Source organism: Pseudomonas sp. KCJK9016, assembly GCF_046231795.1.
In the GTDB taxonomy this organism is placed as follows: Bacteria; Pseudomonadota; Gammaproteobacteria; order Pseudomonadales; family Pseudomonadaceae; genus Aquipseudomonas; species Aquipseudomonas bananamidigenes.
The window spans coordinates 1-57,671 of the sequence record NZ_JBJJMM010000026.1; the positions used below are offsets into that span (position 1 = coordinate 1).

Consider the following 57,671-nt stretch of genomic DNA (forward strand, 5'->3'; position numbering starts at 1 on the left):
GAAGGGCCTGCGCATGGTGCTGTGCGGCGGTGAACGCGCCGACCCGGCGGCCTTCCGCCGTCTGCTGGCCGAGGCGCCGGACCTGCGCATCGTCCACTGCTACGGCCCGACCGAAACCACCACCTACGCGACTACTTTTGAAGTGCGCGAAGTGGCGGAAGATGCCGACAGCGTGCCGATTGGCGGGCCGATCTCCAACACCCAGGTCTACGTACTCGACGCCCGTCAGCAAGCGGTGCCGATGGGTGTCACCGGCGAGCTGTACATCGGTGGGCAAGGTGTGGCGCTGGGTTATCTCAATCGCCCGGATCTGACTGCGGAGAAATTCCTGCAAGACCCGTTCAGCGAACAACCGGGCGCGCTGTTGTACCGCACCGGCGACCTCGCACGCTGGCTCGCCCCGGGACAACTGGAATGCCTCGGTCGCAACGATGATCAGGTGAAGATTCGTGGTTTCCGTATCGAACTGGGGGAAATCGAAAACCGCCTGCTGAGTTGCGAAGGGGTCAGGGAAGCCATCGTGCTGGCCCGTCGCGACGGCACGGAGCCGCTGCGTCTGGTGGCGTATTTCACCGCCGAAGAGGGCGTGGACAACGCCAGCCTGCGCAGCCAGTTGCAGGCGCGCCTGCCGGACTACATGGTGCCGTCGGCCTGGGTGCAGCTCGACGCTTTACCGCTGAACAACAACGGCAAGGTCGACCGCAAGGCGTTGCCGATCCCTGCGCAGGACGCGCTGCTCAGCCGCGCCTATGCAGCCCCGGTCAATTCGCTGGAGGAGACCCTCGCTCAGTTGTGGGCCGAAGTATTGCAGGTCGAGCAGGTGGGGCGTCACGACAACTTCTTCGAACTGGGCGGGCACTCGTTGCTGGCGATTCGTCTGGTCAACCTGATGCAACAGAACGGGCTGGAGGTCACCCTGGCCGAGTTGTTCCAGCATGCCAGCATCGAGTCGCTCGGCACCTTGCTCAGCCAGCGTACCGGGGCTGAGCCACAGGATGACGGGCTGGTCGTGGTGCGGGCCGGTGGTGCCGACATACCGCTGTTCCTGGTGCATGAGTTCAGCGGGCTGGACGCCTACTTCCCGGCACTCGGGCTGCATATCGAAGGCGATTTCCCGATCTATGGCCTGCCGGGTATTCCGTTCGGCGAAGCGCCGCTGCGCACCATGGAATGCCTGGCGGCGCGCATGGTGGAAATCATCCGTTCGGTGCAGCCGCAAGGGCCTTATCGCCTGGCCGGCTGGTCGTTCGGCGGGGTGCTGGCGTATGAAGTGGCGATGCAGTTGCTGGGCATGGATGAGGACGTGGCGTTCGTCGGTCTGATCGACAGTTTCGTGCCGCGCCTGACCGATCAGGGCAAGGCGCGCTGGGGCGACGAGCATTCGCACAAACGCCAGCTGTTGCAGCATTGCACGTTGTACTGGGCCGCTCGCGGCGAAGCGGGACAGGCTGCGCTGGCGCATCTGGCGCTGTTGCAGGCCGAACTCGAGCAGATCGACTTCCAGCCGTTGTTGCAGCGTTGCCGGGAAGAACAACTGCTGCACCCGGACATGGCTGCCGCTGCACCGGAGGATCTGTGGCATTACCTCGACCGTGAAGTGGCCCACGGGCATGCACTGGCTCATTACCGGATCAATCCGCTCGGACTGCCGGTGCATCTGTTCAGGGCGCAGGAACATCCGACGGAGCTGTCGCGGCGTCATCCGACCCTCGGTTGGTCGGACGAGGTACCGGCCACGCTGCTGCGCTGCTTCGATGTGCCAGGCGATCACCAGAGCATGATGCAGTCGCCCCATGTGCAAGTGCTCGGACAGGCGATCAGTCAGGCATTGCACACGTCGGCAGTCATCGAACCCCGCGCGTACCAGCCGCTGTTGACGATCCAGACCGGCCACACCGGGCATGCACCGATTTTCTGTGTGCCGGGCGCCGGAGACAGTGTCACCGGGTTCATCCATCTGACCGAGGCGTTGGGGCCGGAGTGGCCGATTTACGGGCTGCAGCCCCGAGGCCTGGACGGTGTGACGGTGCCCCACAGCCGGGTCGAAAGTGCCGCCGGTTTCTACCTGCGGGCGCTGGAGCAGTTGTATCCCCATGGGCCGGTGCATCTGATCGGGCATTCGTTCGGTGGCTGGGTAGCGTACGCCATGGCGGCGCAGTTGCAGGCGGCGGGGCGCGAAGTGGCGTCCCTGACGCTGATCGACAGCGAGTCGCCGGGCGGCAACAGCGTTGTGGGCAAGTCGTACACCACAACGGCGGCGTTGTTGCGGCTGATCGAGTCGTTGCAACTGTCCAGCGGCAAGTCATTGGGGATCGATGCACTGACCTTCGCTGAAGCCGATGACGCTACGCAAATGCGCCTGCTGCATGAGGGGATGGTTCATGCGGGCGTGCTGTCCGATCGCTCTTCTGCCGATGCGATGCGGGGCCCGGTGCGAACCTTCGCCACGGCGCTGCGCACGGTTTATCGACCGGCTCTGGCCTATACCGGACCGGTGCGCCTGGCGCTCGTGGACGACCCGACGCTGGACACCCTCGGCAACCAGCGTGAACAGGCGGCCATGCTCGAGGGCTGGCAGCGTGAAGCCAGGTATCTGACGGTGTGGTACGGCCCCGGCAACCACTTCACGATCCTCAAGGCGCCCAACGTCTTCAGTCTTGCGGCGTGGTGGCATGACGGGCTGACCGTGGCGGCGGGGCAGGTAGTGTCCTGATCGATTTTTTAACCTGGAGCCCGGCCACTGGCCGGGCTCGACCCTGAACGGAATTGTGGTCATTTATGGAACAGTCGAAGTTGCGCAAAGTCGGTCTGGGGATCGCGTTGACGCTGGTGGCCGGGTTGGTGTTCTACACGGTGCAGGCACCGGCCGAAGCGCCGCAATACCTGACCGCCACGGTCGAACGAGGCGACATTGAAAACGCGGTGCTGGCCACCGGTCTGCTGGAAGGCATCAAACAGGTGGACGTCGGTGCCCAGGTCTCGGGGCAGTTGAAGTCGCTGAAGGTCAAGGTCGGCGACAAGGTCAAGAAGGGCCAGTGGCTGGCGGAAATCGACCCGCTGGTGCTGCAAAACACTTTGCGTCAGGCGCAGGTCGACGAGGAAAACCTGCAAGCCCAGCGCCGGGCAACTCAGGCTCAGTTGCGCCAGACCAAGGCAATCTACGAGCGCTATCAGAACCTGCAGGAGGACGCGTCGATCTCGCGGCAGGATTTCGAAACCGCGCAATCGAACTACGAGGTGCAACAGGCCAATCTGTTGTCGCTGGACGCGCAGATCAAGAGCGCGCATATCCAGATCGACACGGCCAAGGTCAATCTGGCCTACACGCGGATCGTCGCGCCCATCGACGGCGACGTGGTGGGTATCGTCACCCAGGAAGGCCAGACCGTGATCGCCAACCAGTTGGCGCCGATCCTGCTGAAACTGGCGGATCTGGACACCATGACCGTCAAGGCTCAGGTGTCGGAGGCTGACGTCATTCATATCGCACCGGGACAGGAGGTGTACTTCACCATTCTCGGCGAGGACAAGCGTTACTACGGCAAGCTGCGCGGCACCGAGCCCGCACCGCAGAACTTCCTCGAGACCCCGCCCGCCGGCACGCCGAAACAGAACACGGCGGTGTTCTACAACGCGCTGTTCGAGGTGCCCAATCCCGATCATCGTTTGCGTATTTCCATGACGGCGCAGGTGCGCGTGGTACTCGATACCGCCAAATCGGTGTTGACGATTCCGGTGGCGGCGCTGGGCCCACGCAACCACGATGGCAGTTTTCCGGTGCGGGTGCTGGACGCCAAGGGCCAGGCGCAAACGCGCAACGTGCAGACCGGGATCAACAATAACGTCAAGGTTCAGGTCAACGAAGGCCTGGCTGAAGGCGACCGGGTGGTGATCGGTGATCCGGTGGCGAAAATGGCGGGGGCATGAGCATGACCGAACCCCTGTTGCAACTGAGCGGCATCAGCCGCAGTTTCACCGCGGGCGACCGTGAGTTTCTGGCGCTGAAGCATATCGATCTGACGATCAATGCCGGGGAAATGGTGGCGATCATCGGTGCGTCGGGCTCCGGTAAATCCACGCTGATGAACATCCTCGGCTGCCTCGACTACGCCACCGCCGGCAGCTACAGGATCAACGGCCGGGAAACCCGGGATCTGGACAATCAGGCGCTGGCCGAGCTGCGCCGCGATTATTTCGGTTTCATCTTCCAGCGCTACCACCTGTTGCCGCATCTGAGTGCGATGCACAACGTCGAAATGCCGGCGATCTACGCCGGCACGCCGGAGCCGCAGCGTCACGCCCGGGCCCGTGAACTGTTGGCGCGGCTGGGGCTGAAAGGGCACCTGACGCATCGTCCCAGTCAACTGTCGGGCGGTCAGCAACAGCGGGTGAGTATTGCCCGAGCGTTGATGAACGGCGGTGAAGTGATCCTCGCCGACGAACCGACCGGCGCGCTCGATACTACCAGCGGCAAGGAGGTGATGCGCATTCTGCTGGAACTGCACGCCGCGGGGCACACGGTGATTCTGGTGACTCACGACCCGAAGGTCGCCGCCAACGCCGAGCGCATCATTGAAGTCAGCGACGGCGAAATCCTCAGCGACCGCCGCAACGAGCGCGACACCATGGCATTGAGCAGCGAGGATGCCGTGCCACCCAAGTCCACGACAGTGCGGCGTCTGGTGGCCAGCCTCGGTTTGTTCAAGGAAGCGTTCAACATGGCCTGGGTCGCGCTGATCTCCCACCGGATGCGCACCTTGTTGACCATGCTCGGGATCGTCATCGGCATCACCTCGGTGGTGTCGATCTCGGCCATCGGCGAAGGGGCCAAGCGCTATGTACTCAAGGACATTCAGGCCATCGGCAGCAATACCATCGATATCTATTCCGGCACCAGTTTCGGTGACAGTCGTTCGGCGGCCATCGAAACCCTGGTGCCCGCCGACGTGACCGCACTCAATCAACTCTACTACGTCGACAGCGCCACGCCGGTGGTGGGACGCAACCTGTTGCTGCGCTATCGCAACATCGACCTGGATGCGCAGGTCAACGGTGTCAGCGATCTGTATTTCCAGGTGCGCGGGATCAAGATGGAGTCGGGCATTGCGTTCAGCGAAAGCGACGCCCGGCGTCAGGCGCAGGTGGCGGTGATCGATCACAACACCCGAAACCGATTGTTTGGCGAAGGCGTCGATCCGCTGGGGCAGGTGATCCTGATCGGCAACTTGCCGTGCACGGTGATCGGTGTGGCGGCGGAGAACAAGAACATCTTCTCGTCGAGCAAGTCGCTCAACGTCTGGGTGCCCTATGAAACCGCAGCGGGCCGGTTGCTGGGCCAGCGCTATCTGGACAGCATCAGCGTGCGCATCAAGGACGGCCAGCCGAGCAAAGTGGTGGAGGAACACGTCAACAAACTGATGCTGCAGCGCCACGGCACCAAGGACTTCTTCACCAACAACCTCGACAGCGTGATGCAGACCGTGCAGAAAACCAGTCGCTCACTGGCCTTGCTGCTGTCGCTGATTGCGGTGATTTCGCTGGTGGTGGGCGGCATCGGCGTGATGAACATCATGCTGGTATCGGTCACCGAACGGACCCGTGAGATCGGTATTCGCATGGCGGTCGGTGCACGGCAGTCGGATATTCGTCAGCAATTTCTGGTGGAAGCGGTGATGGTCTGTCTGCTGGGTGGCGCCATCGGTATCTCGCTGTCCTACGCCATCGGTCATCTGTTTTCGTTGTTCATCAAAGAGTGGGAAATGGTGTTCTCGCTGACCTCGGTGCTCACCGCCGTGATCTGCTCGACCCTGATCGGCATCGTGTTCGGCTTCGTACCGGCGCGCAATGCGTCGCGCCTCGATCCGATCGAGGCGTTGGCCCGGGATTGACGAAGGCGTAAAAAGACCGCCGTCCTTTGCAGGAGGGCGGTCTTTTTCACGACGGTATCAGGCTGCGTTCGACGGACCGCAGACTGCCGGGCAGTCCTTTGGCGAATACATCCAGCGCATCAGCGAATGACGCCCGCTGATACCGAGTTTGATGGCGGCACGCTTGAGGTAGCTTTCAACGGTATTGACCTTCAGTTGCAACTGCTCGGCCAGCTCAGGCGCGGTGCGTCCGGCGAGCAGGCCGACACACACTTCCATTTCACGGTTCGACAGGCTCAGTCCCAGTTGTTCAACTCGCTCGCAAAAACGCAGGCGCAGGGTTTCCAGGCCTTGCAGGGTCGATTCCGATTGTTCATACGGCTGTCCCTGTGCATCAACGCTTGTCGGTTGCAGGGCATTGATGTGTTTTTCCACCATCGGCAACAGCACCGGGGAAATATCCTGCAGCAGGTTGCGCTCCTGAGCGGAAAAACGTTTTGACGGGCCGCAGCGATAGACCGAGATCACATAGCGGTAACCATCGTTGCGCCGGGTCAGATGTAATTGCGAGGCATCGGTGACGGTCGAGGGTTCCGGGACGGGCAAGTCATTGGCGCCGGGCAGGGGGCTCAGTTCGGAATAGACCGTTTCGGTCAGCAGGGCGGCTTCCTTGACGCATTCGGGCTCGCTGCGTGGTTGCGTACGTCCGAGCGGTTCCACGCGCATCTGCCGGATGTGTGTGGCGTCCACCGCCAGTTGAGTCAGGATCAGGTCATGCAGCATCCGTGGGAAATGCCGGCTGCCCGTGCTGGCGATGACTTTGCCGATGTGAGGAAACAGCTGTGAGTTCATGTCGTTCATCCATGAGTTGCAGTGTGGTACTCGTGCTCCTGAACCACCGGAAAACAGCTCCATGCCCGGCGACAGCGCATCAGGAAATTGGATCCTATCTTAGTACAACGATTCAGCGACGATTTAATGAAGGGGCTATTAGCTAATAACCGACGGTGAAGGAGACAAAGGGATGACGGATGTCAGCGAAATGTCTTACGGCTTAACAGGATCAATTTATAAAAAGTCCTATAAATGACAGTTTTAAAGAGCAAAAAAAGCCCGTTTCAACCGAAGCTGAAACGGGCTTTTTCCCACATCGGCAACCGTTACTTCAGGTTGTCAAAATGGTCTCGCAGGAACTCGTAAAAGCGAAACGCTTGAAACGATCTCCATACGAGGCTCAGTGTACGAAGCAAAAGTTTCATACGTTTTGGCCTCCAGGTCGGGGGCCAGACCTCCAGCGCACTTACCGGACCATGGGCGCCTTCGGACATCAACGTCAGTCCTGTCCATGAGGCGGCCGGTTGTGATCCCTCCGAGCCTTCATTCCGGCACGGGTGCAAAACCGTGTCGAAGGGCATGAAACCGTTATGGTTCCAGCCAAACCTCATGGACGTACTGACGAGTGAGCGCTGGGATATTAACCTGACTTGTGGCGGGATTTTGAGGATCAAGGATAAACGTTTTAGATGTTTTGTAATTCGTTATTTCTGTCAGCACATTTTGAGGCGATACACGTCCGTCAGCCTCTTCCTTGTTTTCGTATGGCACGCAAAATAACGTTGCAACCAAGACCAAAGATTAATAGTATTCCGGCACGTCAGTTCTGTCCGTGAGACAAAAAAGGCCCCAGCCGCAAACTGAGGCCTACCGGAAAACCGCCCCGCAAAGGCGGTTTTTTTTCGCCCGTCGTTCGACCGCCGCCAGCAATACTAGATCTGGTCCACCAATGGCAACGCGGCATCCACCAGCTCGATCCAGTGCCTGACCGGTGTGCGTCCCGCACCGTCAAGGTGGGCCTGGCAACCGATATTTGCGGTGACGATGACTTCCGGATGACCGCTTTCCAGAGCATTCAGCTTCTGGTCGCGCAGTTGCCGGGCCAGGTCCGGTTGAGTGATCGAATAGGTCCCCGCCGAGCCGCAGCACAAATGGGCGTCCGGCACGGTCGTGAGGTTGAAGCCCAGCCGGCTCAGCACCGATTCCACCGCGCCGCCGAGTTTCTGCGCGTGTTGCAAGGTGCAGGGGCAGTGGAAGGCCAGGCGTTGATCGGCATGAATGCCAAGGGACTCGAGCGGCTCCTCGCGCAATACTTCGACCAGATCTTTCGCCAGCGCACTCACGGTTTTCGCCTTCTCGGCGTAGGCCGGATCAGTGCAAAGCAAGTGTCCGTAATCCTTGATGAACGCACCGCAGCCGCTGGCGGTCTGTACGATCGCCTCGGCACCTTGTTCGATGGCCGGCCACCATGCGTCGATGTTCTTGCGGGCCCGCTCAAGTCCTTTGGCCTGGGCATCGAGGTGATAGTCCACGGCGCCGCAACAACCGGCATTTCGTGCTGGAGCCATGCTGATTCCCAGTCGATCCAGCACCCGTGCCGCCGCCGTATTGGTGTTGGGCGACAGACCCGGTTGCACGCAGCCTTCGAGCATCAGCATCTGGCGGGCATGACGGGTTGCCGGGCGGCGCTCGGTTGCAGAGGTGTTGCGTGGCAGTTTGGCTTGCAGAATCTCGGGCAACAGCACGCGGAAGATCCGGCCAGTACCGAGCAGTCTCTTGAACAGAAAGGCATCGGGCGCCACTGCACGCAAACCTCCGCGCAACAAGCGTTGGCCGACGGGCCGCGGCACGGCCGCATCAACCACAGCCCGGCCGATATCCAGCAGGTTGTGATAGTCCACACCGGACGGGCAGGTGGTTTCGCAATTGCGGCAGGACAGGCAGCGATCCAGGTGCCGTTGGGTCTTGCGGGTGACTTCGTTGCCTTCCAGCACCTGTTTGATCAGGTAAATGCGACCTCGCGGGCCGTCGAGTTCATCGCCGAGCAACTGATAGGTCGGGCAGGTCGCGTTACAGAAACCGCAGTGTACGCAGGTGCGCAGGATGCGCTCGGCTTCTTCGGCACGGGGCAGTTGTCGGGCCTTTTCGCTGAGAGTGGTCTGCATGGTTCAAAGCTCCGCGTACAGGCGACCGGGGTTGAAGATGCCCTGAGGATCGAGCTGTTGCTTGAGGCGACGGTGATAATGCAAGAGGGCGGGCGAAAGAGGATGGAAGGGCGCATCGATCAAACCATGGCTGTAGCAGGTCGCATGCCCGCCAACCTTCGAAACCGCCTGGCGGATCAGCGCCGCTTCCTCCCCTGACTTGAGCCACTGCTGGGCGCCGCCCCAGTCAAGCAACCGGGTGCCATTCACGTCCAGTGGCGATGCATTGTTCGGCACTGAAAGGCGCCACAGCGGCATGTCTTCATCGAAGAAGGCCAGGCGCTGTTCATTCAAGTCCGCCCAATAGGATCCGTCGAGTATTTCGCCGCCGAGACGATCACGGGCGGCACCCACCGAACCATCACCTCCTTCCAGCCGCAAATGCAGCCGCTGACCGTCGTGGCAGGCGGCGCTGATCGGCAACGGTTGTTGGCTCCATTCCACCAGGCGCTGCAAGGCTCGCTCGCTGTCCATCTCCAGGCTGATGCTCAGGCACTGACGCGGCCTGGGCAGGACTTTGAGCGAGACTTCGGTAATGACCCCGAGCGCGCCGTAGCTGCCGGCCATCAGCCGGGAAAGGTCATAACCGGCGACGTTCTTCATGACCTCACCGCCGAACCGCAGGTGCTTGCCATGACCGGTGATTATTCGGGTGCCGAGCACGAAATCCCGCACCGCCCCTGACCATGGCCGTCGCGGGCCCGACAGACCGCTGGCGACCATCCCGCCCACCGTTGCGTCGTCGGCGAAGGCCGGAGGCTCGCACGGCAACATTTGTTGTGAAGCGTCCAGCACCGCCAGCAGTTCGGCCAGCGGTGTGCCGCAGCGTGCGGTGATCACCAATTCGGTCGGGTCGTAGTGGACAATGCCGCGATGGGTGCGGGTGTCGAGGATTTCTCCGGCAACGATGCGCCCCAGAAAGGCCTTGCTGTTGGCGCCCTGAATCCGCAACGGCGTTGCAGCGTGCAACGCCTGATTGACCTGCTCAAGCAGCGCGGCGCTGTCATCGACGTCTTTGCCATGATTCATCAGAAACGCTCCAGCTCGGGGAAGGGCAGCTGTCCTGCGTGGATATGCATGGCGCCGAATTCGGCGCAGCGGTGCAGGGTCGGGATGTTCTTGCCCGGGTTGAGCAGACCGCCGGGGTCGAACGCGGCTTTGACGGCATGGAACAGGGTCAGCTCATCGCTGTTGAACTGTGCGCACATCTGGTTGATTTTCTCCCGTCCCACACCGTGTTCGCCGGTGATGCTGCCGCCGACCTTTACACACAGTTCGAGAATTCTGCCTCCCAGGATTTCGGCGCGCTCCAGCTCTCCGGGCCGGTTGGCATCGAACAGAATCAACGGATGCATGTTGCCGTCGCCGGCATGGAACACGTTGGCCACCCGCAGGCCATGTTCGGCGGACAACTGCGCAATGGCTTTCAGCACGCCGGGCAGTTCGCGGCGCGGGATGGTGCCATCCATGCAGTAGTAATCCGGTGACAGACGACCCACGGCAGGAAAGGCATTCTTGCGCCCGGCCCAGAAGCGCACGCGCTCGGCCTCGTCCCTGGCCTGACGCACTTCGCTGGCACCGGCGTTCTCCAGCACCTGGCGTACGCGGAGGCAGTCATCGTGGACGTCGGCTTCAACGCCATCGAGTTCACACAGCAAGATGGCTTCGGCGTCCACCGGGTAGCCGGCGTGGATGAAATCCTCGGCGGCGCGGATCGCCAGGTTATCCATCATTTCCAGGCCTCCGGGGATGATGCCGGCGGCGATGATGTCGGCCACGGCTCGGCCGGCGTTTTCCACGGAGTCGAAGGCGGCCAGCAAGACTTTTGCGGTCTGCGGTCTGGGCAGCAGCTTGACCGTGATTTCGGTGATCACACCCAGCAGGCCTTCGGAGCCGGTGAACAGCGCCAGCAGATCGAAACCGGGAGAATCGAATGCGTCGGAGCCGAGCGTGAGGTGTTCGCCGTCTACGGTGAGAATGTCGACCTTGAGCAGGTTGTGCACGGTCAGGCCGTATTTCAGACAATGCACGCCACCGGCGTTTTCCGCGACGTTGCCACCGATGGAACAGGCAATCTGCGAGGACGGGTCCGGCGCGTAATACAGGCCAAACGGCGCGGCAGCCTGGGAGATCGCCAGATTGCGTACTCCCGGCTGAACCCGTGCGGTGCGAGCGGCCGGGTCGATGTGCAGGATGTTGTTGAAGCGCGCCATCACCAGCAGCACGCCTTTTTCCAGCGGCAGCACCCCACCGGACAAACCGGTGCCGGCACCCCGGGCCACCACCGGCACGTTCATCTCATGACAGATTCGCAAGATGCCCTGCACTTCATCCAGATGTCGTGGCAGAACCACCAGCAGCGGTGTGGTGCGATAGGCGGACAACCCGTCGCATTCGTACGGGGCGAGATCCTCGCGCTGGTGCAGGATTTCCAGTGCTGGCCACTGGTTGTGCAGCGCCTGCAACAGCGCGGTTTTATCGACGTCCGGCAGGGTGCCGTCGACCTGTTCGTCGTAAAGAATGTTCATGCGGGCGCCCCTTGTTTTTATTATCGGCTGCGAGCGATTACTTCAGATCAGCCGCCTCATGTCTTTCGGGGACCTGGCTCGCTTCGTCGCCCCAGGTGCGGTTGACACGCTGCCCACGGATGACCGCCGGCCGTCTGGCGATGTCCTCGGCCCAGCGCTGCACATGGGTGTATTCGTGAGCCGACAGGAACTCGGCTGCGCCGTACACGTTGTTGCGCACCAGTTGCCCGTACCACGGCCAGACCGCGATGTCGGCGATGGTGTAGTGGTCGCCGGCAAGATAAGGGCTTTCGGCAAGACGCCGGTCGAGCACATCCAGCTGACGCTTGGCTTCCATGGTGAAGCGGTTGATCGGGTATTCAAACTTTTCCGGTGCGTAGGCATAAAAATGCCCGAAACCGCCGCCCAGGTAGGGCGCCGAGCCCATTTGCCAGAACAGCCAGTTCAGGGTTTCGGTGCGGCCGGCGAGGTCGGTGGGCAGGAAGGCGCCGAACTTTTCGGCCAGATAAAGCAGGATCGAGCCGGATTCGAATACGCGGATTGCCGGCTCCACGCTGCGGTCCAGCAGTGCCGGGATCTTTGAGTTCGGGTTGACCCCGACAAAGCCGCTGGAGAACTGATCGCCTTCGCCGATGCGGATCAGCCAGGCGTCGTATTCGGCGCCGGCATGACCCAGAGCCAGCAATTCTTCCAGCAGGATGGTGACTTTCACGCCGTTGGGTGTGGCCAGCGAATACAGTTGCAACGGATGCTTGCCGACGGGCAGTTGCTTGTCATGGGTCGGCCCGGCAATCGGACGATTGATGTTGGCGAAGTGGCCGCCGGACGGAGCGCTGTGTTTCCAGACCTTGGGTGGTACGTAAGGCGCCTTGCTCATGAACGAACCTCATCGTCAGTTGCTGAAATGTGTGAGCCGGCAGAAAAAACCACCGGCTCCTGACGAACAGAACACCACAGAACGGCGTTTGAATGCCACCCTGTTGTCCCATCAACTCTTTATATGGTTATTCGATTCGCGGGTGCTGTTGCGCCAGATGATCGCGTTTGGCTTGCAGCTCGGCGATCTCGGCGTCGATGTCCTCGATTTTCTGTTCGATGTTGTCGTGGTGCTCCTGCAACAGCTCCCGCGCTTCAGCGATATCGGAAGCTGCCGGCGCGGCTCCGCGTAGCGGTTTGTTGGCGGTTTCTCTCATGGTCACACCGGTAATCAACCCGACGACAGCGGTCACCATCAGGTAATAGGCCGGCATGTACAGGTTCTGGGTGCTTTCCACCAGCCACGCTGCGACGGTCGGTGTCACCCCGGCGATCAGCACCGAGACGTTGAACGCACTGGCCAGCGCGCTGTAGCGGATGTGGGTCGGGAACATCGCCGGCAGCGTAGAGGCCATGACACCGATGAAGAAGTTGAGCACCACGGCCAGTATCAGCAGGCCGGAGAAGATCAGGCCGATCTTGCCGCTGTTGATCAGCATGAAGGCGGGAATCGCCAGAATGAACAGAGCGATGCTGCCGAAGATGATGAAGGGACGGCGGCCGATCTTGTCGCTGATAAAACCGATGGCAGGTTGTACGAACAGCATGCCGACCATGATTGCGATGATGATCAACACCCCGCGGTTCTCGCTGTAATGCAGGTTGTGCGACAGGTAGCTCGGCATGTAGGTCAGCAGCATGTAATAGGTGACGTTGGTCGCCGCCACCACGCCGATGCAGGTCATCAGGCTGCGCCAGTGTTTGGTCGCGACTTCCTTGAACGACACTTTCGGGCCGCCGGCCAGGCCTTCGCGGTCACCTTGCTCAAGCTTGTCGACATGTTGCTGGAAGGCCGGTGTCTCTTCGAGCGCGTGACGCAGGTAGAGGCCGATCATGCCCAGCGGCAGGGCGAGGAAGAACGGCAGGCGCCAGCCCCATTCCTGGAATTTCTCTTCGCCGATGATTGCGGTAATCAGCACCACCACACCGGCACCCAGGACGAAACCGGCGATGGAACCGAAGTCCAGCCAGCTGCCGAGAAAGCCGCGTTTGCGATCCGGCGCATATTCGGCGACGAAAATCGAAGCACCGGTGTACTCGCCCCCGACAGAAAAGCCCTGGGCCATTTTCGCCAGCAACAGAAGGATCGGCGCCCAGATGCCGATCGAGGCATAGGAGGGAATCAGCCCGATGGCGAACGTACTGAGTGACATGATGACGATGGTTGCCGCGAGGACTTTCTGGCGTCCGTATTTGTCCCCCAGCGCACCGAAGAACAGCCCGCCCAGTGGCCGGATCAGGAACGGTACCGAGAACGTCGCCAGTGCCGCGATCATTTGCACGCCGGGATCGGCCCCGGGGAAAAATACCTTGCCCAGCACATAGGCCACGAAGCCGTAAACGCCGAAATCGAACCACTCCATCGCGTTGCCCAGCGCCGCAGCGGTGATGGCCTTGCGCATCTTGGCGTCGTCGACAATGGTGATGTCTTTCAACCCGATCGGGCTGACGCTTTCCTTTGATTCCATGGGATTCACTCTGCATCGGATCTGTTTTTGTGCAAACCGGCAGGCCCCGAGAGTCTGGGGCCAGAGCGGTTCGCCTTGGCCGATGCCATCTCCTTGATGGCACGGCTTCTTCCAGATCAGATACAAGCGGACACGAAAAAATTCACCACTCAACCGGTTTTTTGCCGATGACGCCATCGTGGCGCGATCTTGCACGCAATTGCGCCGGACTCACGCCCAGTCGTTGTGAAAACGCACGGCTCATGTGTGCCTGGGAATTGAAACCGCAGGCGAGGGCGATCTCCGAAAGGCCGGCGCGGGCGTCGTGCATCAGCGCCCGGGCGCGAGCCAGGCGTCGGTCGATCAGATAACTATGGGGGCTTTTGCCGGTGGTCTGTTTGAAGGCGCGGTTGAAATAGCCTTCGGACAAATCCAGCAATTTCGCCATGGCCAGGACACCCAGCGGACCGTCGAGGCCGGCGTCGATGAATTCGTCGAGCAGGCGCATGCGACGGTCGGTGAGGGCGCCTTGAGACGGTGGAATGGATTGCCCTTGGGCTCGGTCTGCCAGTTCGAGGGCCCAGGTTTCCCATTCATCGTCCACCGAGGCCCTCAGCATCGCGCTGCGCATGCGCGATGCAAGGCGAATGGCCGGCGGATCGATGCGGTTGTTGAAGGCCCGATCACCCACCAGCGCCACGCCGTCGGTGCGAATCACCCGCAGGTATTCACCGCCCGTGGGGGACTCGGACATCACGTCACAGCCAGCCGGGACGAACGCCAGACCATTGGGCAGCGCATCGAAGGGGCGGATCCGATCACTGCCGATGGCGTGCACGCCGCGCTGGCTGTCGAAGGCGAAACCGATCGCCGATTGAGTCGCGACATAACGGGCTGTGTAGGCGGCACCGGGCAACAATTCGATCGCCCACGGGCCGGCCTCGATACGACGGACCGGTTCGGGGACGACGGGTGACGGCGGGCGATGGCTCATGCCCGCCATGGTAGTGAAGAACCGAGGCAAAAGTCAGGTCGGTTTTTTGAAAGCCGACGTGATGTGCCTGTGCCTAGACTGGGGGCCACGCACAAGGAGATTCCCATGCATTTACTGACTCGCCAAGACATCGAACAGGCTGCCCGTCAGGTTTACCAGGTGATGCCGGCCACCGCTCAATATCGCTGGCCGTTGCTGGCCGAGCGACTGGGTTGCACGGTATGGGTCAAGCACGAAAATCACACGCCGACCGGCGCTTTCAAAGTGCGCGGTGGCATCACTTTCATGCACTGGCTTCGGCGTGAACACCCGAACGTTAAAGGCATTGTCTCTGCCACGCGCGGCAACCACGGGCAAAGCCTGGCGCTGGCAGCGCGAGAAGCAGGGCTGAAGGCATTGATTGTGGTGCCGCAGGGCAATTCGCTGGAGAAAAACAACGCCATGCGCGGCTTCGGTGGCGAAGTGGTCGAGTACGGACGGGATTTCGATGAGGCTCGCGAGGAAGCGGCGCGGTTGGCGCAGGCGCACGGGCTCTTTCTGGTGCCACCGTTTCACACCGAACTGGTCAAGGGCGTGGCGACCTATGCGCTGGAGCTGTTCAGTGCGGCACCCGATCTGCACACCGTTTACGTGCCCATCGGTTGCGGCTCTGGCATTTGTGGCGTGATCGCTGCTCGGGATGCGCTGGGTCTGGAGACCCGGGTGGTGGGCGTGGTGTCCACAGAAGCGGCCGCTGCCAAGCTGTCCTTCGAAGCAAAAACCCTGTGCGAGACCGCCTCCGCCAATACCTTTGCCGACGGCCTGGCCGTGCGCAAGCCGATTGCCGAGGCGTTCGATGTCTACGGAGCCGGCGCTGCACGTATCGTCTCCGTCAGCGAGGAGGAAATCGCCGAAGCCGTGCGCGTGTATTACACCGACACCCACAACCTCGCCGAAGGCGCCGGCGCTGCGGCACTGGCGGCGTTGATGCAGGAGCGGCAGAAGATGCAGGGTCAACGAGTGGGGGTGATTCTGTCCGGCGGGAACATCGACCGGTCGGTGTATGCGCAGGTGATTGGCCGAGGATGAGCCCATCGCAACAGAATCAGGGCTTTTTGCGCTTGTGAATCGCCCTGAGTACCCCTATAAGTGCCGTTCCCACTACCAAAATAAAGGGTGCGCGCATGAGCAATGCCTGGAACGAAGGTTATTTCACGGACGAAGGCTACACCTACGGGTACAGCCGGGAAATCAATCCGGTTTTCCAGCGTTATTGTTTGTTGCTGCGCGGTTTTGCCACGCTTGAGGGCAGCGACGGCTATCACTGCGAACTGGGCTTTGGCCAAGCTCGACTACGCCACCACGGCTGTCCCGCTGGATTCGGTGGACCCGCTCAACCTGACTGCCGAAGGCATGGACTTTCTGGAAGGCATCGAGCATCCGGTCATGCGCGAGCAGGCGCGTGATTACTTCGTCAATCAGAACTTCCGTCGCGATCTCTACGTCCGTGGCGCCACCCGCCTGTCCGCCTCCGAGCACCGTGAGCGCATGCTCGGCACCCGCTTCGTTCTGATGCAACTGGCGGACAGTGTTGCGGGCAGCGTCACCGGACCGGCGGGTTCGGCAACCTTGCAGGCGGAAATTTACGGTCCGGTGCTGGAGGCGCTGGCGGACGACGCCTATGTGCCGAAAACCCTGCGCCACTTGCTGGAAGCTACGCAGTCGTTGAGTTATGGCGATGTGGAGCAGGCGCTTAATGTGCTGATCGGAATGGGCGCCGTGGCACCGTGCCAGAGTGAAGCGGCCGAGGCACAGGTGCAGGCGCGCTGCAGCACCCTCAATCTGCAACTGTGCAGACGCTCGCTGTTCGACCACAAGATTCAGGTACTGGCCAGCCCGGTCACCGGCGGTGGCGTGACGGTCAGCCGCTTCCAGCAGTTGTTTCTGATTTCGATCAAGCAAGGCAAAACCCGTCCGGCCGACTGGGCACTGCTGGCCTGGGGCATCATCGGCGGTCAGGGCGAAGGCTTGCCCAAGGACGGCAAGGCACTGACCACTGCCGAAGAAAACATTGCCGAACTGACCGAACAGGCCGAGGCGTTTGCCGAGCGTTCGCTTGTCGTTCTCAAGGCACTGAAAGTCGTTTAGCGGCAATACGTCTTTCGGGATTGGGGTTTTTATCGAACCGGGCGATCAGCGAACAGTTCATCGAGGACCCGACACGCCGTTGCTGCGCCGTCGATGGACTGCTTGTATCCTGCGCGGCCCCGAACAGACGGTCGCCGATGTTGCCTCGGTCCGACAGCGGCCATGAGGGAAACGGACTTTCCAAAAGGTACTGATGTGAAGCGTGATACCCACCTCGTGATGCTGTTGCTGTTGATGATCGGCTGCTCCCTGGCGTCGCTGACCATCTGGAAGGTGCTGAGCTCTCGGGAACAGGCACTGGACGAAGTGAACGTCCACGGGCTGAACCTGACCCAGGCGCTCGCGACCTATTCCGAAGGCATCGTCCGGCAGAGCTCGCTGCTGTTGCTCGGGCTCGTCGAGCGTCTGGAAACCGAGGGCAGCGGCCCCGCGCAGATCGAACGCTTGAGTGCCCTGGTCAAACGCCAACAGCCGCTGATGCCGCAGCTCAGTGGCGTTGCCGTCTACGATAAACACGGCCACTGGCTGATGTCCTCCAACCGACCGATTCCGGCGGGGGCCAACAGCAGTGACCGGGCCTACTTCATCCATCACCGCGACGATCCCTCCCGCGAGCCCTTCATCGGCCCGCCCATCCGTAGCCGCTCGAATCAGGAGTGGGTGATAACAGTCAGTCGCCGCTTCAATGACGCGCATGGAGATTTTGCCGGTGTGGTGGCGGTCACCCTGGGCGTCGAGAACTTCCTGCGACTGTTCGGCAAGCTCGACGTCGGGCAGGAGGGGGCCATCGGTCTGTCCTATACCGACGGTACGCTGCTGGTGCGTTATCCCTTCCGCGAACAGGACATGGGGCGCAATTTCTCCAAGTCGCCCATCTATGCGAAGTACCTGGTGGACCAGTCGGTGGGCACCGCATCTTTCACGTCCAGCCTTGACGGGGTGGAGCGGCTCTACGCGTTTCGCAAGAGTGAAAAGCTGCCGCTGATTACCACGGTCGCGCTCGGCAAGCGCGAAGCCTTGGCGGCGTGGCGACTGGAGGCGCTTTTGTCGCTGGTGGTGGTTGCGTCGTTGTTGGCGCTCACGGGCGTGATCGGCTGGTTTCTCATTGTCGATATACGTCGGCGGACCCAGGTGGAAGGGGAGTTGCGGCTCACCCAACAGCAGTTGCTCGGTTCCAATCGGCAGCTGGAATTGCTGGCGAGGAAAGATGCGCTGACCGGCCTCGCCAATCGCCGCTGTTTCGATGAAACCTTGGCCATGGAAGCGCGCCGGGCACAAAGGGACGGGGCGACTCTGGCCCTGCTGATGATCGATATCGACTACTTCAAGCTGTTCAACGATTCCCAGGGGCATGTTGCCGGCGACGCTTGCCTGCAACGGGTGGGGAAGGTGCTTGAGGCCTGTGTGCGGCGACCGTCGGACCTGGTGGCGCGCTATGGCGGGGAAGAGATCGCGATCATCATGCCCGACACCGATGGCGAGGGAGCGACGGTCGTGGCGCAACTGATTCTGGAGCGACTGTCGCAAGCGTCCATTGCTCATCCGGCGAGCCCGTTCGGCAGGGTGACGGTCAGTATCGGCGTCACCGCGGTGGCCGGTCCGCAGCTTGCAGAGGTGCAGGCGCTGATCGAGGCGGCCGATCAGGCCCTGTACCAGGCGAAGTCCACAGGGCGGAACCGGATGGCAAGGCGTGCTCCCGGCGAAAGTGCCCATTCAGCACAACCCGTGTGAGCCTGCTGAACGGGCCGATAGTGCGCGACGCGCGGCCTCCGGATGGATGACCGCTTAAAACGTCAGCCGAGCAACTTCAGCAGCTTTTCGGCAACAGCGGCGGAACTGGCGGGGTTCTGGCCGGTGACCAGTTTCCCGTCGGTCACGACGTGCACCTGCCAGTCGGCAGCTTTGGAATACCGTGCGCCGAGGCGCCGGAACTCGTCCTCGACCAGGAACGGCACCACATCCGTCAGGCCGACCGCCGCCTCTTCGGAGTTGGTGAACCCCGTCACTTCACGTTCCCGGACCAGCGGCTTGCCGTCGGCACCGAGCACATGCCGCAGCACGCCCGGCGCATGGCAGACGAAACCGTGGGGTTTGTCGCTGCGGGCGAAGGCTTCGATCAGGGCGATGGAGTGCTTGTCCTCGGCCAGGTCCCAGAGCGGGCCATGGCCACCCGGATAAAACACGGCATCGAAATCTTCGGCACGGACATCGGCCAGACGTCCGGTATTTGCCAGCGCTTGTTGCGCCGCCGGATCCTTGCGGAAGCGGTCGGTTTCGGCGCTCTGTGCGTCAGGTTCGTCGCTTTTCGGATCCAGCGGTGGCTGGCCGCCGGCGGGCGAAACCAGCGTGATATCGGCGCCGGCATCCTTGAAGGCGTAATAGGGCGCGGCGAACTCTTCGAGCCAGAAGCCGGTTTTCTTGCCGGTGTTGCCGAGTTGATCGTGGGAAGTCAGAACCATCAAGATTTTCATAGAGCACCTTGGGTGGGGCGGGAGTCGTGGCTGTGCGAGGGATTCACACAGGACCGACACCGGGGAAAGGTTGTCGGGGTGCAGCTTAGTTTCCAATTAGACCAGTCGTCTAGTGATTTTTTATCCGCATGTTTTTCATGGACCGGTGTGGCAAACTCCCGTTCCTTCGAATTAAACGACTGGTCTATTGCCTGGTAATCCGCGCCCCGATGAAACCGACCTACGACGACACCCGCCAACACCTGCTCGACACCGGCCACCGGATGATGGCCGAGAAAGGCTTCACCAGTGTCGGTCTGAACGAGATCCTGCAGACCGCCGGCGTGCCCAAGGGCTCGTTCTATCACTACTTCAAATCCAAGGAGCTGTACGGCCAGGCGCTGCTCGAAGACTACTTTGTCGGTTACCTCGCCGAGATGGAGCGGCGCCTGACGCTGCCCGGCCTGAATGCCCGCGAGCGTCTGATGGATTACTGGCAGGGCTGGCTGGACCGCTGCACGCTGGAGGGGCACGGCGACGAGTGTCTGGTGGTGAAGCTCAGTGCCGAGGTGGCCGATCTGTCCGAAGCCATGCGCCTGACCTTGCGTGATGGCGCCGAGCGCGTGGTGGCGCGCATCACCGCTTGCATCGAGCAGGGCCAGAGCGAAAAAAGCCTGCCCGACGGCGATGCCCGGCAACTGGCGGAGACCCTGTATCAGCTATGGTTGGGGGCCAGTCTGTTGAACAAGTTGCAACGCACCGGGCAGTCGCTGAGCACGTCGATGGCGACCACCCGGCGACTTTTGGGCGCCTGAGCATCTAGTGCGCCTGGCCCTTGCTGATCGAGTGCCGGCGCAGCTTCAGGGCCGTGTCCAGCCGGCTGATCCAGTTGATGTCGTTGAGATCCGCTCCCAGGAGGATTTCGATCCGGGCGGTGCGGTAATTGAGGGTGTTCGGGTGAATGCCCAGCGTCTTTGCAGTCTGGGCGCGGTGACGGCCGCTTGAGAAAAACGTTTCCAGCGTCAGCAGCAGATCGGGTTCATGGCTGAGCTGTTCGATCAGCGACATCAGGTATCGGAGGGTGTTGTCATGGCTGCGCACGCTGTCTTCGATCAGCACGCTGGAGTAGCGTCTGACCCGTGCTTCGGCCCCGTCGACAGGGAACAGGTCAATGGCCTTGATCGCTTCTTGTGCCGTGCCGATCCAGCCGGCGATCCCCTGACTCAGCAGGCCGATGCCGATGCCACGCAACGACGGCAGCAACGCCGGCAGTGACGCGGCGCTGTCGCTCATGCGCTGGTCGCATTGCGTGAGGGTTTCGCCTTTGATGCCCGGCAGCCAGATCACCAGTCTGTCGCGGTACCAGACGCGGATCAGTTCCTTGACGGGGATCTTCAGGTGCCGGGCAACCTGCAGTGTCAGGCGGTCGAATTCGTCTTCGCGCTGCAACGGCTGGACAGGACGCAACGGCAGTTCCAGTGCGAGGGCCACGCGGGGCGTGCTGGCGTCCAGGCCGAGGGCCGACAGGGTTTCCTCAAAGCCTTCGGTATCGTGTGGCGCATGCAACAGAAAGTGATAAAGCCGCTGGTGCAGGTGTTCCCGCCAGCGAACCTTCTGGATCTGTTCTTCCAGATACGCCTGGACCACTTCTTCGGCAATATCGTCGAAGAAGTCGAACATGTAGCCGGAAATCTGCGACAGCAACTCTTTGCTTAATGCATCGTCGACTTTGGCGAGCTCCAGATAACCGCTCCAGATCCCGCGAACACCCAGACTGAAACCGCGCATCAACGATTGCAGAGGCACGCCCTGATGGACGCGCCGGCAACCGATTTCCCGCAGCGCACGGCGAGTGTCCGGTGACAACCCCTCGCCGGTCAGCAGTGTTTCGCACCACAGGCGCGCGGTGTAGCTGAGGGAGTTTTCCAGATCCTTGCGGGCTTCGGGCGTGAGGTCCTTGTAGCCTGCCATTGCGTTGAGCTGGCTGTTGATCTTTGCAGTGAGCAGGGAAGGGGTGTTCGCAAACTCGCGGGTGATCGTCGCAAGGCGAGCGCTGAGGGTGGGAATGGGCGTCATTGCGTTCACCTTTTTGCGCCTGGAAGGGTCGGTTTGACTCGTTGGCGAGTGTCTGTGCGCGCTCTATGTTCTTACGTTCAACAGGCCGGTTCAACAACGCTTTCAGCCCGGTTTTCCGGTTGTTTCCTGTCACAACGAAGTTGTGTTTTTTTCCAATATCGGGACCGTGGACGGATCGGTAAGGTGCGCAGGTCAATTCCTTGTCCAGAGGTTCCGGTTTGCGTCAGTCGTCACTTGCGAAGGTCGGCATGCCTTCATTCGATCCCGTCAGGCTGGCACTGATCCCCGTCGTTCTACTGCTCAGCGGCTGCTCCACATCCCCCTCGCTCGTACTGTTCGGTGCGGCATTTCCCGACTGGTTGTTCTGCATGGTCGGCGGCGTTGTGGCGACCACGGCGATCCACGTGATCCTGGGCAAACACTCGCTGCGCGAACGCATTGCGCCTCTGGCACTGAGCTACCCGGCGCTGACCGGACTCCTGGCGATGCTGTTGTGGCTCGTCGTCTTCCACGGATGAGTGCCCGCCATGAATAAAACCGACGCCAAACCGCGTGCAAGCCGTGTACCGGCGCTGCTGATCGTACTGGCAGCGCTCCTGTTGCTGGGTTATGTGCTCTGGCAAACCGAAACCCGGCCGAGTACCGATGACGCGTATGTGTACGCCGGTACCATCGATGTCGTTCCGGAAGTCAACGGCCGGATCGTCGAAATGCCGGTGCGCGACAATCAGTTGGTCAAGCAGGGCGATCTGTTGATCCGCATCGATGCCCGTCCGTATCAGGACGCGCTGGATCAGGCCAGGGCGCGGCTGGTTACCCTCAACCATCAGATCGGCTTGACCCAGCGCAGCGTGAACGCCCAGCAATACGAGGCCGCATCGGCGGTGGCGTCGGTCGAACGGGCGAGGGCGCAGGCCACTCAGTCCAACGACACCCTTCAGCGTCTGGAGAAACTGCTCGCCAAAGGCTATGTGTCCGTGGAGGCCGTGGATCAGGCGCGCACGGCGCAACGCTCGACAGCCGCCGAACTCAACGCCTCCCGATTGCAGGCACAACGAGCCTCGGCTGCCGTCAGCGGTGTGGATGCGCTGGTGGCGCAGCGGGCCGAGGTCGAGGCGCAGATCTCCCTGGCCGAACTGAACCTGGAATTCACCGAAGTGCGCGCGCCTTTCGACGGACGAATCGCGTCTTTGCGCACCACCGTCGGCCAGTTCGCCTCGGCCTACAAACCCATCTTCACCCTGATCGATACGCGCCATTGGTACGTGATGGCGAACTTTCGCGAGACCGATCTGAAAGGCATCAAGGCCGGCACGACCGCCACGCTTTATCTGCTGGGCGACACCGGCAAGCGCTTTCAGGGGCGGGTCGACTCGCTCAGTTTCGGTGTGCTGCCGGATGACGGCGGAACCGTGATCGAAGGCCTGCCGCGTGTGCAGCGCACCATCAACTGGGTGCGGGTTTCGCAGCGTTTTCCGGTGAAGATCTCGGTGCAGGATCCCGACCCGGAACTGTTCCGCATCGGCGCCTCCGCCGTCGCCGTGTTGCGCCCTGACGAACCGGCCAAGAACGGTCAATGAAACACTCGACAAAAGACTGGAACCGGGGCGGTCTGGAGCGCCTGTACCGGTTTCTGGTCGATGAACTTCAGCCCTATCCCGGTCGTATGAACCTGCTGTTGCGCACGCTGCTGGGCAGTGCGCTGGTGATCATCATCTCGATGACCCTGCAGGTGCCGTTGCTGGCGCTTTCGCTGATCGTGGTGTTTTACGTGACGCAGACCAACGTGGTGCTGACCCGTATGGTCGGGATGCTGTTTCTGGCCGGCGCGACACTGGCCATCGGCTTGACCATCCTGCTACTGAAATTCACCTACGGCTATCCGCTGCTGCGCATTCTCGGCGCTTGCGCGCTGTTTTTCTGCAGTGCGTATTTGATCCGTGTGACCCGGATCGGCGTGGTGTTTTTCGTGGTCGGCATTGTGGTGATTTACGCCCAGACCTTCGTTGATCTGACCGATCAGGCCGAGGCGGTTTTGCGTCTGGTGCTCTGGGTGTGGGTGGCGGTCAGTTACGCCATCGGCCTGACGCTGCTGGTCAACACGCTGCTGTTGCCGGCGGAGCCTGTCCGGCAACTGGAAAATCATCTGCGCTCGCAGTTGCTCACGGTTGCCCGATGTCTGAGTGGCGAGCAGAGCGGGGCAGCGTTGGGTGCCGCTGCTATTCAGCGCAGCGTATTGGCATCGCAACAACTACTGCGGTTCGCCTGCATGCGCGACGCTGACTTTCGCAGTCAGCAGGCCGCGCATCTGGCACGCATCAGCAGTATTTCCCGGCTGTTGACGCTGGCCGCTCAACTGCCGCCGCCCACAGCGAACGCGCTGGCGAACGAATTGTTGCGCCAGGCCGTGCTCGATCTGGAGGCTGCTCTGGAAACGGGCCTGGTGCCTGAAGGATTGTCCGCCCTTGATCAGATCGATACGACCGGTCTGCCCGGCGTGTACGAGCAAATGCGCCTGGAATTGTTGTCTTTTCTCAATGTGCAGGCGGCTGACAGCATTCCGGAAACCAAGCCGAAGAGCGCACCGATGTGGGTGCCGGATGCCTTCGAAAACCCGGTGTACACGCAGTTTGCCGTCAAGACGCTGCTGGCCGCATCGCTTTGCTATCTGTTCTATATGGGCACGGACTGGCAAGGCATTCACACCATCATGCTGACCTGCCTGATCGTCGCTCAACCCAGCCTCGGCGCTACCGGGATGCGCGCGACGTTGCGGGTCGGCGGTGCGCTGGTGGGCAGCGCTTTGGCATTGGCGATGGTGATCCTGGTGGTGCCGCACATCGACGGAATCGTCGGCCTGTTGTTCATGTCGTTGCCGGTGATCGCGCTCGGCTCCTGGATCGCCGCCGGCTCCGAGCGTATCAGCTACGCCGGTGTGCAGATCGTGTTCACCTTTGCGTTGGCGTTGCTGGAGCAATTCGAGCCCAGCACCAACCTGACGGAGATTCGCGATCGCATCATCGGTGTGCTGCTGGGTGTCGGGATTTCCCTGTTGATTCACGCCTTTTTGTGGCCCGAGGCAGAAGGTGAAACGCTGCGTCAACGATTGGCGACGTTGGTGAACCAGCTCGCGGACTCACTGAAGACGAGACGAAAAGCCGACGACGCGCCCCGTGACTTGCGCGTATGGAACGAGTTGGCCGACTGCCAGGCGATGGTGGCCCGCGTGGCGCTGGAGCCGGGGTGGCAGGTTGCCGAGAGTCATCAGGAAGTGTTGGTCTTGCGCATGCAGGAATTGCTGGTACGGCTTCGCACCATCGCCATGGCAATCGATGCGCTGCAAGTGGAACTGGCTCACGGTCAGTCCCAAGGCGAGGACTGGCTGGCATCCCTTGAACTGTGCAACGAAACGGCGACCGTGCTGGATGACTATGCGCAGCAACTGAAGGGACAGCAGGGCTTTGCGGTCGCGAGCGGGGCGCTGGAACGCTTGCGGGAATACGCCAGCGCAAGGCTGGCGGACGATGAACTGAAAGCGCGTTTTCTTCAGTTGCTGGCCAGCGTGGAAAACCTGCCTGCCCGTTAATGCGACGAAACATACTCCGAGGGCGAAGTCGGCGCAGGCAAGGCATACGTCGCCTTCATCCATTCGATCTCCGCCTGCGGCGTCCTGCCAAAAAAGCGTTTGAACTCGCGACTGAATTGCGAGGCGCTTTCATAACCCACATTGAACGCCGCTGCCGAAGCGGTCATGGCATTGCGCAGCATCAACAGCCGCGCCTGATGCAGACGTGTCGACTTCAGGTATTGCATGGGTGAGGTGTCCGTGACGCCGCGAAAGTGCAGGTGAAAATTCGGCACGCTCATGCTGGCTTCATGGGCGAGTTGCTCGACGTCCAGGCGCTCCTGATAGCAACTGTGGATCTTGCGGATCGCCCGGGTCACCTTGCCGAAATGCCCCTGTCGGTTGAGCGCGGCACGCATCGATCCGCCTTGTTCGCCGGTCAGAATGCGGTAGTAGATTTCCCGCAGCAGTGATGGCCCCAGTATCTGCGCGTCCCCCGGGATGCACATGGCTTCAAGAAAGCGCAATGTCGAAGCGCGGAGCTTGTCGTCCATCGGCGAAGCGTACATGCCCTTGGGTTGCGCATCGCTCGGGCCGTGCAGGTCATCCACTTGCTGCATCAACTCGCTGGCCAGGTGGAAGTCGAGGTGCATGTAGATCGCGAGCATCGGCTCGGCCTCGGTGGCATCGGTTTCCATGGTGAACGGGATGGGCACGGACACCACCAGATAATGCTGGGCGTCGTAGACGTAGACGTCATCGCCCAGATACCCGCGTTTGCGTCCCTGACAAAGGATCACGATGCCCGGGTCGTACAGCACCGGTGTGCGGTTGAGTGGCCGGTTGGAGCGCAGGAAGCGGACACTTTCAAGCGCACTCAAGTTGTAGCCCTCGACCGGTGTGAGGGTTTCCATGAGCTGCACCATGCGCGAGGTGCCAGGGTCGGCCTGCTTCATTGCGTTCTCTCTATTGGCCACTCAATGGTCGGTGGAGCGAGTCAGCGCTTCCCACTGATCGATCTCGCTGGCTGCCTGTTGGAGCTTTTCACGCACCAACCGCAGCGCGTCACTGCCCAGAAGCACGTGTGCCGGTGGTGTCGGGCTGGCGATGATCTGCAACATCGCTTGAGCCGCTTTTTGCGGGTCGCCGAGTTGCTTGCCGCTCTTTTCTTCGCGCGCCTTGCGTACCGGATCGAAACTGGCGTCGTAGTCGGCAATGCTGCGCGGCGTGCGCTGCATCGAGCGACCGGCCCAGTCGGTTCGAAATGAACCCGGCGCCACGGCAGTCACGAAGATATTGAAGGGCGCCAGCTCCTTGCTCAGCGTATCGGAGATGCCTTCGAGCGCAAACTTGCTGCCGCAGTAGTAGGCGATCCCCGGCATCGTGATCGTGCCGCCCATCGAGGTGATATTGATGATCTGGCCCGCGCGCCGCTTGCGAAAGAAGGGCAGGAACGCCTTGATCAAGGCAACCGCACCGAACACGTTCACGTCGAACTGACGGCGCATCTCTTCCAGCGGCGACTCTTCGAAGATGCCTTCGTGGCCGTAACCGGCGTTGTTGATCAACACATCGACCGGGCCATGAGTCGCTTCAACTTCGGCAATGACGCCGTCGATCCGGTCGAAGTCCGTGACATCCAGCTTCACTCCGTAGGCGTTATCCACGGAGAGCGACTGAAAGGCGTGCAAGTCGGCTTCCCTGCGCACAGTGCCGATTACGCGATGGCCGGCCGCGAGTGCTTCCCTGGCCAGCGCATGGCCGAAGCCGCTGCTGACGCCGGTAATGAAAAGGGTCTTGGTGGTGGACATGACGGGCTCCGGTGAATGGGTTTCAGCTCATGGTAGCCATCGAAGAAACGCCGACCTATGTCGGTTTGTCTTTGAACATTGCCTATTCCTATCAGCGAGGCGAGAAAACGGCCGATGAACTTTTTGCATGGCTTCGGGCATCCAAGCAGAACCAGACTCAACGCGCTGATATCAGCCAAGGACAGACGATGACCTTTCTAATTTTCCTGTTGGCCTGCGGTGCGGCAGCGAGCACCGGGATGATTTTCCAGCCGGGCCCTTGGTACCAATCGCTGGTCAAACCACGCTTCACACCGCCCAACTGGGTGTTTCCCGTTGCCTGGACCACGATCTACCTCTTGCTCGCGTGGGTCGGCTATCGCCTGACCCTGACCCCCGGCAGCGAAACGGTCCTCGCCTTGTGGGCGGCGCAAATTGCATTGAACACCTTGTGGACACCGGTATTCTTCGGCGCACACCGCATCCTCGCCGGCATGCTGATCATCACGCTGCTGTGGCTGGTGGTCGCCGCAATGGTGGTGTTGGCCTTGCGCCTGGACGTGATTACCGGTTTGATCCTGTTCCCTTACCTGGCATGGCTGTGTGTCGCGGCGGCGTTGAATTTCTCCATTCTGCGCAACAACCGCGGGTAAAAAGGACGTAATGAAGACATCAATGGACTGGTCCGCTGACGAAACTGCCTCACGGCAGCTCGCTGGTTGCTGAGTGTTGTGGTAGGGCTGTGGACGTGGAGGCGCATCTGTTGCCGGAAACGGCGCATGGGGTGATTCATTTTCCGCTGGAGTTGGCGGGGAGGGTGGTTGGGTATGGTCGGGCGTGGGCTGCTATGAATCGCTGCTGATTGGTGGCTTTTATGGAGGGCTGTTTTCGGCCAATAGCAGCCACCCAATGATGTCTATCAAAGTGCTGACATGAACCCGCTTCAGCCGAAGATGTATATGCAGTCGTCAATATGTTCCAGTTCCTGTCGCGTGTATCGGGCGTGGCAATATTGTCGAATGTCCTCCAGTATTCCCCTGATAGGAACTGGCTGCGATGGGTCTTCAATCAACTCAATCAAGAGCTGATAATCAGGGGCTACCCCTTTGAGGTATTTCTCTATTAGCTCTTTGAGTGCTGTTCGAGCTTGCTGATCGGTTAGCATTGCTTCTCCGGCGAAACAGGCGACCCCTTCGTGATAATCGGTAATAGTCGCCAGATGCGTTTCAGAGACTTATACGGTTTAAAAGGGCGACTTGCTATTTACCTTTGTTTGCATTTTTCAAGCTCGCTTTGACTGTTTAATGTCGTATCCAAGCCAAGTCGATACTTGCAATAATTAATAACCAGGCTTCGCTCCCCCTCACTTAGCTCGCTTAATTTTTTGTCATCTGATTCGTACGCAAAAATATTTTCGAATTCTATCTGAAATGTAGGGCTCTTTTTTATAAAGAATACTTTTTCCGGGTAGGCGTCCTCCATTTTTTCGTAAAAGCCTATATAAAGTATGGCGATAATCGTGGTTGATAATATGATTAACAGCGATTTCATGATGAAGGCGGTCGCAAAAGTTTGGTTTTAATTCGAAGGTTTCTAACAAGCTCCATGCCAATATTACCAGGGCATATTTTTCCTTCGCCGGCTTGCATGGGGAACTCACGGTGCCCACCTAACGTCGTCACCCTGAAAACGCTGGTCAGGGCCTGAATCAAGGTCAGAAGGGTATCAATTTGTATAGCAGGAATTTTCTGGTCCATATTGCCGTTGATGCTTTCGAGGGCTTGTCGAGCAAAAGCGACTATATCGCCTCCCTCTTCGGCGGTAGTCAGGTTTTCCAGCAAAACGATACCAATCACACCTGTGTTGTAGTTATGTACGCTTGATCCCTTGAATCGTATGTCACGTCCTTCGAAGACTTTACCCGTACAATCGATGCCATAGTGATAGCCGATATCATCAAACTTGGCCTGATGCTCACTCTGGATCGCGCGCATTTGTCCTGCACCAGCACCGCAGCCTACACTTCGTCCTGCGTGGTGAAGGGCGATCATCGAGTAGTCCCAATCATCTACCATTTCACCTTTTGCTTTATGTGCTCCCCATGATGATCGCTCTACAAATTCGCACTTGTTTTTGCTGAGTAGTCTGATGATCGCTTCTCTAGTGGCAGCTCTATCGTTGACCGTGATAATCGTGGGAGCAACTGGCGCACCGGGTTTGACTTCAGCCGCTTTTGCTTCGGTAGTAAATTTTTCAGCCATTCTGGGTCAGTCCATTAGTTCGTCAAGCGTGCGAGCTGGAGAATTGAAATCAATGCTCATGGAAATATTGGCATCTTTGACGGGAGTTTTAATCTTCGCTATCCCAGCGCTATCGGTGACACCTGTGATCTTTTGACCATTTACAGTGGCAGTAAAATTTCTTCCGACTAGAGGTTGCCCCGTCTCGCTATCAACGATACTGAAAGTATGCCCATAAGTTTTCTGCAGTAGCAGCGGGAGTGGAGGTGTGAACGGTGCAGGAGTATGGGAGTCGCCGATGATCACCGTTCCCGAGCCACCAATAACTACGTCGCCGTGTGTGCCGGTGGTTCCCACCAGCGCGGCATTTTTGCCATTGATGAACACCGTCGCAGACACTGCCGAGTCCAAAGCGCTGCCACAGGTGCAAGTGTCGCCTTTCGTTGCAGCTGCGAGGCCGTCGAAAAACACATCGGAAGATCCGGACGCAATGGCTTTGGGCCCGTGCCCAGGCATAGGGCAACTGGTGGGGTCAGTCAAGCGTGCAGCTGGCTTTGCCATGTATGACTTCCTGTCTACGATTTTTCCAAGGGCGACTGTATCAGAGTTGCGCCGAACAGTGGCTCAAGGCATTGCTCTGGTTGGCATATCGGCAACCGTTTTGAATCGACTCTGGTTAGGCAGATGTCGATGAGCGTCAGCTTTCGGCTGTGGATTCAACCGGTCAAAAAACAAAGGGTGAGGGCCGCTCCTGATCCACCCGTTTAACCCTCCAAAAATCCCCGTTTAAAAGACACCATCCGTTACGCCCTCAAGGCTACACAACCTTGCGTCATTGCCTACGACTACGCCAGAATCCGCCGGCTTGTGCGTCTGGGGCGCGGGTTTTATCGTTCCATGGTCACTGAAAAACAGTGATCGGGTTTGGTAGCCCGGTTCTCCATATGACGCATAACGTCACCTAGCGCGGATACCTTTTCGGTATCTGACTTATGGTGGCCATGCGCAGGGCGTCTTCGGGCGCGCCGGATTTTCCATATGGGCCGGTCTACCAACCTTCGTATGGCCACCACCCCTCGTTTGGTAGCGAGAGTGATGGCTCCTTAAGTCCCATATGGAGTTTCACCATGATCAAACCAACACCCAATCCCCCAGAAACCGACCCGGTTTCCCCCTACCAATTCCCCGATTCCCGCACCCTCAACGAAGCCGCCGAACGCGCCCTCGACCACTACCTCACCCCGCAACAACGCATCATGGGCAGTCACACCACACACGACCCCATGTTCCTGGCCAACCCGGCCTACAACAGCGAATCCCTCCTGGCCAATGCCTGCGAGTCCCTTGATTCCGCGAGCGAAATGCTCAGCAACTTCGCCGCGATCTTGGAACCCGGCCATCGCAAAACGGCGCTGGGCATCGCGCAAGTGGTGATGGTCGCGGGGCTGGCTGTGAATCAGGCGTTGGATCATGTCGAGGTGAAGACGTGATCGGTTGATGGCTGTCGCTCAATAGCCGAAAAGAAAATGGCCGAGGTTGTCAGGTATAGCTGACGACCTCGGCCATTTTCTTTTTTCCTGCACCGCTCAACGTTCCCACAAAGGGGGAGGCCTCGTCAGTCCGCGATATCTACACTTTTCCCACCACTTGCCGCGCATCCCGCCGTACCGCCTGTGGAGGCACGCCGAAGCCTCGAATGAAGGCTTCCCGCATATGGCGCCGATCGCGAAAGCCGGATTCGCTGGCGACCACATCGAGGGAGTGTCGGCTCTGTTCGATCATCAATCGAGCGGCCTCCAGACGCAGGCCTTCGATGGCTTTGGCGGGGGATTGGCCGGTTTCTGCGCTGAATATGCGGGTGAATTGACGAGGGCTCAGGTGTGCCACGCCGGCCAGTTCTTCGACACTGAGCGGTCGGCTCAAATGCTGGCGTGCATAGTTCAGCGCGCTTTGGATGCGGTCGGATTTGGGGGCGAGGTCGAGCATTTCCGAATGCTGCGACTGGCCGCCGGAGCGGTGCTGGTGCATCACCAGTTTGTGCGCCACCGAACGGGCGACATCGGCGCCCAGATCCTTTTCCACCATGCCAACCGCGAGGTCGAGTCCGGCGGTCATGCCGGCCGACGTCCAGAAGGGGCCGTCGACGATATAGATGCGGTCGACGTCGACGCTGATTTCAGGATGGCGCTTCTGCAAGGCCTGCGCGTAGGCCCAGTGGGTTGTGGCGCGGCGTCCGGTCAGCAGGCCGGCTTCGGCGAGGATGAAGCCGCCGGTGCAGATGCCGACCGTGCGCCGCGCCTGGTTGCCGGCCTGGCGCACGAAATCGAGCACAGCAGAGGCCGTTTCGGTTTTTACCGGATCGTTGACCCCGACCACGATCCAGGTGTCGGCCAGTCCGGGCGCTTCAAGCGGGCGGGTTTCCATGGCCAGCCCCAGCGAGGAACGCACCGTGCCGCCGGCCGGCGAGAAGTTTTCGATGCTGTAGAAGGGGGCTTCGGCGATCTGATTGGCGAATTCGAATACGGCTTGAGTTGCCAGGGAGAGCACCTGAAAACCGTCAGTGAGCAAGTAGCCGATGCGATGCATGGTGATTTCTCGAATGTCCTGAATCCATACCATATACGTCATTTGAGATATGGCCAAGCCGTCGCATCCTGTTCTCCAGTACTTCCCACAACCCTGGAGACTCGACATGACTCAATCCCGCCTCGGTACCGCCCTGATCACCGGCGCTTCGTCCGGCATTGGTGCCATTTACGCTGAACGCCTGGCCCGCCGTGGCCATGACCTGATTCTGGTCGCACGAAATCGCGACCGCCTGAATGTCCTGGCCAAGCGCCTGAGTGAAGAAACCGGCCGTCACGTTGAAGTCCTGGCGGCCGATCTCTCCGACCGGGCCGATCTGGCACGGGTCGAAGCGCGGCTCAAAACGGACGCCAACATTTCTGTGCTGGTGAACAATGCCGGGGTTGGCGCGACTCAGCCCTTGCTGGAGTCGGACGTCGACAAGCTCGAAGACTTGCTCACGCTCAACGTGAACGTGCTGATGCGACTGACATACGCAGCGGTCCCGGGCTTTGTCGCCCGTGGTGACGGCACGTTGATCAACATCGCCTCGATCGTGGCCATTGCACCGGAGGTGTTGAACGGTGTTTACGGCGGCTCCAAGGCGTTCGTCCTGGCGTTCAGCCAATCCTTGCGGCATGAATTGGCGGACAAAAATGTCCGGGTCCAGGTGGTGCTGCCGGGCGCGACGGCCACTGAATTCTGGAGCGTGGCCGGCACGCCGCTGGAGCATCTGCCGCAGGCCATTGTGATGCGGGCGGACGACATGGTGGACGCGGCGCTGTCCGGCCTCGACCAGGGTGAGTTCGTCACCATTCCGGCACTTCCCGAGCTCGCCGACTGGAGTGCCTACGAGGCGGCGCGCCAGAAGCTCATGCCTGACCTGTCGCGCAGTACACCGGCTGCACGCTATCGCGACTGACGTTCGACGCAGGCATCGATTGGCGAACGAAGGGGGCTACAAACATAGGGGCAAAATTACGGGGTGAAGTTCTCACTCCGCACGCGTCAGGCTTGAACGATCGTGCAGAACTCCTATGATGCAAAAGGCTTGCGCCTGCGCCTTGCAAACGGCGACGCCCCCATCGTTTCCCAGAGAGATCGCCCCTCGTGGAGCCCATTCCAGACGCCTTGCATGAGTCCCTCACGACCCGGTTCGTTTTTGGTCCGTTCTGCGTCGTTCCTGGTAAACGGCTGCTGACCCGCAACGGTGTTCCGGTGGAGATCGGCGGCCGGGCGCTGGATCTGCTGATCGCCTTGCTGGAGCAGCCGGGGCGCGTGCTGTCCAAGTACGATCTGATCGAAAAGGTCTGGCCCGACAGCGTGGTCGCCGAAGGCAGTCTGCGCTTTCACATGACGGGCCTGCGGCGGATTCTCGGGGATGGCGAAGAGCAGGCGCGTTACATCACGACCCAGGTGGGAGTGGGCTACGCCTTTGTGGCGCCGCTGGAAAGGCAATTGTTGGAGGCTCAGCCGGCATCCACGCAGCGCCGCCGCGAAAGTAACGTCTGCAGCCTGCCACCACGGGCGAAGCTGATCGGTCGCGAAACCGATCTGCAACTGGTCGTCGATCATTTGCAGCAGCCCAGGTTGTTCACCCTCGTCGGCCCCGGTGGCGTCGGCAAGACCAGCCTGGCTATCGAAGTGGCGCATCGCATCGCGGCCCAGGGCTATGAACGTGTCTGTTTCGTCGATCTGGCGCAAGTGGAAGACTTCGCGCTGGTGCCGTCGGCACTGGCCAGATCGCTGGGCATTGCAGTGCAGGCGGAAGACCCGCTGTTTGTCCTGCTCGCGCATCTGCGTGATCAGCGGCTGATGCTGGTCATCGACAATTGTGAACACCTGATCGACGCCGTTTCGACCCTCCTGGAACAAATCAGCGACAGCGCGCCGGATGTGGGCATTTTGGCGACCAGTCGCGAGCCATTGCGCGTGCGCGGTGAATACGTTCACTGGCTCAATCCGCTGGAGTTTCCTCGCGAGTCCCGGCACCTGTCCACTCAGGAGCTGCTGGCATTCGCTGCGATCAGGCTGTTTGTCGAGCGCGCTTCGTCGAGCAATGCGGCGTTGCTGCTGGAGGCGGAGGGCGGGCAGATGATCGCGGACATCTGCCAACGCCTGGAGGGCATGGCGCTGCCGATCGAACTGGCGGCGATGCGGGTCGCCAGCCACGGCCTGAAGGCCACGCATGCCTTGCTCGGCGAGCGCTTTTCACTGGGCTGGTCGGGGCGCCGGACGGCGGTGCCGCGGCATCAGACGCTGCGCTCCATGCTCGACTGGAGTTACGACCTGTTGTCGCCGCCGGAGCGTCTGGCGCTGGAGCGGTTGTCGGTGTTTGTCGGGCCGTTCTCTCAAGAGGCGGCGTCCCAGGTGGTGGCCGAGTCTCAGTCCGAAGGCCCGGCGGTGGCCGCGATCCTCGATGATCTGGTGTGCAAGGGGCTGGTCACGGTCGATCACAGTGATTCGACGGACTCCTATCGGCTTCTGGAGATGACACGCGCCTATGCCCGGGAAAAACTGACGGCCCGGGGCGATGCCGAAGTCAACTCGCTGGCCTTCCGGCATGCGGCGTATTACATGGATCTGCTGGGCCACCCCGGTACCTCGCCCGATGAGTTTTTCCGCTACTTCGGGCGCCTTGCCAGTCAGTTGGGCAACGTACGCAGCGCGCTGGAGTGGAGCTTCGGTCCCCATGGCGATCCAGGCCTGGCATTGCCCCTGGCGGCGGCGAGTGCTCCGTTGTTTTTGCATTTTTCGTTGCTGGTCGAGTGCCGGACCTGGTGTTCCCGGGCCGTGGAACTGCTCGAGCTGGGGTACTACGGCACATCGACCGAAATGGAATTGCAGGCGGCCCTCGGGCTGGTGCTGATGTTCACCCAGGGCAACAGCGAAGCGGCCGAAAAGGCCTTGCTCCGGGCGCTGGACATCGCCGTTGCGCTGGCGGATCACGGATCACAGTTGAGGCTGCTGGGGCGCTTGCAGATTTTCTACGAGCGCATTGGCGATTTCCGCTCTTCGCTGGCATGGGCAGAGCAGGCCGCCGTGGTCGGCAATGTGCTGAATCAGCCGGCAGCCATTGCGATTGCTTCATCGCTGACCGGCATCTCCCATCATCTGTTGGGCGATCAGCGTCTGGCCCGACAGGAGCTGGAGCGCTCGCTGCGCAACAGCTTGCCGTCCCACCCCGGCAACACGATTTACTACGGCTTCGATCATCGCAATCGTACCGGGTTGGCACTGGCCCGTTCGCTGTGGTTGCAGGGTTTTCCCGATCAGGCCCGGCACTGGGCCGAACTGATCGAAGCCGAAGCGTCGGCGCTGCAGCATCCGGTCACCTACTGCATCGCGATGGTCTGGATTCTGTGCATCTATATCTGGACCGGCGATCTGGAGAAGGCACTCGCCAGTCTGGAGCGGTTCAGTGCGGTTGCCGAAACCAATGCGCTGGGCCCGTACATGGCTGCCGCCCATGGCTTGCGAGCGGCGATTGCCATCCGGGCCGGGCAGCCTGGCGATGCGGTGCCGCTGCTGGAAGAAAGCCTGGCGCGGTTGCGTGGCATGCGCTATGAGCTGCTCACGACATCCTTTGAAATCGCACTGGCCGAGGGCCTGATGCTGGGCGGGCAACACGATAAGGCGCTGGCGCTGGTCGACGGCACCATCGATCACTGTCGTCAGAGCGGCGACGCTTTCGCATTGCCGGAACTGCTGCGGATCAAGGCCGGTATTCTCAAGTTGATCGACGGCGAGAATGTTCAGGCCATCACGACCCTGCTTGAGGCGTCCATCGCGCTGAGCCGCGATCAGGGAGCCTGGGCATGGGAGCTGAGGACTTCGATGGATCTGGCCAGGCTCTGGCTGGAACAGGGAAGGGCGGAGCAGGCCGGGGCGTTGCTCGGCGCGTGTCGCGAGCAGGTCTCGGAAGGTTTCGACACCCTTGACCTGCGCCGGCTGGAATCCCTCTGGCAAAGCCTTTGCGTCACCCGCGAGTGATCAGCGCCGCCATTTTCACCAGATCCGCCAGCGAGCGGGCTTTCATCTTGCGCATGACCTTGCCCCGGTGGGCCTTTACCGTGATTTCGCTGATATCGAGGTCAGCGGCGATCAGCTTGTTCAAACGACCGCTGACCACCGCGGCCATGATTTCCTGTTCGCGGGGTGTCAGGGTCCTGTAGGCCTCAAGCACGGATAGCACGGCTTTTTCTTCCTCCAGCGCCGCGCGGCTGCCTTCGAGCGCCTCGCTCATGGCCGTGAGGAGCACGTCATCGTTGAACGGTTTGGTCAGAAACTCCACTGCGCCGGCTTTCAACGCTCGCACCGTGCGCGGAATGTCGCCGTACCCGGTGATGAAAATGATCGGCATGTTGTAGCGCTCGTCAGCCAGGGACGTCTGCAAATCCAGACCATTCAGGTCCGGCAGGTTGATATCCAGCACCAGACAACTGGGAACCCGCGCCCGAGGCTCGGCGAGAAAAGCCTGCGCGGACTCGAAGAGTCGTGGCTGCCAGCCGGCGCAGCGGATCAGCAGTTCCAGCGACTCGCGCACGGAGACGTCGTCATCCACAACGAAAACCACAGGCGTGACGTCACTCATCGAAGAAGCTCCGTGGCCGGGGGGCACTGTGCGATTGCTGTTCAACATGGCGATTCCTTTTCTTTGCCGCTTCGCGCTCAGTCGAGGGGCAGGGCGGCGCTCAGGGCCTTGAGCAGTTGCGCTTCACTGAAAGGCTTGAACAGGCACTCCACCGCGCCAGTGTTCATCAGCTTCGCCTGTTGGCTGGCGTCGGCGTGAGCGGTGATGAAAATCACCGGGATGCGATAGCCGCGACGCAGCAGTTCCCGATGCAGATCCTGCCCGGACATGCCCGGCATGGCCACATCGAGAATCAGGCAATCGGTCAGGCCGAGATAAGGCGACGCCAGAAACGCCTGGGCCGAGGCGAACGCCTGGACAGCGAACCCGAACTCCCTGATCAGGTCAGGCAGCGATTCGCGAACCGACTCGTCATCATCGACAACCGATACGAGCAAGTACTTACCCATCAGTGACTCTCCATGACGCGACCGGAGACATCGCGGTTGTCGGTTGGCGCAGACTCGTCCGCACACGGAATTGAAAAGGCGAACGTCGTACCCGGTCCGTCGTGGGCCGTGGCCCGGAGCTGCCCGTCGTGGTGTTCGATGATGGAGCGACTGATCGACAGACCGACTCCCATGCCCGAGCTTTTGGTGGTGTAGAAGGCATTGAAAATCCGTTCCATGTCCTGTGGATCGACGCCGATGCCGCTGTCCTTCACCGCCAGATAAACGCTCCGGTCTTGCTCCTGGCCGGTGCTGACGATCAATTCTCTGGAGCGACCGGTAATGCTGCTCATGGCCTCGACGGCGTTCATGATCAGGTTGAGGATCACCTGTTGAAGCTGGACCCGGTCGCCCCTGACCGGTGGCAGGGCCTCGGCGAATCGAGGATGAAGCACCACGCCGTTGCGTTGCAGCTCGCCCAGCAGCATGGCGATGACCTCCCGTGCGGCGTCGTTGAGGTCGACGTTTTCAATGGTGATGCTTTTTTTCGAGAACAACGCCCGCAAGCGGTTGATCACATCGGCCGCCCGATTGCCGTCGCGAATGGTGCGGCGTGCGGTTTCCAGGGCTCCGTCGACATTCGGAGGGTCGGCCCCAAGCATCCGCAGGCAGGTGCTGGCATTGGTGATGATGCCGGCCAGCGGTTGATTGACCTCATGGGCAATCGATGCGGTGACTGCGCCCAGGCTCGCGACTCTGGCCAGATGCGTCAGTTCGGAGCGGGCCTTGGCCAGAAAGCCTTCCGCCCGTTTGCGGTCTTCGATGTCGGTGTTTTCGCCATACCAGCACACGATCCGGCCCGCCTCGTCGCGCTGGGGTACGGCGCGGATCAGAAACCAGCGGTAAATGCCGTCGAAGCGTTTCAGGCGTGCCTCGTACTCACCGGCATCGCCCGAATGCAAAAGCGCTTGCCAATAAGCGCCGAGCCCCGGGGCGTCGTCGGGGTGGATCGAGGCCGTCCAGCCGTTCCCGCACGCCTCTTCGAGCGACATGCCGGTGTAGTCGCACCAGCGCCGGTTGACGAAGCCGACACTGCCTTCGGGCGAAGCGCTCCAGACGAACCCGGGAACGGCATCGATGATGCCGCGCAGGCGCTCCTCCGAGCGGCTGACGTCTGCGAGGGCCTTGGCGATCAAGACCTTGTCCCGCCGGCGTTCATCGATATCGACTTGCAGCACGCACCAGCGAGTGATGGTGCCCTCGCTGTTCCTGACCGGCAGGCCGCGCACATGAAACCAGCGATAGACCCCGTCGGCGCGTCGAATGCGATGCTCGACGTCATAGGGCGTGCCGGTGCCGACCGAATGCATCCACGCCGCAGTGACCGATGGCAGATCGTCCGGGTGCACGGTGTCGCTGGCCTGCCAGTTTTTCAGTTCATCGAACGGGATGCCGATGTAGTCGAGGATTTGCCGGTTGACCTGCTCCAGTTCACCGGACGGCGTCATGAAGGCGACCATGGCCGGAATGCTGTCGATGATCGAGTCGACCTCGAACAGTGGCAGCCCCCTGTCATTGACGTGGCCCGGCCCGTCTTCGATGACGCGCTCCTGCTCATTCGCCATATCGATTCTCATTGTGCAGTCACCGTTGAACAAAGATGCGCCTTCTGCTGGCACCCGCCCATCATACTTTGGTGTCGCTTGCCGCGAATATCGGCCGCCATCGCACACTGCGAAGGGCATCACGGTGCTGCTTTTGTAAGGCACTGTATCTACGCCCCCTCCAGCCATACAAGCATGCAAAGCGCCCGCTTCGCGAAACCGCGTGGATACATCCGCCGCGCAGTCTTGGCCCTGGTTTCAACGTCCTCCGACGATTGAATGAAGGCAACGTGACGTCCGCATTCCTGCCACCGCCAAGGCAGCAGGACAGGTCGTCCCTGTGACAAGGCAGAATCTTATGAAAGCAGTGGTCATCCAGGCATTTGGCGGGCCCGAAGTCTTGATGGTGCAAGACATTCAACTGGCACAACCGGGGCCCGAACAGGTCCTGGTCAAGGTCATGGCGGCGGGTATCAATTTCATGGACACCGGTGTCCGGCGCGGCCTCGGCGCTGCCTGGGAGCTGCCGCTGACGCCGGGGGCGGAAGGCGCCGGTATCGTCCTGGCCACCGGCCCGCAGGTGACGGAGTTCAGTGTCGGTGACCGCGTGGCCTGGCATTACGTGCCGGGCAGCTACGCCGAACAGGTGATCGCTCCGGTCAGCCAGTTGGTGCCGTTACCGGACGAGATCGACTTCGTCACCGCCGCCAGCCTGATGATGCAAGGCCTGACCGCCAGCAATCTGGTGGACAAGGTGCATGCGATCCAGCCGGGTGACGTGGCCTTCGTGCACGCGGCGGGCGGTGGTGTGGGGCTGATGCTGACGCAGTTGATCAAGCTGCATGGCGGCAAGGTCATTGGCCGGGTGTCTCACGCCGACAAGGTGGAGGCCGTACTCGCGGCGGGTGCCGATTACGCGGTGATCGGGCGGGCGCACAACATTGCCGGACAGGTCATGCGCCTGACGGAGGGAAAGCGTGTGAATGTGGTGTACGACGGTACTGGCGCGCAAGGGTTTGCCGACTCGCTGGAGATGCTGGATTACTTCGGCACCCTGGCTTTGTACGGACCGTTCATGGATCCGACACCGCCGATCGATATCTTCAGCGTGCCGCGCAGCATCAAGCTGACGTATCCCTCGGTCATGCACTACGTTCGCGATCGCAAGGTGCTGCTGGAAAAATCCCGGCAACTGTTCGCGTGGGTCAGTGCCGGCAGGCTGAAAACCTTCATCGGCAATCGTTATTCGCTGGACGAAGCACAACAGGCCCATATTGATATCGAGTCGCGCAACACGACGGGCAAGCTGATCATCGTCCCTTAGTGCCACGCCAGATCAGCAGGGCCGCCAAGACCTGGCTAACGGAGAAAAACGTGAACAGGTGTTGTGCGGTCCATCCGGCATCCAGCAGAAAACCGGCAACCACCGGCGAAATGATCGCCCCCAGACGCCCCATCGCCAGTACCAGGCCGACGCCGGTCGTGCGAATCGACGTGCAGAACGCCTGAGGGGCCAGGACATACAAGGCAGCCACCGCACCATTGAGCATCAGGCCAAGGGTGACGGCCATGAGTGCCGCCAGGCCGGGTAGGTGCGAGGCCGGCACCATCAATGGCAGCAGGGCAGCGTTGAGCAGCAGGAAACCCGATAACAGACGTTGGCAGCCGAAGCGATTGGCCGCGAGGCCCAGAAGCAGGGCGCCGAGCATGCCCCCGAACGCCAACAGCACCCCGATCCGGGCGCCTTGTCGGTCGGTAAAGCCGTTATGGACCAGCAGGCTCGGGGTCCAGCTCATCACGAAGTAGAAGCAGAACATCAGCAGAAAGAGCGCCAGTGCCAGCGATGTGGTCTGTTGCCACTGACCGGGCGCAAACGGTCGGCGGGCGTTGTCGGGCGACGCTGGAGCGCCGGGCGCGCGGTGTTCGAGTGCCAGAAATGACGGCGACTCTCGTAGCCAATGGACGCCGGCCAACGCTGCCGCCAGCGTGATGCAGCCACCGGCGAGAAAGACATACCGCCAGCCCATCAAATCATTCAGTACATGCGCCAGTAACCCGCCCAGGCTGGCGCCCATGGCGAAGGCGAGGGATTGCAGCGCGATGGCCAGATTGCGCCGCTGCGCGCTGGCGTGTTCGAACGTCAGCACGTTCGCCCCCACCAGCACCGCCCCCGTGCCGATGCCGGTCAGCAAACGCAGGAACATCAGCACGTGATGATCCGGACTCCAGAACGACAGCAACATGCTCAGGCCGCTGAGCAGCAGACCGGCGAGCAACAGCGGCCTGCGACCGAAGCGGTCGGCCCTGGGCGCGGCCAGCAGCGAGCCGAGCGCCATCCCGACCAGACTTGCGCTCAACAATAGGCCCAGTTGCGCGCCGCTCAACACCCACTCCACAGAAACGCGACTGGCAGTGAAGGCCATGGCCATCACGTCCAGTCCGTCGATCACGTTGAACAGCATGCACAGCCCGATCACCCACCACTGCGAAGTGGTCGATGGCGTACTGCTCAGGCGTTCGAGCGCTGTGTCCCCACGCATCCGCAATCCTTGTTCCGCTCTGTCAATTAAATGGGCCGTTTCCCCGCCGCATTCTGCCCGTTAACCGCTGCTGAATTCGAGCGCGATTTTGCGCGTCATACCAAGGTATCGACCGACACCAACGTGTAATCGCGGCGAGGGTGTCGGGGTGGTCTGATCCGATTGGCGATGCCTTTCGAATAATGACTACAAGGAGATCCATCATGGTTGCGGTTATGTGCGGTTCCACATGGCGCCATTGCCTGGCGTCAGCCATCAGAAGAGGGGCCCTGGGCCTTGCCGTGCTCGCAGGCAGCAGCGCGGCCTGGGCCAGCAGCGCGACCCCCGATCCGTCGCAAGCGATTCGCCCGTACCACGTTCATGTGGATGAAGCGAAATTGACTGACCTGCGCAAACGCATCGCCGACACCCGTTGGCCCGACAAGGAAACGGTCAACGACGTGTCCCAGGGTGTGCAGCTGGCGCAGGTCGAGGCCCTGGTGAAGTATTGGGGCAGCGGTTATGACTGGCGCAAGGCCGAGGCGAAACTCAATGCCTTGCCGGAGTTCGTGACCACGATCGATGGCGTCGACATTCAGTTCATCCACGTGCGTTCACGCAACCCCAATGCGATGCCGCTGATCCTCACCCACGGCTGGCCGGGTTCGCAATTCGAGTTCCTCAAGACCATCGGCCCGCTGACTGACCCCGTGGCGTATGGCGGCAAGGTCGAGGACTCGTTCGATGTGGTGATCCCGTCGATTCCCGGTCACGGTTTTTCCGGCAAGCCGACCGAACTCGGCTGGGGTCCGGATCGGGTTGCAAAGGCCTGGGATGTGCTGATGAAACGTCTGGGTTATACCCATTACGTGTCTCAGGGCGGCGACCACGGTTCGGTGATCTCTGATGCATTGGGTCGTCTGGCGCCGCCCGGTCTGCTGGGCATTCACTTGAACATGCCGGCCACCGTGCCACCGGAACTGGTCAAGCCGATCAATGGCGGTGACCCGGCTCCGGCAGGGCTGAGCGGTCCGGAACTGACGGCGTTCAACTCGCTCAGCCAGTTCTTCGGGCGCAACGCGGCCTATGGCGCCATGATGGTGACCCGGCCACAGACCATCGGTTATCTGCTGGCCGATTCGCCTGCCGGCACGGCGGCGTGGATGTATGAAAAGTTCGCCGCGTGGACCGACAGTGACGGTCAGCCCGAGAAAGTCCTGAGCCGCGATGAAATGCTCGATGACATCAGCCTGTATTGGCTGACCGACAGCGGCGCTTCGTCCTCCCGTTTCTACTGGGAGAACAACAACAATAACTTCAGCGCCGCCGCGCAGAAGACCGCGGACATCAAGGTGCCTGTCGCGATCACCGTGTTCCCACACGAAATCTACCGCGCGCCCAAGGTCTGGTCGCAGCGTGCCTATCCGTCGCTGGCCTACTTCAGCGAGGTCAGCAAGGGCGGTCACTTCGCGGCCTGGGAGCAACCGCAATTGTTCAGCGAAGAACTGCGCGAAGCCTTCCGGCCACTGCGTGCCGCCGCGCAGAAAACCATGGCTCAGGCAGCTCGCTGACCTTTTGATCCGCAAGCCTTTCAACCCCAAGCCCTTCAACCAAAGCCCGGAACCGCCGCACGGCGGTTCACGGTGGAGACTCGGCATGACTGACTCTGACGCTGTAACCCCATCCCGGCGCGTGCTCGCCGGTTCGATGCTGGCAATTGCCCTGGCTGTCGTCGCGACATACGCCGGCGCCACTGAAGTGCCTGCCGGCAAGATCGACGCCATTACCGCCGGCAGCAACGTTTCATTCGACGCGCTGAAACACGTCAAGGCCGGACTGCTGGACGTGTCGTACGCCGAAGTCGGCCCCGCCGACGGGCCGGTGGTGATCCTGCTGCACGGCTGGCCCTACGACATTCACAGCTACACCGACGTCGCTCCGGCGCTGGCGCAAAAGGGCTATCGGGTTCTGATTCCCTATGCGCGCGGTTATGGCGATACGCGCTTTCTGTCGGCCAAAACCGTTCGCAACGGACAACCCTCGGCGCTGGCCAAGGATCTGATCGACTTCATGGATGCCCTGAAGATCAAGCAAGCCGTGCTCGGCGGTTACGACTGGGGTGCACGCACCGCCGATATCGTCGCCGCGCTCTGGCCGGAACGGGTCAAAGCGCTGGTGGCGGTGAGCGGTTACCTGATCGGCAGCCAGGACGCCGGCAAGGCGCCGTTGCCTCCCGCCGCCGAGTTGCAGTGGTGGTATCAGTTCTACTTTGCGACCGAGCGCGGTCGTCTGGGTTACGAGAAAAACACCCATGACTTCGCGAAACTGATCTGGCAATTGGCGTCGCCGAAATGGAACTTCGACGATGCGACCTATAACCGCAGCGCGGCCGCCTTGCAGAATCCGGATCACGTCGCTGTGTCGATCTTCAACTACCGCTGGCGCCTGGGGCTGATCAAAGGGGAAACGCAATACGATCCGCTGGAGAAAAAACTGGCGGCGTTCCCTTCGATCAGCGTGCCGACCATCACCCTGGAAGGTGATGCCAATGGCGCGCCGCACCCACCGGCCGAGGCGTATGCCAAGCGTTTTACCGGCAAATACGAATACCGGCTGATCAGCGGCGGCATCGGTCACAACCTGCCGCAGGAAGCGCCGCAGGCCTTCGCTCAGGCAGTGATCGATGCCGATCATCTCTGATAGCCGGCCTGAGGGAATCCGACGATGAAACTCAACCATTGGGCCGTGTTGCCGACGGCCATTGCGCTCGCGGCACTGGCAGCCACGGGCGTCGCTCTGGGCGAAGCCGATGACGGTGATGCTTCGCCGATCTACGGCGTGAAGCTGCCGAAAAACTATCGTCAGTGGGCGCTGATCGCTCCGGCCCAGGAAGCCGCGCCGCTGGATGAATTGCGCGCGGTGCTGGGCAATGATCGGGCGATCAAGGCTTACCAGAGTGGGACGTTGCCGTTTCCCGACGGCACGGTGCTGGTCAAGTTGGCGTGGAAACACGTGCAGTCCCCGGAGTTCGAACCCGCCTCGATTCCGGGGGCGGCCACCACTGTCCAGGTCATGGTCAAGGACTCGCGACGATATGCCTCGACCGGCGGCTGGGGATTCGGCCGCTTCATCAATGGCAAGCCTGCCGATGAAGCCCAGCACCAGACCTGTTTCGCCTGTCATCAGGCGCGAGTGCAGAACCACGACTTCGTTTTCACCCGATACGCCCCCTGATCCATCACACAAGGAGTTGTCACATGAAAAGAACATTGACTGCACTGACCCTCGCGGCCGGCCTGTGCCTGGGCGTGAGTGCCTTCGCCCAATCCGCCAAACCGACCGTGGTACTGGTGCACGGCGCCTTCGCCGATGCGTCGAGCTGGAACGGCGTGGCGAAAATTCTCGAGAAGGATGGCTACACGGTGATCGCCGCCGCCAACCCGTTGCGCGGCGTCAAGAGCGATGGCGCAGCGGTATCGGCATTGTTGAGCAGTATCCAGTCGCCGGTGGTGCTGGTCGGTCACTCCTATGGCGGCAACGTCATCAGTGAGGCGGCCAACGATCATGCCAATGTCAAGGCGCTGGTTTATGTCAGTGCCTTTGCCCCCGAGGCCGGTGAAACCGTTGCCGGACTCGCCGGCAAGTTTCCCGGCAGTACCCTCGGGCCAACGCTGGCGCCACCCGTTGCGCTGGCCGATGGCGGCAAGGACTTGTACATCCAGCAGAGCAAGTTTCACGATCAGTTCGCCGCCGATGTCCCGGCTGCACAAGCGGCGTTGATGGCCGCGACCCAACGCCCGGTCACCGAAGCAGCGCTGAACGAGCAGGCCGGGGCGCCTGCCTGGAAGCACATTGCGTCCTGGTACATCTACGGCGACAAGGACAAGAACATACCGCCCCAGGCGATGGCGTTCATGGCCAAACGTGCGGATGCCAAGGCGGTCGAGGTGGTGAAGGGCGGCTCTCACGTGGTGATGGTGTCGAACCCGGCACCGGTGGCCCGGCTGATCGAGAAAGCGGCGACGGCCCTCTGAACCTCGGCGGTGCACCCGGGTGCACCGCCGTTTTTTATCCGTTCAGGCAGCGGATATCTGCGGTGACTTCGTCGGGGCCCGTCCGAGCAGGGGCGTGATGCCGAGCATCAGCAACAGCACCGCGAACAGCAATGCATACACCGGGCCGAAGTGTCCGGTGTGTTCGCGCAAGGCACCGAACAGCAGCGGCCCGAGCGCGGCGATCAGGTAACCGACGAACAGCATGAACACCGTCCACAAGCCGGCCTGTTCACTGGTGCTGGCGTGATCCAGCGGCAAGGTCATGGCCACGGTGAAACCCATGCCCAGACCGATGGCTGCGAGCACCACGTACAGCATCGGCCAGTACGCCGGCAGGAACGCCATGCCGCCCACCCCGAGCAGGGCCAGCAACGCCGACAGCCCGAGCAAACCTCGCCGGTCGTGGGCCTTGCCCGGAATCAGTCCCGCACCCACGCTGGCGACGGCGAACATCGCGGTAAAAATGCCCAGCAGGATGCCCGGGGGCACACTCGACATGGCCGCTTCCACCGACGCAGGTGCCATCCAGGCGAAGAGGGCGTAGACCACGAACTGACCGGCACCGAAATTCAACGCGATCAGCCACGCCTGCGGATTGCCCCACGGCAGACGTTTGCTCGGGTTCGACGACGATTTCACCGCTGGCGCTGGTGTCGCAAAACGCCGTGCCATCCACATCCAGCTGGCGATGGCGGTGAGGCACAGCACGCTCCAGCTGCCGGCGCTGATCCGCCAGTCCTGCGCCAGCTCGGCAATCGGCACACTGAACACTGCCGCGAGGGTCGCGCCCACGCTCAGACCACCGGCATAGATGCCCATGAACAGTGCCGGTCGTTGCGCAAAGTGGGTCTTGATCCATGCACCGGTCATGGCGCCGGCGACCGCGATGCCGATGCTGGCAAGGAACGTGCTGCCGAGCAGGAAAAAAGCATTCGGCGAGATTGCCCGCAGCAACGTGGACGCGCCCAACAATGTCAGGGCGACCACCACACTGCGATCGATCCCGAAGCGCCTGGCCAGGCTCGGCACCACCAGCGCGAACACGCCCATGCAGACGTCGGGGATGGAAGTCAGCAACGCAGCCTGAGTGTAGCTCAATTGGAAGTGTTGCTGGATCAGCGTCAGGATCGGTCCCACCGAAATGATCGGCGGACGCAACGCGATGGACAGGATCAGCAGGCCGATCACCGCCGTGACGCTTTGTGGGGGAGCGGAGAGATTACGCGTGTTTGCCATGGAAAAAGCCTCATTGCTTAAGAATGAGCGCAAGGCTAACAATGGGCTCGCAATGGAAAATGCCAGGAATTGTCGCCAAAGTGACAATCGCTGCATGAGGCGATCAAGGTCTGTTTTCAGGAGAGTCCACTTGATGAAACGAGAGGTGCGAAAGGTCATCGCCAGGCGTGAATCCGCGCCGCGCAGCGAACGTTATCCCGACTACCGGGATGTGCCACGGGTGATGACCGTGCTGGTGCGCGATCAGGCCACTGGCGAGTACAACGAACCGCATGTGCATCGTCATGGGCAGTTGCTGTACGCCTCAAGCGGCGTGATGCGGGTGGCCACTGAACGCGGATTGTGGATCCTGCCGCCGAAGCGGGCGTTATGGATTCCGCCAGGGGTGACCCACGATCAGTTGATGCTGAGCGCGGTCAAGATGCGCTCGATCTACATCGAGCCGCAGGCCTGCGCCGTGCTGGGCCCGCACTGCAAAGTGCTGGAAATCCCCGGACTGTTGCGCGAGTTGATTCTGGCCCTGGCCGACCAGCCGATCGAATACCCGCAGGAGGGGCGCAACGCGCACATCGTGGCGTTGATACTCAGCGAACTGCAGGGGGCGCGGACGTTGCCGATCGAAGTGCCGTGGCCGCTCGACAGGCGACTGGTCACGGTGTGCGAGGCGATCCTGCAGGATCCCGGGCAGGACCACTCGATGGGTTATTGGGCCGACCGGGTCGGCGCCAGTCCGCGCACGCTGATTCGCCTGTTCGTCAATGAAACCGGCCTGAATTTCCGCCACTGGCTGCAGCAGGTGCGGCTGGCGACCGCCATCGACCGGCTCGACAAAGGACAGTCCGTCGGGGTGATTGCCCGGGACCTGGGTTACGCCAGCCAGAGCGCCTTCAGTGCGATGTTCAGACGAGTGATGGGCGAATCGCCCCGTGAGTTTCTCGTGCGCGATTAGCGCCGTCCGGCGTTTCCGATACCTTTGTATTCTGTCGTCGAAGGGAGTCGGGTGTTATCAATGCTTCTGCAATGCAGGTGATTGAAAACCCGCCCATCGTTCCGCAAGGAACCTTCGAAGAGAGAGAAGCCTGATGCTTTTATACCTGTCGACCTGGTCCGAAATCGCGCAATTCCTCGAACGCAGCCGCACCATCGTCATCCCGATCGGTTCCAACGAACAGCACGGGCCCACCGGCCTGCTGGGCACCGACTGGATGTGCCCGGAAATCATTGCCCACCAGGCGCAGAAGAGCGCCGACATCCTGATCGCCCCGACATTCAACATCGGCATGGCGCAGCATCACCTGGGTTTTCCCGGCACCATTTCGCTCAGACCTTCGACCTTCATCGCCGCCATCGCGGACTGGACGCGTTCGCTGGCCGCCCATGGTTTTGAAAAGATCTTTTTCCTCAATGGCCACGGCGGCAACATCGCGTCAATCGAGGCGGCGTTTTCGGAACTGTACGCCGAAGCGAGTTTCGCCCGACGCAAAGCCGGGTTCGCTCTAAAGCTGTGCAACTGGTGGGACCTGGAAGGGGTGAACGAGCTGGCGCGTGAGCAGTTCCCGACCGGCCATGGCATTCATGCCACGCCTTCGGAAATCGCCGTGACCCAATGGGCGTACCCCGATTCCATCAAGTCGGCGGACTACTCGCCACAAATCGCCAATTGGGGGCCGATCCGTGAAGCGGCGGACTTCCGTGCCCGTCACCCGGACGGTCGCATGGGCTCGGACCCGGCCCAGGCCTCACCGGAAAAGGGCCGGCAACTGGTGGAAATGGCGGCCCGTGGTCTGGTGCAAGAGGTGCAGGCCTTCAGCCGTGAATCATTACCCGACTGAGCCGTCGCCCTGACCAACGCCCGGATTTTCCGGGCGTTGCTGTTTCAACCCTTTGGGAATATCGACATGTGGACTATCAAGCACAGCTACATCGATGGCGCATTCGTGCCCGTTCAGGGCCGCGAAACGATCGAATGCATCAACCCGGCGACGGAAGCAGTCATTGGCACCGTCACCCTGGCCAACCGCGACGATGCCAGGCAAGCCATCGCTGCTGCCCAGCGTGCACAGATCACGATGGGCGGTACCTCGAAAGCCGAGCGTATCGACATGCTCAAGCGCCTTCAGGCGGCGGTGCTGCAGAGCACCGACGAAATACGCGACACCGCCATCGAGGAATACGGCGCACCGTTGGCTCGTGCGCAATGGGTCAGTCAGTACGCGTCGCAGTCCTTTGCCAACGCAGCGCAGGTGCTGGAGAGCTACGAGCTGGTCCGGTCTGTGGGCCATGCAAGGGTGATTATGGAGCCGGTCGGGGTGTCGGCGTTGTTCGCCCCCTGGAACAGCACCGCCGGTACGGTATGCAGCAAACTGGCGGCGGCGATTGCCGGCGGTTGTGCCACGGTCATCAAGCCGAGTGAGCTGAGCCCGTTGCAGACCCAGGTGCTCGCGCTCGCCCTGCAACGTGCGCAACTGCCCAACGGGGTGATCAACATTGTCTTGGGCCGTGGGAGCGATGTGGGCGACGAAATCAGCACCAGCCCGCACATCTCGAAGATCTCGTTTACCGGCTCCACCGCCACCGGAAAACTCATCGCCCGCGCCGGCATCGAGACGATGAAACGGGTGAGCCTGTCGCTCACCGGCAAGTCGGCGTCCATCCTGCTAGACGACGCGGATCTCGAAACGGCCATCCCCATGGCGCTGAATGGCGCTTTCATGAACAACGGTCAGGCCTGTGTCGCCGGTACGCGGCTGTTGGTCCCGCGCACGAACTTGCCGCAGGTGATCGAGCGGGTGAAAACCCTGGTCGACGCCATAGTGGTCGGTAATCCCCGTGATCCGGCGACCGCCATGGGCCCGATGGTCAACCAGGCGCAGTTTGATCGCGTGCAGGGTTTTATCCGGCGCGGGCTGGAGCAGGGCGCCCGGTTGGTCGTCGGCGGGGAGGGCCGGCCTGCCGGGCTGAGCCAGGGCTATTTCGTGAAACCCACGGTGTTTGCCGACGTCAGCAACGACATGGACATCGCCCGGGAAGAGATTTTCGGCCCGGTGCTGTCGATCATTGCCTATGACGATGAAGAGGACGCGGTCCGCATTGCCAATGCCAGCGTCTACGGTTTGCAGGCCTATGTGTTCACCCGCGAGGTGGAACGTGGCCGACGCATCGCTACGCGTCTGGAGGCCGGTTCGGTGTTGATCAACCGGATTGCACCGGAGCTGCTTGCGCCGTTTGGCGGGGTCAAGCAGTCGGGGATTGGCAGGGAATTCGGGGTGTCGGGGCTGGAAGCGTTTCTTGAAGCGAAAAGCATCGTAGAGGACTGACAACGACAGCAGGGCCGGCAGGATCAATCCTGCTGGCCCTGCTTGCATCATTGCGGATCAGCCCAGTGCTTCGATGGCCTGCGCAACGCCTGCACCGTACGCCGGATCCGCCTGGGTGCAGTGGTCGATGTGTCGTTGTTTTGACTCTGTGCTGGCGCCATGAATCGAGCGTGCAGTGTTATCGAACAGGGCTTGTTTCTGGGCCATTGTCATGGCCCGGAACAGCGTACCCGGTTGTGAAAAGTAATCGTCGTCCTCGCGGTGATTCCAGTGTCCGGCGCTGCCTTTGAGGGCCAGCGGTGGCTCACTGAAATCCGGTTGTTCGACCCATTGGCCATGACTGTTGGGTTCGTAGCCGGGGGCGCTGCCCGCGTTCGAGTCGGTGCGCATCTGGCCGTCCCGGTGGTAACTGTTGACCGGGCAGCGGGGGGCGTTCACCGGAATCTGATGATGATTGACGCCGACGCGATAGCGCTGGGCATCGCCATAGGAATACAGGCGGGCCTGGAGCATCTTGTCCGGTGAAAAGCTGATGCCGGGCACCACGTTGGCGGGGTTGAAGGCTGCCTGTTCGACGTCGGCGAAGTAGTTGTCCGGATTGCGGTTGAGTTCGAGCACACCGACTTCGATCAGCGGGTAATCCTTGTGGGGCCAGACCTTGGTCAGGTCGAAGGGATTGAAGGGGCAGGTGTCGGCGTCCGCCTCGGGCATGATCTGCACAAAAAACTTCCATCGCGGGAAGCGGCCTTCCTTGATGGCGGTGTACAGGTCGCGCTGGGCGCTTTCGCGATCATCGCCGATCAATGTCGCGGCTTGCTGGTCGGTGAGGTTCTCGATGCCTTGCTCGGTTTTCCAGGTGAACTTCACCCAGAAACGCTCGTTCGCCGGGCTGATGAAACTGAACGTGTGGCTGCCGAAACCATGCATGTGCCGGTAAGTGCGCGGCAATCCGCGATCACTCATGACAATCGTCACCTGATGCAGCGCCTCGGGCAGCAGCGTCCAGAAATCCCAGTTGTTGCGGGCGCTGCGCAGGTTGGTTCGAGGATCGCGTTTGACCGCGTGGTTGAGGTCGGGGAATTTCAACGGGTCACGCAGAAAGAACACTGGTGTGTTGTTGCCCACCAGATCCCAGTTGCCTTGCTCGGTATAGAACTTGATGGCGAAGCCGCGAATGTCACGTTCGGCATCGGCGGCGCCACGCTCGCCGGCCACGGTGGAAAAACGCACGAAGATATCGGTGGTTTTGCCCACGCCGGAGAACAGCGTTGCCTTGGTATATCGACTGATATCGCGGGTGACGGTAAAGGTGCCGAATGCCCCTGAACCCTTGGCGTGCATGCGTCGTTCGGGAATGACCTCACGATCGAAATGCGCCAGTTTTTCCAGCAGCCATACGTCTTGCAACAGCACCGGGCCTCGGGGTCCGGCGGTCTGCGAGTTGTTGTTATCCACCACTGGCGCGCCGGCGGCGGTCGTCAGCTTGTTCATGCGCTACTCCTGGCTTTTGTTGGTTTGCCGCCATCACATCAAAAGCCTCGGGGTGCCCTCTATTGCACCTTGGTGTCGCTGCAGGAAACGGGGGAATGGCCGGACATTGCAGTGTGATCAGGCGAGGGTGATGCTGACATTGACGTTGTTGCGCGTGGCCTTGGAGTAGGGGCAATTCTGGTGCGCCGCTTCGATCAGCTGCTGTGCCAGTTCCGGCTCGATTTCCGGCAACGATACAGCCAGACGGGCCTGCAGGAAGAACCCGTGCTCTGCGTGTACGAGGTCGACATGAGCCTCAACCCCGGCGTTTGCCGGGAAGCCGATCCTGCGCGCGTTGCAGGCGTGGCGCAGGGAACCGAGAAAACAGGCTGACCAGCACACCGCGAACAACTGCTCGGGATTGGTTCCGGTCCCGGGGGCGCCCGGAGGAGAGAGCCTGAGATCCAGTCGACCGTCGTGACTGCGTGCGGTCCCTTCACGGCCTCCTGTGGTGCAGGTGTGAGCGGTGTAGAGCGTTTTCTCGATGTTGATCATGGGCATTCCCTGGTGAAGATTTCACTGCGTCGAACGATCGATGCAGGCTGCGCGCGCAGTGTCGTTGCGTTCCGTTGGCGACACGCACGCCAGCGGTGGGGAAGCGGTTGTCGTGGCCATGTCCCGTTTGCCCAGGTTGATGAGCAGCGTGGATCTTGCAATCTCGATCAGCCAGGCCCGAAACGGAAAGTCGGGGTCGTGCCGGGCCTGTTCCAGATAAAGCATCTTGAAGGCTTGCTGAACGAGGTTGCCGGTGTCCTCGCGGCTGATCCGCCCGGCCTGGACCTGGCCCTCGTAAAAGGCGATGAGCAACGGCGTCACGGTCGCGAACAACTGTTGTGATTCAGCCCTGTCATGCCGGACGGCGCCGGTGACCAGGGCATACAGTTCGTCGTTGCCGAGCCGGTCGGCCTCGCACAGGCACTGTTGGCGATAACCTTCAGCCATGATCGGATCCCTCGCAAAACCATCATTCGACCGAGCGAAGCGAGCGAAAAGATTCGCAGGGAGCCTCGCGCTCGGCGGTGAGATTCAAGCCTGCCTTCAGCGCTCCATGACTGCCAGTTATGCGTTGTTAGCGCTTGTTAGCAACCGGCTGTGGCAGCACGTTGCACGGTGATTTTTTTGCTGGCTGGCCAAGACGCTGCGCGGGTTTTCGATGGCCTTTGCCTGGAGAAACGGCGGGGAGGTGTTCGGGCATTTTTGACATCCCTGTCTCTTTGCCATCGTCACGATGACATAGGAAATGTCTGATATTTATTTCGCAAAATTCCTACATTTTGTTTGCCTCACCGGCAAAAAACGTGGTTATTATCCGCCGGCGCTCCGGGTCACAAACCCGGCGCCAGAAGATTGCCGTGCGTCTACAGGCCCGGCAGTCGCAGCCGATCGGGACCACCCTGGCGCTGTCACCCACCGCGCAGGTTGTTCCTCGTCGTTGACCCTCAAATGGAAGTCGAGGTTTCAATTGAGCACGCGGTTTGCAATTGACGATGCAGTGGACAAGGCGATCGATCTCGCCATCGGTCCTGGCAATTCTCCAGCTGTTCATGCTGATCGCGCTGCGATGTTCTTCGCCAGCTCATCTCCCCCCGGTTTCCTGTGCGCGTGTGCGTGCGACGTGAGTCTGCATGCGCGTGCCGCGCCATCTTCCTGAATTCGAATGACCGAACCGGCACTTGATGCCGGGACCTGACTGGCAGGGTGCGTTGCGCCCCTGCCTGATCACAACAATAAAGCAGTCATGGACGGTAGCCTCCGATGTTCGACAACACTTCCTTGCGTGGGACGAATCCTGCGCAGCCCGACGTTTCATCCTCGATTCCGTTCGATACCGATCTGTGTGTGCACGGTCTGTTCGAAGCGCAGGTGCTGCGTACCCCCGAGGCGATTGCCGTACGTTGGCAGGATGAGGCGCTCAGCTACCGCGAGCTCAACCGCCGGGCCAATCGCCTGGCTCATTACCTGCGCCGTTTCGGGGTCGGACCGGACGTGCGGGTCGGACTCTGTCTGGAGCGTTCGCCGCAGATGCTGGTGAGTGTGCTCGCGGTGCTCAAGGCCGGTGGCGCCTACGTGCCGCTGGACCCGGCGTATCCGCAGGCGCGGCTGGCGCACATGCTGGCCGACAGCGCGACGCCGGTGGTACTGACCCATGGTCAGGCGCGGCATGTCCTGATGGCTGCGCTCGAACAATCGACCACGGTGCTTGATCTGGGCGATTCAACACATTGGGCTTCACAGTCACCCGAGAATCCTGATCCCCACGAGACAGGCCTGACACCCCGGCACCTGGCCTACGTGATCTACACCTCGGGCTCCACAGGGAAGCCGAAAGGCGTGATGGTCGAGCATCGCGGGCTGATCGCCGTGAGCGCCGCCTGGGCGCAGCTCTATGCCTTGGGCGAGCCGGTCAATCACCTGCAGATGGCCGGGTTTTCCTTCGATGTGTTCAGCGCCGACCTGATCCGCGCGCTGGGGTTCGGCGGCACGCTGGTGCTGTGCCCACGGGACACCTTGATGGACCCGCCGGCCCTGTATCGCTTGATGCGAGACGCGCAGATCGGCTTTGCCGACTTCGTGCCGGCGCTGCTCAATCCCTTGCTGGCGTGGGTCGAAGAGAGCGGTCATGACCTGTCGTTCCTGCGCACCGTGGTCTGCGGCTCGGACATCTGGACCGCTCACAGCGCCCGGCAACTGCGCAGGTTGTGCGGCGACAAGGTGCAAATCGTCCAGGCCTATGGCGTGACCGAGGCAAGCATCGACAGCACTTGTTTCGAGTTCACCGAAAGCAGCCGCACCGACGGCGTCCTGCCGATTGGCCGGGCACTGCCCAACACTCGGATTTACCTGCTCGACGAACAGGGCGAGCCTGTTACCGAGGGGGCTGCGGGTGAGCTGTACATCGCTGGTGTCGGTGTGGCGCGGGGTTATCTGAACCTGCCGCAACTCACTGCCGAGCGTTTTATCGACAACCCGTTCGTGGCGGGTGAACGCCTTTATCGCACCGGAGATCTGGCGCGCTATCGGGCCGACGGCCAACTGGAGTTCTTGGGACGCAACGATTCCCAGGCCAAATTGCGCGGCCTGCGTCTGGAACTGGGAGAAATCGAAACCCGGCTGGCGGACATTGCGGGCGTGCGTGAAAGCGTGGTGTTGCTGCGTCAGGACGGCCTTGGTGAACCGCGACTGGTCGGCTACTACTGCGAAAAACCAGGCTCGACGCTGAGCCCGGGTGCCCTGCGTGAACAGCTGCAAAACAGTCTGCCGGATTACATGGTGCCGACTGCATTCGTGCGACTGGAGGCGTTGCCGCTGACGGCCAACGGCAAGGTTGATCGACCGAGTCTGCCGGCGCCTGACGTCGACGCCTTCGACCAGCAGGATTACCAGCCTGCGCAAGGCTCGCTGGAAACCGCGCTCGCCGCGATCTGGGCTGAAGTGCTCGGTGTTGAGCGAGTGGGGCGTGAAGATCAGTTTTTCGCCCTCGGCGGTCACTCGCTGCTGGTGATGCGTGTGCTGGCGCAGGTTCGCCATACGCTGGGGCTGGAAGTCACGCCTTCGACGTTGTTTGCCGCGCCCGTTCTGAAGCAGTTCGCCGAACGGCTGCAAGCCAGTCAGGCTGCGGCTCGTCCGGCGATTACGGCCCTTGAACGAGCGGGCGCGCAAACGTTGTCGTCTGCCCAGCAACGCCTGTGGTTCATCGCACAAATGGAGGGGGGCAACGCGGCGTATCACATGCCGCTGAACCTGCGCTTGCGCGGTCCTCTGAACGTGGCGGCGCTTGAGCGCAGCTTCAATCAACTGGTGGCACGCCATGGGGCGCTGCGTACCACGTTCATCGCCGTTGAAGGGGAAGGGCGGCAACAGGTTTCACCGCCTGCGCACAGCCTTCGACTGACCGTAACCGATCTGCAAGGGCCCGATGCGCAAGAGCGTCTTACCCGGTTGATCGACGAGGAGGGCGCCCGGCCTTTCGACCTGAGCCGTGGCCCGCTGATGCGCGTAAGTCTGGCGCGACTGGCGGCGGACGATCATGTGCTGATGCTGACTCAGCACCACATCATCTCCGACGGCTGGTCGATGGGCGTGCTCACCCGCGAGCTGGGACAACTGTACGAAGCCGCGCTACAGGATCGCGACGATCCGCTGCCGCCATTGCCTGTGCAGTATGTGGATTACGCCGTGTGGCAGAAGCAATGGCTGACCGGCGACGTGCTGGAACAGCAAAACCGCTATTGGCGTGAAACCCTCACGGGCGCCCCGGTGTTGCTGGAATTGCCGACCGATCACAAGCGTCCGCCCGTGCAGGATTACCTCGGCGGATTTGTGCCGCTGGTCTTCGACCCAACCCTGACCGCAGGCCTGAAAGCCTTGGGCATGCAGCAAGGCACCACGCTGTTCATGACCTTGCTGGCCGGTTTCTCGCTGCTGTTGTCGCGCCTGGCGGGGCAGGACGATGTGGTGATCGGCGTGCCGTCGGCCAACCGCCCGCAACAGGAGCTGGAAGGGCTGATCGGATTCTTCGTCAACACCCTGGCCCTGCGCATGACCCGGTCCGGCACACCCTCGGTGGCGCAATGGCTGCAACAGGCGCGGCAGGTTGCGCTGGGCGCTCAGGAACATCAGGAACTGCCGTTCGAGCAAGTGGTGGAGTTGCTCAACCCGCCACGCAGCCTGGCCCACAGTCCGTTGTTTCAGGTGCTGTTTGCGTGGGAGCAGGATCAGGATTCCGATCTGTTGTTGAGCGGGCTTGATGTCACTCCGATCGAGAGCAGTCATCACGTGGCCACGTTCGATCTGCAACTGGCGTTGCATGAGCGTGACGGGCAGATCGTCGGTGGTCTGGAATACGCCTCGGGCCTGTTCGAGCGCGAAACCGTCGAGCAGTTCGGCGAGTACCTGCGACGGGTGCTGACGCAGATGGTCGAGGACAGCGAGCAGTCGCTGGCCGGGATCAAACTGCTGAGCGCCGAACAATACCGGCAGATCGTTCATGACTGGAATCGCACCTTACGCGATACGTCTTCACTGCCCGATTGTATGGCGCGATTCGAGACCCAGGCCCGGCAAACGCCCGATGCTGTGGCGCTGCTCGCCGACCATGAGCAACTGAGCTACGGCGAACTGAATCGAGCTGCCAACCGACTCGCGCATTACCTGATCGAACAGGGCGTCGGCCCCGAACATCGCGTCGGCCTGTGCCTGGAACGCTCGCCGCAAATGGTCATCGGCCTGTTGGCGATCCTCAAGGCCGGCGCGGCGTACGTGCCGTTCGACCCGGCCTATCCGGGCGAGCGTCTGGCGTTCATGTTCAGCGATGCCGCGCCGACCATGCTGCTGACGCAATCGAGCCTGATGGCCGGGCTGCCGGCGAACGAGGCGCAGATCTGCTGCCTGGACACAGACGCATCGCAATGGGCCCGACACTCGGCGGATGATCCGCAAGTTGCGGTGAGCCCGGAACACCTCGGTTACGTGCTCTACACCTCAGGCTCCACCGGACGCCCCAAAGGCGTGGCCCACAACCGTCGCGCGCTGGATAACCTGATCACCTGGCAGCTCGATCAAGCCGCAACACCGAAGCGCGTCCTGCAATTCGCCTCGCTGAACTTCGACGTCTCTTTTCAGGAAATCTGCAGCACCCTCTGCCAGGGCGGCAGCCTGTTGCTGATGACCGAGGACAGCCGCAAGGACCTCGCCGCGCTGCGTCCGACCCTGGTGGCCGAAGGCGTGCAGCGGGCGTTCCTGCCATTCGCCGTGTTGCAGCAACTCGCCGGCCTGACCGAAGCCGATGCACCTGTGCCGGCCGGTGGCTGCGAAATCATCACCGCCGGTGAGGCCCTGCAGATCAATGACGAGCTGCGTGGTTTTGTCCGTGGGCTCGGCGGCGCGCAGTTACATAACCAGTACGGGCCGACCGAAACCCATGTGGTCAGCCAGTTCAGCCTGGACTGCGGCGATGCCGAGGCCTGGCCGGACAGGCCGCCCATTGGCCGGCCCATCGCCAATGCGCGGTTGTATGTGCTGGACGAGCATCTGAATCCGGTGCCGGTCGGCGTGGCGGGCGAGTTGTACATCGCCGGCGCGTGCCTGGCCCGGGGCTACCTGAACCGTCCGGACCTGACTGCCGAACGCTTCCTGCCGGACCCGTTCAGCGACGAGCCGGGTGCGCGGATGTACCGCAGCGGCGACCTTGCGAAATTCCAGGCCGACGGCAACGTGCAATACCTGGGACGCATCGATCATCAGGTGAAGTTGCGCGGCTTCCGCGTCGAGCTCGGCGAGATCGACAGCCTGTTGCAGCAACAGCCCGGGGTGCAGGAAGCCGCCGTGTTGCTGCGTGAGGACGTGGCCGGGGACAAGCGTCTGGTGGCCTATGTGGTCGGCACCGCGACCAGCGAATTTTTGCGTGCCGAACTGAAACGCCAATTGCCCGAACACATGATCCCGAGTGCCTGGGTCCGGCTTTCGCAATTGCCCCTGACCCGCAACGGCAAGCTCGACCGACAGGCGCTGCCGGCGCCGGAGCGCAGCGCCGGGGCGGCTTACGAGGCGCCGCGCAACGACACCGAACGGCAAATGGCCGAGATCTGGGCCGAGGTGCTCAAGTGCGAGCGGGTCGGCATCCACGACAACTTCTTCGACCTCGGCGGTCACTCACTGTTGGCGAC

45 protein-coding genes and 1 pseudogene (1 of these 46 running past the window's edge) are annotated in these 57,671 nt (G+C 61.4%); 24 read left to right on the forward strand and 22 right to left on the reverse strand.

From position 1 onward, the window contains the following. The 3 genes from ACK6BI_RS22170 to ACK6BI_RS22180 form a co-directional block, all read left to right on the forward strand. On the forward strand, nt 1-2,713 hold a 2,713-nt coding region (locus ACK6BI_RS22170), incomplete at its 5' end, for an alpha/beta fold hydrolase (protein WP_409318728.1). Nucleotides 2,714-2,778: 65 nt separating this feature from the next. After that, the gene (macA, locus tag ACK6BI_RS22175) at nt 2,779-3,927 is read left to right on the forward strand and encodes a macrolide transporter subunit MacA (RefSeq protein WP_409318729.1); all 1,149 of its coding nucleotides are present in this window, start codon (nt 2,779-2,781) and stop codon (nt 3,925-3,927) included. 2 nt (nt 3,928-3,929) lie between these two features. Then, nucleotides 3,930-5,888: a MacB family efflux pump subunit gene (locus ACK6BI_RS22180; RefSeq protein ID WP_409318730.1), complete on the forward strand. Its 1,959-nt coding sequence runs from the start codon at nt 3,930-3,932 to the stop codon at nt 5,886-5,888. Nucleotides 5,889-5,945: 57 nt separating this feature from the next. Here ACK6BI_RS22180 and ACK6BI_RS22185 read toward each other — a convergent pair whose 3' ends face one another. The 7 genes from ACK6BI_RS22185 to ACK6BI_RS22215 all read right to left on the reverse strand — a co-directional run bounded on the left by ACK6BI_RS22185 (nt 5,946) and on the right by ACK6BI_RS22215 (nt 14,919). Beyond that, complete coding sequence (locus tag ACK6BI_RS22185) at nt 5,946-6,719, reverse strand: helix-turn-helix transcriptional regulator (RefSeq protein ID WP_409318731.1); 774 nt, start codon at nt 6,717-6,719, stop codon at nt 5,946-5,948. Between the two features lie 914 nt (nt 6,720-7,633). Next, nucleotides 7,634-8,866: a glycolate oxidase subunit GlcF gene (glcF, locus tag ACK6BI_RS22190; RefSeq protein WP_409318732.1), complete on the reverse strand. Its 1,233-nt coding sequence runs from the start codon at nt 8,864-8,866 to the stop codon at nt 7,634-7,636. A 3-nt stretch (nt 8,867-8,869) separates the two neighbouring features. Continuing rightward, complete coding sequence (glcE, locus tag ACK6BI_RS22195; RefSeq protein WP_409318733.1) at nt 8,870-9,934, reverse strand: glycolate oxidase subunit GlcE; 1,065 nt, start codon at nt 9,932-9,934, stop codon at nt 8,870-8,872. Next, entirely contained in the window at nt 9,934-11,433 is a 1,500-nt protein-coding gene (gene glcD, locus ACK6BI_RS22200) for a glycolate oxidase subunit GlcD (protein WP_409318734.1), read from the reverse strand. The genes glcE and glcD overlap by 1 nt, the downstream gene beginning before the upstream one ends. Nucleotides 11,434-11,470: 37 nt before the next feature. Then, nucleotides 11,471-12,310, reverse strand: a complete 840-nt coding sequence (gene yghU / locus ACK6BI_RS22205; protein ID WP_260523161.1) for a glutathione-dependent disulfide-bond oxidoreductase — start codon at nt 12,308-12,310, stop codon at nt 11,471-11,473. 127 nt (nt 12,311-12,437) lie between these two features. Next, nucleotides 12,438-13,937 (reverse strand): glycine betaine/L-proline transporter ProP, encoded by a 1,500-nt coding sequence (proP, locus tag ACK6BI_RS22210; RefSeq protein WP_409318735.1) that lies wholly within the window; start codon nt 13,935-13,937, stop codon nt 12,438-12,440. 142 nt (nt 13,938-14,079) lie between these two features. Then, the gene (locus ACK6BI_RS22215; protein ID WP_409318782.1) at nt 14,080-14,919 is read right to left on the reverse strand and encodes a helix-turn-helix domain-containing protein; all 840 of its coding nucleotides are present in this window, start codon (nt 14,917-14,919) and stop codon (nt 14,080-14,082) included. A 96-nt stretch (nt 14,920-15,015) separates the two neighbouring features. On the opposite strand from ACK6BI_RS22215, the gene ACK6BI_RS22220 reads away from it, so the two are divergent. The 3 genes and pseudogenes from ACK6BI_RS22220 to ACK6BI_RS22230 all read left to right on the forward strand — a co-directional run bounded on the left by ACK6BI_RS22220 (nt 15,016) and on the right by ACK6BI_RS22230 (nt 18,768). After that, nucleotides 15,016-15,978, forward strand: a complete 963-nt coding sequence (locus ACK6BI_RS22220; RefSeq protein ID WP_409318736.1) for a threonine dehydratase — start codon at nt 15,016-15,018, stop codon at nt 15,976-15,978. Nucleotides 15,979-16,073: 95 nt separating this feature from the next. After that, nucleotides 16,074-17,037 (forward strand): annotated as a pseudogene (locus tag ACK6BI_RS22225) (methyltransferase regulatory domain-containing protein). A 195-nt stretch (nt 17,038-17,232) separates the two neighbouring features. After that, nucleotides 17,233-18,768, forward strand: coding sequence for a diguanylate cyclase (locus ACK6BI_RS22230; RefSeq protein WP_409318737.1), 1,536 nt, complete (start codon nt 17,233-17,235; stop codon nt 18,766-18,768). A 62-nt stretch (nt 18,769-18,830) separates the two neighbouring features. Here the strand turns inward: ACK6BI_RS22230 and ACK6BI_RS22235 are convergent, their stop codons facing one another. Further along, complete coding sequence (locus ACK6BI_RS22235; protein ID WP_409318738.1) at nt 18,831-19,508, reverse strand: type 1 glutamine amidotransferase domain-containing protein; 678 nt, start codon at nt 19,506-19,508, stop codon at nt 18,831-18,833. A gap of 209 nt (nt 19,509-19,717) precedes the next feature. Here ACK6BI_RS22235 and ACK6BI_RS22240 point away from each other — a divergent pair, with 209 nt between their 5' ends. Beyond that, nucleotides 19,718-20,302: a TetR/AcrR family transcriptional regulator gene (locus tag ACK6BI_RS22240; protein ID WP_409318739.1), complete on the forward strand. Its 585-nt coding sequence runs from the start codon at nt 19,718-19,720 to the stop codon at nt 20,300-20,302. Between the two features lie 4 nt (nt 20,303-20,306). Here the strand turns inward: ACK6BI_RS22240 and ACK6BI_RS22245 are convergent, their stop codons facing one another. Beyond that, entirely contained in the window at nt 20,307-21,563 is a 1,257-nt protein-coding gene (locus tag ACK6BI_RS22245) for a PucR family transcriptional regulator (RefSeq protein ID WP_409318740.1), read from the reverse strand. Nucleotides 21,564-21,763: 200 nt separating this feature from the next. Between ACK6BI_RS22245 and ACK6BI_RS22250 the strand changes: the two genes are divergently transcribed. From ACK6BI_RS22250 to ACK6BI_RS22260, 3 genes are read left to right on the forward strand one after another with little or no spacing between them, the layout of a single operon-like run. Continuing rightward, a complete protein-coding gene (locus ACK6BI_RS22250) occupies nt 21,764-22,081 on the forward strand; it encodes a YtcA family lipoprotein (protein WP_409318741.1) in 318 nt (105 codons plus the stop codon). A 9-nt stretch (nt 22,082-22,090) separates the two neighbouring features. Further along, on the forward strand, nt 22,091-23,143 hold the full coding sequence (gene mdtN, locus ACK6BI_RS22255) for a multidrug transporter subunit MdtN (protein ID WP_409318742.1): 1,053 nt from the start codon (nt 22,091-22,093) through the stop codon (nt 23,141-23,143). Continuing rightward, nucleotides 23,140-25,149 (forward strand): FUSC family protein, encoded by a 2,010-nt coding sequence (locus tag ACK6BI_RS22260; protein ID WP_409318743.1) that lies wholly within the window; start codon nt 23,140-23,142, stop codon nt 25,147-25,149. The genes mdtN and ACK6BI_RS22260 overlap by 4 nt, the downstream gene beginning before the upstream one ends. On the opposite strand, the gene ACK6BI_RS22265 is transcribed toward ACK6BI_RS22260, so the two are convergent. Further along, nucleotides 25,146-26,084 (reverse strand): AraC family transcriptional regulator N-terminal domain-containing protein, encoded by a 939-nt coding sequence (locus ACK6BI_RS22265; RefSeq protein ID WP_409318744.1) that lies wholly within the window; start codon nt 26,082-26,084, stop codon nt 25,146-25,148. The two genes, ACK6BI_RS22260 and ACK6BI_RS22265, sit on opposite strands and share 4 nt — an antisense overlap. Nucleotides 26,085-26,105: 21 nt before the next feature. Then, entirely contained in the window at nt 26,106-26,939 is an 834-nt protein-coding gene (locus tag ACK6BI_RS22270) for an oxidoreductase (RefSeq protein WP_409318745.1), read from the reverse strand. A gap of 188 nt (nt 26,940-27,127) precedes the next feature. Between ACK6BI_RS22270 and tspO the strand changes: the two genes are divergently transcribed. Continuing rightward, on the forward strand, nt 27,128-27,571 hold the full coding sequence (gene tspO / locus ACK6BI_RS22275; protein WP_409318746.1) for a tryptophan-rich sensory protein TspO: 444 nt from the start codon (nt 27,128-27,130) through the stop codon (nt 27,569-27,571). Between the two features lie 894 nt (nt 27,572-28,465). Here tspO and ACK6BI_RS22280 read toward each other — a convergent pair. Next, nucleotides 28,466-29,179 carry a peptidoglycan recognition family protein gene (locus tag ACK6BI_RS22280; RefSeq protein ID WP_227232685.1) on the reverse strand — a complete coding sequence of 238 codons (714 nt, stop codon included), beginning with the start codon at nt 29,177-29,179 and terminating at the stop codon, nt 28,466-28,468. Between the two features lie 6 nt (nt 29,180-29,185). Next, entirely contained in the window at nt 29,186-29,719 is a 534-nt protein-coding gene (locus ACK6BI_RS22285) for a PAAR domain-containing protein (RefSeq protein ID WP_409318747.1), read from the reverse strand. Nucleotides 29,720-30,285: 566 nt separating this feature from the next. Here ACK6BI_RS22285 and ACK6BI_RS22290 point away from each other — a divergent pair. Continuing rightward, nucleotides 30,286-30,648, forward strand: a complete 363-nt coding sequence (locus tag ACK6BI_RS22290; protein ID WP_065260082.1) for a DUF6124 family protein — start codon at nt 30,286-30,288, stop codon at nt 30,646-30,648. Between the two features lie 139 nt (nt 30,649-30,787). Here the strand turns inward: ACK6BI_RS22290 and ACK6BI_RS22295 are convergent, their stop codons facing one another. Then, the gene (locus ACK6BI_RS22295) at nt 30,788-31,744 is read right to left on the reverse strand and encodes a GlxA family transcriptional regulator (RefSeq protein ID WP_409318783.1); all 957 of its coding nucleotides are present in this window, start codon (nt 31,742-31,744) and stop codon (nt 30,788-30,790) included. 106 nt (nt 31,745-31,850) lie between these two features. Between ACK6BI_RS22295 and ACK6BI_RS22300 the strand changes: the two genes are divergently transcribed. Then, nucleotides 31,851-32,645, forward strand: coding sequence for an SDR family NAD(P)-dependent oxidoreductase (locus ACK6BI_RS22300; protein ID WP_409318748.1), 795 nt, complete (start codon nt 31,851-31,853; stop codon nt 32,643-32,645). Nucleotides 32,646-32,833: 188 nt separating this feature from the next. Continuing rightward, a complete protein-coding gene (locus ACK6BI_RS22305; protein ID WP_409318749.1) occupies nt 32,834-35,716 on the forward strand; it encodes an ATP-binding protein in 2,883 nt (960 codons plus the stop codon). Here the strand turns inward: ACK6BI_RS22305 and ACK6BI_RS22310 are convergent. The 3 genes from ACK6BI_RS22310 to ACK6BI_RS22320 form a co-directional block, all read right to left on the reverse strand. Next, nucleotides 35,703-36,317, reverse strand: a complete 615-nt coding sequence (locus ACK6BI_RS22310; protein ID WP_409318750.1) for a response regulator transcription factor — start codon at nt 36,315-36,317, stop codon at nt 35,703-35,705. The genes ACK6BI_RS22305 and ACK6BI_RS22310 overlap by 14 nt on opposite strands. A 77-nt stretch (nt 36,318-36,394) precedes the next feature. After that, the gene (locus ACK6BI_RS22315) at nt 36,395-36,766 is read right to left on the reverse strand and encodes a response regulator (RefSeq protein WP_065260078.1); all 372 of its coding nucleotides are present in this window, start codon (nt 36,764-36,766) and stop codon (nt 36,395-36,397) included. After that, nucleotides 36,766-38,370 carry a PAS domain-containing protein gene (locus tag ACK6BI_RS22320; RefSeq protein ID WP_409318751.1) on the reverse strand — a complete coding sequence of 535 codons (1,605 nt, stop codon included), beginning with the start codon at nt 38,368-38,370 and terminating at the stop codon, nt 36,766-36,768. Before ACK6BI_RS22320 ends, ACK6BI_RS22315 begins: the two co-directional genes overlap by 1 nt. Nucleotides 38,371-38,707: 337 nt before the next feature. Here ACK6BI_RS22320 and ACK6BI_RS22325 point away from each other — a divergent pair, with 337 nt between their 5' ends. Then, nucleotides 38,708-39,673, forward strand: coding sequence for a quinone oxidoreductase family protein (locus ACK6BI_RS22325; RefSeq protein WP_409318752.1), 966 nt, complete (start codon nt 38,708-38,710; stop codon nt 39,671-39,673). On the opposite strand, the gene ACK6BI_RS22330 is transcribed toward ACK6BI_RS22325, so the two are convergent. Continuing rightward, nucleotides 39,660-40,889 carry an MFS transporter gene (locus ACK6BI_RS22330; protein ID WP_409318753.1) on the reverse strand — a complete coding sequence of 410 codons (1,230 nt, stop codon included), beginning with the start codon at nt 40,887-40,889 and terminating at the stop codon, nt 39,660-39,662. The two genes, ACK6BI_RS22325 and ACK6BI_RS22330, sit on opposite strands and share 14 nt — an antisense overlap. A 203-nt stretch (nt 40,890-41,092) precedes the next feature. Here ACK6BI_RS22330 and ACK6BI_RS22335 point away from each other — a divergent pair, with 203 nt between their 5' ends. From ACK6BI_RS22335 to ACK6BI_RS22350, 4 genes are all read left to right on the forward strand, one after another. Next, nucleotides 41,093-42,439, forward strand: a complete 1,347-nt coding sequence (locus ACK6BI_RS22335; RefSeq protein ID WP_409318754.1) for an epoxide hydrolase family protein — start codon at nt 41,093-41,095, stop codon at nt 42,437-42,439. 85 nt (nt 42,440-42,524) lie between these two features. Next, nucleotides 42,525-43,568, forward strand: coding sequence for an alpha/beta fold hydrolase (locus ACK6BI_RS22340; protein ID WP_409318755.1), 1,044 nt, complete (start codon nt 42,525-42,527; stop codon nt 43,566-43,568). A gap of 24 nt (nt 43,569-43,592) precedes the next feature. Next, entirely contained in the window at nt 43,593-44,102 is a 510-nt protein-coding gene (locus ACK6BI_RS22345; RefSeq protein ID WP_409318756.1) for a cytochrome P460 family protein, read from the forward strand. A 23-nt stretch (nt 44,103-44,125) separates the two neighbouring features. Then, a complete protein-coding gene (locus ACK6BI_RS22350; RefSeq protein WP_409318757.1) occupies nt 44,126-44,902 on the forward strand; it encodes an alpha/beta fold hydrolase in 777 nt (258 codons plus the stop codon). A gap of 42 nt (nt 44,903-44,944) precedes the next feature. Here the strand turns inward: ACK6BI_RS22350 and ACK6BI_RS22355 are convergent, their stop codons facing one another. Further along, nucleotides 44,945-46,159, reverse strand: coding sequence for a CynX/NimT family MFS transporter (locus ACK6BI_RS22355; RefSeq protein WP_409318758.1), 1,215 nt, complete (start codon nt 46,157-46,159; stop codon nt 44,945-44,947). A gap of 133 nt (nt 46,160-46,292) precedes the next feature. Between ACK6BI_RS22355 and ACK6BI_RS22360 the strand changes: the two genes are divergently transcribed. From ACK6BI_RS22360 to ACK6BI_RS22370, 3 genes are all read left to right on the forward strand, one after another. Beyond that, nucleotides 46,293-47,108: an AraC family transcriptional regulator gene (locus tag ACK6BI_RS22360; RefSeq protein ID WP_409318759.1), complete on the forward strand. Its 816-nt coding sequence runs from the start codon at nt 46,293-46,295 to the stop codon at nt 47,106-47,108. 133 nt (nt 47,109-47,241) lie between these two features. Next, a complete protein-coding gene (locus tag ACK6BI_RS22365; protein WP_409318760.1) occupies nt 47,242-47,991 on the forward strand; it encodes a creatininase family protein in 750 nt (249 codons plus the stop codon). A gap of 66 nt (nt 47,992-48,057) precedes the next feature. Further along, entirely contained in the window at nt 48,058-49,476 is a 1,419-nt protein-coding gene (locus tag ACK6BI_RS22370) for an aldehyde dehydrogenase family protein (protein WP_409318761.1), read from the forward strand. Nucleotides 49,477-49,533: 57 nt separating this feature from the next. Here the strand turns inward: ACK6BI_RS22370 and ACK6BI_RS22375 are convergent, their stop codons facing one another. From ACK6BI_RS22375 to ACK6BI_RS22385, 3 genes are all read right to left on the reverse strand, one after another. Then, entirely contained in the window at nt 49,534-50,967 is a 1,434-nt protein-coding gene (locus tag ACK6BI_RS22375) for a catalase (protein WP_409318762.1), read from the reverse strand. 117 nt (nt 50,968-51,084) lie between these two features. Then, nucleotides 51,085-51,501, reverse strand: a complete 417-nt coding sequence (locus ACK6BI_RS22380) for an organic hydroperoxide resistance protein (RefSeq protein ID WP_065260065.1) — start codon at nt 51,499-51,501, stop codon at nt 51,085-51,087. A gap of 21 nt (nt 51,502-51,522) precedes the next feature. After that, the gene (locus ACK6BI_RS22385; protein ID WP_225875070.1) at nt 51,523-51,948 is read right to left on the reverse strand and encodes a hypothetical protein; all 426 of its coding nucleotides are present in this window, start codon (nt 51,946-51,948) and stop codon (nt 51,523-51,525) included. Nucleotides 51,949-52,246: 298 nt separating this feature from the next. On the opposite strand from ACK6BI_RS22385, the gene ACK6BI_RS22390 reads away from it, so the two are divergent. After that, nucleotides 52,247-52,657, forward strand: coding sequence for a hypothetical protein (locus ACK6BI_RS22390; RefSeq protein WP_409318763.1), 411 nt, complete (start codon nt 52,247-52,249; stop codon nt 52,655-52,657). Between the two features lie 104 nt (nt 52,658-52,761). Further along, nucleotides 52,762-57,671: the 5' portion of an amino acid adenylation domain-containing protein gene (locus ACK6BI_RS22395; RefSeq protein WP_409318764.1), read on the forward strand. It continues 4,090 nt past the right edge of the window; 4,910 of the gene's 9,000 nt are visible here — the first part of the coding sequence; it begins with the start codon at nt 52,762-52,764; the stop codon falls past the right edge of the window.

Excerpts from the sequence above, each read along its gene's own strand:
- macA (WP_409318729.1), top strand. The coding sequence starts at position 2,779 with ATGGAACAGTCGAAGTTGCGCAAAGTCGGTCTGGGGATCGCGTTGACG.
- ACK6BI_RS22180 (WP_409318730.1), top strand. The coding sequence starts at position 3,930 with ATGACCGAACCCCTGTTGCAACTGAGCGGCATCAGCCGCAGTTTCACC.
- ACK6BI_RS22185 (WP_409318731.1), bottom strand. The coding sequence starts at position 6,719 with ATGAACTCACAGCTGTTTCCTCACATCGGCAAAGTCATCGCCAGCACG.
- glcF (WP_409318732.1), bottom strand. The coding sequence starts at position 8,866 with ATGCAGACCACTCTCAGCGAAAAGGCCCGACAACTGCCCCGTGCCGAA.
- glcE (WP_409318733.1), bottom strand. The coding sequence starts at position 9,934 with ATGAATCATGGCAAAGACGTCGATGACAGCGCCGCGCTGCTTGAGCAG.
- glcD (WP_409318734.1), bottom strand. The coding sequence starts at position 11,433 with ATGAACATTCTTTACGACGAACAGGTCGACGGCACCCTGCCGGACGTC.
- yghU (WP_260523161.1), bottom strand. The coding sequence starts at position 12,310 with ATGAGCAAGGCGCCTTACGTACCACCCAAGGTCTGGAAACACAGCGCT.
- proP (WP_409318735.1), bottom strand. The coding sequence starts at position 13,937 with ATGGAATCAAAGGAAAGCGTCAGCCCGATCGGGTTGAAAGACATCACC.
- ACK6BI_RS22215 (WP_409318782.1), bottom strand. The coding sequence starts at position 14,919 with ATGGCGGGCATGAGCCATCGCCCGCCGTCACCCGTCGTCCCCGAACCG.
- ACK6BI_RS22220 (WP_409318736.1), top strand. The coding sequence starts at position 15,016 with ATGCATTTACTGACTCGCCAAGACATCGAACAGGCTGCCCGTCAGGTT.
- ACK6BI_RS22235 (WP_409318738.1), bottom strand. The coding sequence starts at position 19,508 with ATGAAAATCTTGATGGTTCTGACTTCCCACGATCAACTCGGCAACACC.
- ACK6BI_RS22240 (WP_409318739.1), top strand. The coding sequence starts at position 19,718 with ATGAAACCGACCTACGACGACACCCGCCAACACCTGCTCGACACCGGC.
- ACK6BI_RS22245 (WP_409318740.1), bottom strand. The coding sequence starts at position 21,563 with ATGACGCCCATTCCCACCCTCAGCGCTCGCCTTGCGACGATCACCCGC.
- mdtN (WP_409318742.1), top strand. The coding sequence starts at position 22,091 with ATGAATAAAACCGACGCCAAACCGCGTGCAAGCCGTGTACCGGCGCTG.
- ACK6BI_RS22260 (WP_409318743.1), top strand. The coding sequence starts at position 23,140 with ATGAAACACTCGACAAAAGACTGGAACCGGGGCGGTCTGGAGCGCCTG.
- ACK6BI_RS22265 (WP_409318744.1), bottom strand. The coding sequence starts at position 26,084 with ATGAAGCAGGCCGACCCTGGCACCTCGCGCATGGTGCAGCTCATGGAA.
- ACK6BI_RS22270 (WP_409318745.1), bottom strand. The coding sequence starts at position 26,939 with ATGTCCACCACCAAGACCCTTTTCATTACCGGCGTCAGCAGCGGCTTC.
- tspO (WP_409318746.1), top strand. The coding sequence starts at position 27,128 with ATGACCTTTCTAATTTTCCTGTTGGCCTGCGGTGCGGCAGCGAGCACC.
- ACK6BI_RS22280 (WP_227232685.1), bottom strand. The coding sequence starts at position 29,179 with ATGGCTGAAAAATTTACTACCGAAGCAAAAGCGGCTGAAGTCAAACCC.
- ACK6BI_RS22285 (WP_409318747.1), bottom strand. The coding sequence starts at position 29,719 with ATGGCAAAGCCAGCTGCACGCTTGACTGACCCCACCAGTTGCCCTATG.
- ACK6BI_RS22290 (WP_065260082.1), top strand. The coding sequence starts at position 30,286 with ATGATCAAACCAACACCCAATCCCCCAGAAACCGACCCGGTTTCCCCC.
- ACK6BI_RS22295 (WP_409318783.1), bottom strand. The coding sequence starts at position 31,744 with ATGCATCGCATCGGCTACTTGCTCACTGACGGTTTTCAGGTGCTCTCC.
- ACK6BI_RS22300 (WP_409318748.1), top strand. The coding sequence starts at position 31,851 with ATGACTCAATCCCGCCTCGGTACCGCCCTGATCACCGGCGCTTCGTCC.
- ACK6BI_RS22310 (WP_409318750.1), bottom strand. The coding sequence starts at position 36,317 with ATGAGTGACGTCACGCCTGTGGTTTTCGTTGTGGATGACGACGTCTCC.
- ACK6BI_RS22315 (WP_065260078.1), bottom strand. The coding sequence starts at position 36,766 with ATGGGTAAGTACTTGCTCGTATCGGTTGTCGATGATGACGAGTCGGTT.
- ACK6BI_RS22320 (WP_409318751.1), bottom strand. The coding sequence starts at position 38,370 with ATGGCGAATGAGCAGGAGCGCGTCATCGAAGACGGGCCGGGCCACGTC.
- ACK6BI_RS22325 (WP_409318752.1), top strand. The coding sequence starts at position 38,708 with ATGAAAGCAGTGGTCATCCAGGCATTTGGCGGGCCCGAAGTCTTGATG.
- ACK6BI_RS22330 (WP_409318753.1), bottom strand. The coding sequence starts at position 40,889 with ATGCGTGGGGACACAGCGCTCGAACGCCTGAGCAGTACGCCATCGACC.
- ACK6BI_RS22335 (WP_409318754.1), top strand. The coding sequence starts at position 41,093 with ATGGTTGCGGTTATGTGCGGTTCCACATGGCGCCATTGCCTGGCGTCA.
- ACK6BI_RS22340 (WP_409318755.1), top strand. The coding sequence starts at position 42,525 with ATGACTGACTCTGACGCTGTAACCCCATCCCGGCGCGTGCTCGCCGGT.
- ACK6BI_RS22345 (WP_409318756.1), top strand. The coding sequence starts at position 43,593 with ATGAAACTCAACCATTGGGCCGTGTTGCCGACGGCCATTGCGCTCGCG.
- ACK6BI_RS22350 (WP_409318757.1), top strand. The coding sequence starts at position 44,126 with ATGAAAAGAACATTGACTGCACTGACCCTCGCGGCCGGCCTGTGCCTG.
- ACK6BI_RS22355 (WP_409318758.1), bottom strand. The coding sequence starts at position 46,159 with ATGGCAAACACGCGTAATCTCTCCGCTCCCCCACAAAGCGTCACGGCG.
- ACK6BI_RS22360 (WP_409318759.1), top strand. The coding sequence starts at position 46,293 with ATGAAACGAGAGGTGCGAAAGGTCATCGCCAGGCGTGAATCCGCGCCG.
- ACK6BI_RS22365 (WP_409318760.1), top strand. The coding sequence starts at position 47,242 with ATGCTTTTATACCTGTCGACCTGGTCCGAAATCGCGCAATTCCTCGAA.
- ACK6BI_RS22370 (WP_409318761.1), top strand. The coding sequence starts at position 48,058 with ATGTGGACTATCAAGCACAGCTACATCGATGGCGCATTCGTGCCCGTT.
- ACK6BI_RS22375 (WP_409318762.1), bottom strand. The coding sequence starts at position 50,967 with ATGAACAAGCTGACGACCGCCGCCGGCGCGCCAGTGGTGGATAACAAC.
- ACK6BI_RS22380 (WP_065260065.1), bottom strand. The coding sequence starts at position 51,501 with ATGATCAACATCGAGAAAACGCTCTACACCGCTCACACCTGCACCACA.
- ACK6BI_RS22385 (WP_225875070.1), bottom strand. The coding sequence starts at position 51,948 with ATGGCTGAAGGTTATCGCCAACAGTGCCTGTGCGAGGCCGACCGGCTC.
- ACK6BI_RS22390 (WP_409318763.1), top strand. The coding sequence starts at position 52,247 with ATGTCTGATATTTATTTCGCAAAATTCCTACATTTTGTTTGCCTCACC.